Here is a 49,087-nt window from a genome sequence, read left to right as displayed (position 1 = left end):
GCGCAGATGCCGTTCCCGGCAAGCCGCGCGGCGGGAGTGTTGACGAGCTGGCCGGCGTCGACTGCATCGCAGATGCGTTCAGTGACAAGGTTGGTCCACGATTCGTAGCCGGTGTAGCTGGCGTCGATCTGTGTTTCGGTGCTCAGTTTCAGTCCGGCGCGTAGTTCCGGGTTTTTCGCGGCGGTGTCAGCGAGCTTGCTCACGAGGGTGGTGAGCGCGTCGAGTGGGTCGCCGTCGATGTCGTTGCTGATGTCTGTGGCTGCGTCGACCCACATTCCGATCAGTGCACCGGCGATCTCTTCCTTGGAGGTGAAGTGGTAGTAGATCGCGCCTTTGGTGAGGAGCCCGGACTCGCAGACATCGTTGATGGTGGTCGCGGCGTAGCCGTGGGTGTCGAAGAGGTGTGCTGCTTTGACGAGGATCTTGGTGCGGGTTCGTGTGGCGCGCTGTTGCTTACGCTTCTCAGTTAGTGCGGCGGCGGTCATGGCAGTTCCGAGGTGTGAATCAGGTGCCCGAAGCTACCGAGGTGCCCGTAGACGACTTCGTTGTCGACGGGCAGGTTGGAGAATCCAACGCGAATCGCATACTTGAGCGCTGCAGGGTTACCGTCGGCGACCATCCAGGTCATTCCTGCAGCGCGGTCCCACCAGTCTTCGATCCAGTACTCCCCTGCCCCGATCCCGGGGATGTCGATGGTGACGGCGGTCCCGGCTTGGGGGTGTCGGTCCGGGTGGATCGTTGATGCTGCAGTCATGATTCCGTCTTTCCCAGGTAGTAGGGGTCACCGGTGAGCGGGGTCAACCCGGCCGGGAATTGAGTCAAGTCGGCACCGCCCTCGTGATGGGAGGCAAGGGCTTTCGCGCAGTCCCATTGGTTGCCGGATGCACCGCTCTCCGATGCGAGGGCGCTGGCAGCGTCTTCGTCGCCGTCGGCGAGAACTGCTGCGAGGCGGCAGATCATCAGTTCGTAGCCCCACCCGTCGAGGTCAAACCGTTCGCCGCCATTCGTGCGGAACCGTGACAGTCGTTCACGTAGCCAGTCCGGCAACGCTGCTTCCTGTTCGGTCCACGTCTCCCGACAGGACTCGAGAGTCCGTCGCCGTTCGTCCTGGAAACCGACAACCATCGTGTTGTGCTCATCGGCGAGCTGTTGATCGGTCTTACGCATGAGCCAGAAGTCCCCGGATCGGAGTCCGGTGACGGTGGAGCCGAGTACTGTCTCCAGCTCGTATGTGTGACCGACGATCGGAATTCCTTCGCAGTCTGCGACTTTGAGTCCGAAGACCATGCTGTCTCCGCCGCAGCGAATCCAGCCAGACTCCGGATCAATGTCTACTGCGTCGAGGGTTACCGGTTGGAGGTCTCGGAGTTTCGCCGCCCAGTCCGCGGCCGTCGACATCGCCATCAGAACGGCCACGAGGTGTTGGCGCCACGCTCGAGGAGCGGGATCATCGCGAACATCTGGTCGGTCAGACCACCGAAGGTGTACCGATTACCAGTCCCTGATGAGGCATGACCGTACCGGTATCCCGCGAGGTTCGCGGTGAACAGCGGCACAGACTTCGGGAGCAATGCGCCAACGTCGCCATAGCTTGCCTGCTCATCCGTGAGGATGACGACGCGGTCGTGCCCGTCGAAGTGCCGTTTGATCGCGCCCGCCGTGTCGGTGCCACCGTTGAGGAAGTAGCCGTCCTTGCGCCAACGCTCGATGCTGCGGAGTACCGATTCTCCTGCGCGCTGGGGGAACACCTTCGTCGGCACTCCGTAGTAATTGGACGAGAATGAGACGACGTCGGCGTCTGCCGCGCGGGCAGCGAGAGAAAGCCCGAAGACCACGGCCGCGTCCCACCGCATGAGGGAACCGTCCTTCGAAAAACCAGAGTTCATCGAACCCGAGGTGTCGACCAGAACCAACGTTCGGCCGGGAAGCTCAGGGATCGACGAGAGCGACGCGTCGAGGGCCTTCTCGAGCGACCATCCCCATCGCAGAGACGGTGCTGCGTTGTAGGCAGAGAGGAAGCGCATCGGGAGTTGGCGGGATTTCGCGACCTGCTCGGGGTCGGCGAGGCGCGCGCAGATGCCGGCGGCGACTTCATCGGAGACCCCGGCCTGGTCGAAGTTGCGGAGGTTCCGCAGCAGCGCCATGTACCCCATCGACGGGATGATCGCTTCCCACATCGCGGCCGTCCACGGTCCGTTGATCAGGGACGGGATCTGCTCCCAGGTCATTCCTGCAGCGGCGAGCGCGGTGGATGCGTTGTCGGTGATGTCGTTCGGGGTGAAGAGGAGGTCGACGGCCTGCTTCGGGGTCAGCGCCTTCATGGCTGCGTTTTCTCGCAGCATGAGTAGCGATTCGGGGATCGTGAGGTCTTCGACGCCGAGTCGGGCGCCGACGAGGTGGGTGAAGAGGTCGCTCTGCCATTCGGCTTTGGGGGCGGCGTGAGTCAGACGGATGACATCGGCGAAGCGGACACTGTGAGATGCGGTGTCGTACTTGATGGCAGACCGCTCGGTGTAGAGGCGCGTGGCGGCGTCGCCGACACCGCGCTTGACCGGCTGCGGGAGGTTGCGGCCATAGTTCGTGTGCCAGTATGCGAGGAATTCGCCTGGTTCGTCCGCGCGCTGCAGCACGGAATTGATGATCTGCCTGTTGCCACCGGCCAGGCCGGCTGCGAGGCGGGCGTGGACTACTTCTGCCGCGAGGACGAGGGAGGCTGAACGCATGTTCGCGGAGTTGCGGAGCCATCCGGCGAAGCGTGTGAGCCAGAGGTCGGGGTCCGGTTGCGCGGCGAGTGTGCGGATCAGTTCGCCGAAGCGGTTATCGCGTGAGGCGGCGGATTCGTAGAACGTCTTCTCACCGACCATGTTGGTCACTGCGAGGAGGAACAGTTCGGACTGGGTGTCACGCGCGTATCCGGCTGCGCCTTCGTGGGTCCGACCGGATGGGTGGCGTTCGGTGGTGATCGGATGTCGTCCGGTTGCTCGTGTTCCGGGGGTGTTGAACTTGGTCATGGTGTTCTCCGTGTTCAATTCGGAGGGAGCCACCACGAGAGTTGATGCCGAGTAATGAGGTTGGGGTGCCGCTGAGGGGTCCGTTACTCTGCCAGTTGAGCTACAGCAGCCGGGGGCTGCTGACGGGATTTGAACCCGCAACACACGAAGTAGCGGTACTCCTTCGCACCGGCATCAACTCTGTGAAGTTGTGGCTCCCGAGGATGGGGTGGGACGCAGGACGTGATGCACTAGGCCGCTTGTGCGTACCAGTCGAATCATGTTCGGCTGGGAGGGATTTGAACCCCCGTCTTCTGATAGAAGAAGTATCCGCATCCCTTCGCACCGGGAGGTGTGAAGTGTGTGGCTCCCGAGGAAATGGGCTCGGTGTCGGCAGATTTCACCCAAAGAAGTAGCCGGACCGATTCGCACCGGGAGCGCGAAAGTTGTTGTGAGTTCCGAGTAATGGTTGCGGTGAGGGTGACGTAGGCGCTCTAGCCAACTGAGCTACACCGGATGCAGATCCGGTGACGGGATTCGAACCCGCGACATCCCCATTAACAGTGGAAGTAACCCTCGGTGCTTCGCACCGGAACTCTATTCAGTTGTAAGAAAAGTTGTGACACCGAGTAAAAATGCCGGGCGACAGTGTATTTCGAAGAGGAAGTAACTGCCTGTGGGCTTCGCACCGGTGTGGTGACGTGATCGAGACTAACCGATGAATGTCTCGATGTCTAGCATCGCACTAGACACCCAACACTTAGCGGATGATTGTGGCTACACCTGGGTCGATTCCGTCCAGCGGGTCGCAACCCAACGTGCGGGCAAGCCACATCAGGCGGTCCAAACCCCACTCGTGCCCGCAAGCGACACATGAAGCACCTGAACGCGATACCTGCAGGACCGGTACCCGAACGTGCTCACCGTCCGAATCGGTCCTCGTGACATGCGTTTCACCGCAGGCCGGGCACGCCGCGGCCAACGTGAAGCGGTTGCGCCCCGCGATCAGTTCTTCCGCACTCTCGACCCATGTGCGGATCTCCATCGCCGCAGCCTGCAACCACACCGCATCCTGCGGGCGCCATGACCAGTCCGCGAGATAGGCGAGCCGTGTGGCGGTGCCGCCGTCCGAGCCCGGCGCCCACGCTGTGACAGTGTTGTCCACCAGGACGATCCAGTCCAAGCCGTCGACCCAGACTGGTGGGAGTGAGCGGGCTACTCCGCCGTGAGCTGTGCCCTGCTGTCCTGCAAGGTTTTCGGTCATTTCTGCGTACAGGGAACCTGATGTGCAGACGATCCGGTTTCCGTTGTCGTCGTTTTTGATGTCAATGCGGGGTCCGGTGAGTAGTTGCACTGCGTCGTCGAATGCGCGCCTGGCGGCGTGCAGGCTTTCGTCGTCAGTGCGGTGGTTCGGTGTGGTCGCCATGGTCAAGAGAGCTCCCTTGGTCGTGCGGTTGCTGCGCGGCAGTGATGTGTTTCAGGAGGGCAAGGGTCGCTCCGATGTTCAGGTCGGGGCATTGTCGGTTCTGGTGTGCGGGTCGGACGCAGACGAGAACTTCACCGCGGGGACTTCGGACGCATTCGTCGGGGTGCAGGATGAGGGGTCGAGTCGCGGTGGCGGTGGTGATCAGGCCACCGACGCCGTAGGGCTGTTCGGTCATGGTGGGTGTGCGAGGTGTCAGACGCGTGGTGGCCAGTTCCAGTGTCCTGGTTTGGGTTCGGGTGAGAACGGGACCGAGGGGTTGAAGAACTGTCCGGTGGGGTTGAAGATGACGAGGGAGAGGGTGCCGTTGTAGTCGTCGGGTACTGCGGTGACGATCGCGGCGCGGGGTTCGGGGAGGTACTCGCCTTTTGGGGTGCCGTACGACTGGTAGTGGACGTTTCGTCCGACTGTGGGTAGCTGCTCGGTCATTTCAGTTCTCCTCGATGTAGGGTGCGAGCGCGTTGACGATGGCGCCGAACAGGTGATCCTTTGCCTTCTGGCCTTCGGGCAGTTCCGAGTACTGGACGAGGCATGGATGTGTCTTCGCCTCCGCGTCCTTGACTGGCCCGAAGTTCCACCCGTCCTTGACTTTCGATTCGCACCAGGACTGGTGCAGGCCCTCCGCTGTGGCCCCTGCGAGTGCTTTCTGCACACCTTCGACGGCACTCTCACGCTGCCAGGTGGGGGCGGTATCCCAATGCGGCGACGGATTCGGGTCACCTGCTACGAGTTGGACAGCCCGGTTCGCTTCGTGTGCGATGCGGGCGACATCTTCGATGTGGAAGGTCATGTGTTCACCGTTTCTGTGAGGAGTTGCGCGAGTCGTTCGGTGTAAGTCGGTCCCCCGACGTACATCTGGGTCTTGTCGTAGGCGGTGTGCTGTCCGCCGGCAGGGTTGAGGATCGAGACGGGCAGGTATCCGGCGAGTTCGAGACCAGCACGGCGGACGCGGTCACGCTGATACGGTGCATCCCACCAACGCTTGGCGAGCCAGAGGTTCTGCCACGATCGCTCTTTCAACAGCCGTTGAATGTCGAACGCCCACGCCGAGAAGTCCGGCCCCATCATGCGGGTCAGGTCGGCGACGTCGCGTATGAGGGAGTCCGGGTCCGCGTTGGTGATCATGTCGTCGGGGTTCGCGAAGTCGTACACCTTGTGTGCCACTGCGCCGTAAGAACCGTGTTGTCCCGCGACGCCCCAACCTGTGAACTCTCCAGTCTCGTGGCGCATGGGGTTCGCGACGAGGCCAGCTGCGAGCAGTCTGTCGCGGCCGTCCAGGAGGCCGCTGCCGAGGTCCTGAGCCACGCGGCCGGCGATGTCCGCGCCTTGGCTGTATCCGATGATCGCGAATGGCTCTGTGGTGCTGAGGATTCGTTCCCGGAGTCGCGATTCGGCGTGATGGACGGAATTTGCGTAGGAGAATCCGATGCCGTAGGCCGCGGGGTAGTCGACCCAGTGGATCGTGAATCGGGTTCCGACGCGGCGTGTGGTGTCGGTCAAGAGTCCGTGTGGCAGCCGTGCGGTGGGTTTTTCGCCGGTGCCGCCGACGACGTAGAGGGTCGCAGTCATCGACCGGACTTTTTGAAGAACTGGTCGCCGATCATGCTGCCGACACGTTCGAGGGTGTCACTGACCAGGTCGTTGACGCCGGTGGTGACGTTGATGGTGTTGTCGACCTTTGGTGGCGATTGGAGTGCGTCTGCGATCCGTTCGAGCTGGTCGGCGATCTTCTGCATTACTTCGAGGTTCGCGGTGACCATCTGTTCGTAGTTCATCGGTCGTCTCCGATCAGATATTGGATTTGGAGGGCTGGGGTCGAGTCCGGGTCAATCGACAGTGCAGCGATGTCCGTTTCTCCTCCGAGGGCTTTCACGATGGCGTCGAGAATGCTGATGGTGTGCTCGGCGGTGATGATCGGACGCCTTCCGGCAGGAACCGTGACGGCGTCTTGGATGATGCGGCCACGCCAGTAGTTGGTGGTGATCGCTGCGATCTTGTTTCGGCGTTCGGGTGAGTCGTTCATGCGCTTCGGCTCTCGTGGGTGTTGTCTTGCCGGTAGGTCACGTGCACGCCGGTAGGTTCGCCTGAACTGGCAAGGCGTTTGGTGACTTTGAGGTCGGTGACTTGGTTGTCGTCGATGTAGATCACGCCGGAGAGGGAGTCGAGGACGCCGCGAGTCAGCTTGTCGATGTCGGGGCGTTTGACGGCGGGGAGAAGTTTCCCGATGGCGTACTTCGGGCGGGGCATCACGAATTCGAGGTGGATGGCCGCGGCTTGTGTGGGGAATAGGGCTGCGTCGCGAGTGACGTTGACGGCTGCGGTTTCGCGGACAGTGCGGCGCCACTTCGGGAGCGCTTTGGAAGATTCGGCAAGTACCGGTTTGCCGCCACGGAAACCTTTGAAGGACTTCGACCCTTGGGGTGCGGGGATTCCGGGGACGAAGAACGTGGTCATGCCTCGCGACCTCTCGTGCGTGAGCGGTGGGCTACCTCCCACCTCAGCTGTCTACTGTCGCACTCGATAGTAGATAACCTGGAGTCGAGGATAGCCCACCGTGTCACGAGTGGACGGCTACTTCCGTCTCCGCGCCTTGGCGCGTGCTTCTCTTTCGCGTCCCATGCGCCTGAAGCGTTCAGCGTTGGCCGCGTACTCTTCTACCAGCCGTGCGACGCGAGCTTCGGCTTCAGGCGAGGACCGGACCCCACTCGCGGTGGACTTGACGGCACTCATGTACGCCTTCGCGAGTGCACTCGAGGCGTTGTCGCGGTCGCGCGGTCGCTCCTCCCAGATCGTCCAGCCGATCCCGTCGACAATTCCGCCCGCGACTGCGACGACCTTGTATCCCTCGGCCGGCGTAGGTCGCCGCCCATCGGGGAGGTACCAGCGGCGGGGTCCTCCCGGGTATGCGGTGTACGCGCGCGGTGAAATTCGTGCGGCGTTCGAGATTGCATCGTCGCCCGTCGGCATCAATTCGGTTGCCGAAGGCAGCGGGTCTGTGCGGACCGGTTCAACCCTCCCCCACGCCGTGACGGTGATGTGCTCACTGTCGGCGTCACTTCGCCGGTCTGGCGCGGATTGCAGAGCCGGTGCCTTGTCTTCGGGCTTCTCCGGCTCGAGTAGTTCCCGCCGCAGCGAGGCAAGGTTGCAGAGGAACTGCTCAGGTGCGGACAGTTCGCGGTTGACGCGCGCGATCAGCTCCGGCGTGGGGTCCTCGGCGTCAAAGAGGGCTTGGACGAGCGCGGTGCGGGCTTCGGTTTTCGCGTCCGACATCGAGTCGCCGACCAGGTATTGGGAGTGCTCGCGGTCGGCTCGGGCAGACAGTTCTGCTCTCCGATCGGATTCCAGTTGACGTGCCTCGTGGGCGCGCCGGTGGGTGAGCATGCGCGAGTGAGTGATGTTCCCGGCGGCGACTGCGAGCAGAATTGCTGGCAGTAGCGCGTTTCCCGCGACGATGAGTATGACTGCCAGGATCGACAGTGCGATGCTCAAGCCGAGGGCGTATCGGTTCACGGTGAGTGTTCCTTTCCGCATTCGGTGCAGGTCAACGGCAGGAGGTAGCCGGTGACCTCCCTGCCGGTGAGGACGACGGAAGCGTTGAACCATTCACTGCCACAGCCGCATTGGTAGTTCGCGGGCGTGAGGCGGTGGCCGGTGAACTGGATGACGTTGCTGTAGTCGTTTGGGATGTCATCGGCCATGGCGCGCCTGCCGGTTGTGTCGGCGTGTGATCGGCGCTGCCCACATCGGCGGTGTGGGCGATGGCCGTGGGAGCGCACGCTCCTGCGGTGTTCGGGGATCCGGTTCCGGCTCCGGCGCGAATGTCGTAGTAACCTGCTGAAACAGACCTGCCGTTGGCACTTGCTGAAGCAGGCCGATGCCTAGATCGACCTCCAGCCCTAGGAGCGCGTCGCGAAGTATCTGCTCCAGGAGTTCCGTCACAGACACCGGAGGGACGAGCAGATCGATCAAGTCGATTGCATGAATGCTCGGGTTGGCAGGCTGGGTTGGTCCGATGAAATTCGATCCGGGGCAAAGTATCTCGGAGTTATCGTCTGCGTATCGGTATCCCGCGTCAACCTCACCGAAAGATCGCATCGTCTGCATGCGCTCGGTGATCTTGAGTCCGTGCCATTCTCGGCCGCAGTGCCAGCACCGTTCTTGGTTGACGTTGTGGTCGTATCCGGATCTGCTGTCGTAGGCGCTGAGTTGTTCGTCGACGAGTGCATCGATTTCGTCGATGATGTCTCTCATTTCGTGTCCCACCATTCTCGGTAGGTCGATACGAGCCACGAGTCGATCTGTGCGCGGTCTGGCTGCTTCGGGTAGTCGGCGGTTCGCGATAGTTGCATCAACTGCGATTCGAGTTCCGCTGCCCGGTCGAGCGCTTCGAACTGTGTGTGTTCACCGTTGCGGAGTTCGGTCAACCATGCGCGGTCGCCAGCGGGCATCGGTAGCGTGATTTTGCCTTCGGTCAACAGTTGCACGCCCTGAATACCAAGCCTCACCATGTGATACGCGAATTTGGTGTCGAATCCGTAGACGTCGATGAGTTCGGGTCGGTTTGTGTGCTTCTTGCCTCGGAGGCCGAGCATCTGTTCACGCTGCGACTTCAGATATCCGGCGAATCGGAAGGCTGATTGCCGTGAGACGAACCGTTCGGGGTGCGCCTGCAGGTCCTCGCCGACGTACGTGTTCAGGACCAGTTCGTGCGGTGGGATGAACATGAGCAGTAGCACGGTCGGATTTCCCGCCTCGGCTAGTCGCGCCCACTTGCGAAGTGAGTACACGACCAAGTCGAGATCACCGGCACCTGATCGGACGCCCTCGGGCTGGGTTCGGTACTGGTATTGCTCGAATTTGCTGACGCCGATGACGAACTCGGGTGGTTCGATGCAAACACCCATCTCGTCTCTGTCGTCGTTGCCGGTCGTGACGCCGTGGAGTCCTGACCCGACTTGGCCTCGCAGGACTGTGTTGGAATCGGCGATCGCCTTGAATTTCGGTTCACTGTGAGCGATTTCGGTCATCTCTGACTCCAGTGCTTGATGGCGTTGAAAACCTGGCCATGCTTGTGGACTTGTTTGTAGGCCCCATTGCCGAGCATCCACACCTGCGGATTGCCGCTGTGTGCGACGAGTGGGAGAGCTGCGCGGTAGGCGTTGTCTGGCAACAACTCTGCGTCGTCGAGGATGAGGAGATCGACCTTGGAGATTCGGATCGTGTCGCCCGCGCGTGCGGCGTAGTGGATCACGCTGCCGTTGTTCATCTCGATACGCGACTGACCTGCAACGAAGGAGACCCGTTTAACTGCCTGGCGAAGTGTATTTGCCTCTCCGAGGATCTGAGTGAGATTCCGCTGAGCGTTCCGGACAGCTCTGGATCGAGCTGCGGTGTGGACGATGCGGTGGTTCGAGGACAGCAGCAGCTCGTACAGTTCACGAGCAAGAGTGATGCGCTCGCGATCGTTCGGGTCCGGTGTCAGGATCCCGACGCGGGGCGCTTCCCAGGTCTCGAGGATTGTGCTCATCGTGTCTGTGAGGGTGTCACGCTGCCACTGGTCAAGGTCCAGGCCGGCGGCAGCTGCTAGAGCCATGGCGTTCTCGCTTTCGCTGTGAGAGCGCGCCGGCACGTCCTTGATTTGCGGATCGCATTTGTCGCCTCGGGGTTCGGTCATACTGTGCTCCGGTGCTCGGTAGCGTCGAAGCAGTTCTTGAGGTATCTGGCGTCGTCGAGCGCATTGTGCTCACCGGAGACTTGCTCGGGCAGCTCTGGTCGCCCCAGATCGTCGAGCCGCTGCTGAAACTCGCGGGTATACATCGGTAGGCCTTTGGGCAGCATGATCATTGGTCCCCACAATTGCGCGAGCGCGACGTGATCGTAGGCACCGAAGTCGGCCCACAGTTCCGGTTCCGGGGCCGCGAGCAGGAACTCACGCACCTCGTTGGCGATGACCCACTTCGGCTTCACTAGCACCGACCGCTTGTTCAGAGACCACGACCACTGGTTCGAGCCGAACCCTCTCGTCGGCTTACCGCCGTTGAGAGGGAGGTGCGGGACGACGTTCTGGCACAACCAGTCGTTCTTCGCGATGCGGTCGCGGTCCATGTCCGAGTTGACCGCGTAGTACTCGCGTCCGTCCTCGGCAACGATTCCGATCGAAATCAGATCGATCGTCGAACCGTCCTCGTGGAATTCGGTGTCGTAGAAGTACTTCACGTGTGAACCTCCTTGGTGGCCAGAAGGATGAGGCGGGATTTCGGTATCCGGTTTGCGCAGCGGATTTCGTTGGGCGCGGTTCCGTAGAACGGGAGTACGAAGATTTCGTCGCCGCGGTCGAGGCGAACTTGCCAAAGATCCCACGACGGAATGTGTTTCATCCATCGCATGCCAGCGGAGTACCGCCAGGCGGTCGCGGGGTCTGCGCTCATGCACACCATCGGTCTGGCGTCACCGGCCCCGGCTTCGTCGAGGCCACCGACTGTGATCCCGGATCCGACTGTCGGTTTGGAGCCGGGACGTAGGCCGTGGCGTGTGATGGATTTGCGTCGGTCGGTCGGCGCCCAGTGGTAGAGGTCCGGCAGATGCAGTGTCATTCGTCTTCGTCCGAACCGGCCAGCTCGCCCCAGTATTCATCGGATTCGATGAGCAATCCGCGGTTGACGTGCGGCAGAACGCTCGTCGAGAAATGCCCGTAGTGGCCGAGATGTTCGGCTTGATCAGTCATCGGCATGCTGTGAACGCACAGCACGAAGTCCCCTGCCCGGTAGTCTTCGCCAAGTACCGACATCGCGAGGTTCGACACGGCTTGCTCGACGGCGCGCCATTCGTCACTGTCCCGGTAGGTTGCCATCGGTTTCCTTCTCTCTCATCGCTGCCCGGTATCCGGTGTCGTAGCCGTCGTTGAAGATGTGTGCGCGTAGTTCGTCGATGTCGCGTTGCATTGCCGGATCGAGCGGCGGGATTTTGGCGGCCATCACTCGCTCTTGCTCGGAGTGAGGGTGGAGCCGGCCGGAGCGGTCACCTCGAGGAGCGTCGAGTAGTGCTCTCCCCTATCGTGCCGCTGGCTGACCGAGGTCGGCCACTTCGGGAGCGGTGTTGCTTCGTCGACCTGTCCGATGGCGAAGTTCCAGCAGCCGTTGTCGGCGTACCAGCCGGAGACCAACATCTTCTGTTTGCCGTCGGGTGCGGTGATGGTCGCAGTCCACATCGAGTTGAACTGGCTGAACTCCTCGCGCACGGCGCCGTCGACTTCGATGCAATCGTCGGATTCGCCCCAGAACAGGAATGTCGCGGTGGGCTTTTCGGACGCCGGTCGCACTTCGATGATGTTCGGTCGATAGGTTCGGGCGGTCAGTCCGACTGCCTCGTCGAACTTGACCCGGAATTCGTCTTCGGGTTCATCGCCGCGGAACGGGATCGAGTTGTGATGCGAATGCACCGACGCGTACGCGGCCATCGTCTGCAGGTAGGTGAGCAGGTACTCGGCGTCGTCGGTTCGGCCGTCGAGTCGGAGTTCCCGGACTCGTTGGAAGGCGAAGTCGATGCCGTTGGTGTGGGTGACGATCTTCATTGGTTGTCTCCGGGGAGGATTCCCAGCATGGCGAGCATGGTGGTGGCGTCGTCTGCATGATCGGCTGCGGCGCAGACCGCGAGGCGCGCTTTGTGGATGGTCTCGTCTGACAGCGGTTGGGCGAGGAGGAATCCGTCGCCCAACCGTGTCTCTTCGGGATGGCTCATGGCCTACTTCGGTAGGTCCTCGATGCGGGTGTTGCCGAGGGGTTGGACGTCTTGTCGTGCGAGCGGCGCGTCGTAGAGCAGGACGTTGATACCGAGGCCTGCGGTGTATTCGATGTATGCGCCGCTGGTGGCGTCCTTGCCGTAGTAGGCGTTGCAGCCGCCGCTGCCCGATGACCAGGTGCCGTCCATGCTGGGTCGGGGTACGACGACCTTGCCGTTTTCGCTGCTGTTGATTTCGTACGTCGGAACGAGGCTCGTGCAGTAGTTGACGGGCAGTCCTTCGAGTACGTAGTAGCCGAGCAGCTTCCCGTCGGCGGACTGCAGGTAGACGTAGGACAGTTTGCCGGGGTTCTTTCCCCAGGTGTCGATCCAGAAGTTCTTCGTCGCGCGGGTCGGCGAGAAATCCATGCTGTGTGCGGGCTGGTTCGCGACGAGCTTGTCGTAGGTGTTGTCGACAGTGGCGCGTTCGGAGTTGCGGGAGTCCGATTCGTTCGGTCCACATCCGGCGAGGAGTGCGATGGAGGTGATGCCGGCGGCGCACGTGGCGGCGAGTCGAGTCATTTCGCGCATGTTGTGTGGTCCTGTGTCGGGTCGATGGAGTACGGGAGGCTGCTGGCGAGGAAGTTCGCGAGTGTGTCGGCCTTGGCGGCGTCGGCGTTGTAGCGGGCGATGTCGGCGGCGCGTCCGGCCCGTACAGCGGTGAGGGTGGAGTTGATCTGTGCGACGCGTTCAGGGGTCGCGTCTTTCGCTTCGGTGGTCAGGAACGCGATAGTCGCTTCCTTGCTTTGGATTTCGGCGCACCGGTTGAAGAACTGGTCGTACGCGGCGATGCGGTATGCACCGTTGGCGTGGACTTGTTCGGTGGCGGCGACTCCGCCTCGGAAGTCGGCGGTTTCTTTCTTGAAGAGTCCGATGCCGAGTGTTGCCATGCCTCCGACGACGAGGACGACGACGAAAAGAAGTACTCCGGCGAAGATGAAGGCGCGGTAGTCGCGCCAGTCGTTGTGGTTCATCGGCGGTTCTTCCTCCGGGAATTGCGGGCGGCACGGTTCTTGGCGCGGCGTTCGGCTTTCGTTGCGGCGTCGAGGCTTCCGCTGTAGACGTGCTTGCGGGGGTCCTGCAGGCCGCGGAGGATCTGGTTGCTCATGCTCAGCCGATGCCGCTCGGGTGGGGGTGTTTCGTCCATGGGTTCTCGGTTTCTGTGTGGCCCAGGCCGGGGCGAGGTGTCTTCCTCACCCGCCCCGGCCGGGCGTCATGGGGTGGAGCGGATCAGATCGCGGTGATCGACTGCGGCGCTTTGCCTTGCAGCAGCAGGTGTCCTTCGCCGAGGTCGGTGCCGATCTGGGTCAGGACGGTGGCGAATGCGGCGCGGACGACTTCGTCGGGGTTGTCGAGTCGGTACCCGAGGCCGAGTCCGTCCTTGTCTGCGTTGTAGCGGAGGTCGGCGCCCAACTTGAATGCGGTGCCGCCGAGGAACACCGGGAGGTTCAGCTCGAAGCGTTCGGGGATCTCGATGTTCCCCTTCACTCCGGCGCCGGCCTTGGTCTCTTCGTGGTAGGTGAATTGGACGTCTCCGGACTGCAGGCGGACCCCCGATTCGTAGGAGACGTTCCGCTTGGCTTTGAAGGTCTGTGCGATCTCCATGAGCGTTGCGGCGTCCGGTGACAGGATCGAGCGGCGTCCGTCGGAGAGGTGCTGCGCGAAGGTCGACTGTGTGACCAGTTTGTTGTCGAGGGATTTCCACAGCAGCCATTCGGGGCTTCGCTGCATGGCGAGGCTGACGCGGTGGTCCTTCCAGTCGTCGAAGTTGAGGATCGCGGTGACGTTGAACTGGTCGACGTCGGCGAAGATGACGGCCTGTTCTGGTGTGGACCACCGTCGGGTCTGTGCTGCGACGAGTTGGATGAACGATTCGGTGTCGGTGACCGTGGTTGTTCCTCGTTGACGGCGCGGTGCCGGGAGGTACTGCTCGAACGAGTTGGTGACCACCCTTTCACCGCCGTAGCCTTCGGCGATCGTGAAGGTGTGAATGTCGATCGGGTCCGGGGTGACGGCGTGGCCTCGGTCGACGGACTGCTTTGCCAGGTTGGCGACTACTTCGTTCTCTCTAGTATCGCGCTCTGCATTAGACATCTTGGTCAGGCTTCTTTCTTCTCGGTAGGGTCGGGTACTGCGGCCATTCGGTTCTCGTTCGCTTCCCACATCGCCAGCTGGTGCGGATCCTGGCGCGTCGGGTTGCCTTCCTTGTCGACGAAGAACAGCGTTTCGGCGCGCTCGGCCTGCGGGAGCTTCGCGGTGACATTGGTCGAGAACCGGAGCATGTCGGTCTTGTTGTCGGGTGTGATCTTGATCGAGAGATTCAGCGCGCCTCCCTTGCCGGTACTGCGCGCCGCTGCGATCAGTTCATGGAGGCGGTCGGTGAGCTCGTTGTGAACTCTGCCTTTGTCGAGTTCTTGCAGTGTCGCTGCAAATGCGCGCGCAACCTGCTCGTCGGTGGTGTCACTCATCGGTGGTGCTCTTTCCTGTCGGCGATGTATGCCCGCGCGGCTGCGAGGGCGTCGGCCTTGCTGTCTGCGATGAAGATGTCGTTGGCGGTGGCCCGGTCCAATTTGAGGAGTTGGCGGGCCAGGTCGTAGATCCCGATGTCTTCGTCGTGGTACGTGGCCCATGTTTTGAAACCGGTCCCGTTGATGGCGGCGCCGGCGAAAATGCAGAGCCATCCGGCGATGCCGCCGACTGTTCCGTCGTGCCAGTGGTATTCGGTGTGCTTGTCGGGGTTCTCTTGCAGGTAGAGAACCGTCGCTTCGAGTAGCTGCAGGGGATTGCGCAACGGTTGGGCCTTTCGGGGATGTGCCGGTAGGCGGTCAGAACGGTGGTTCGTCGCTGCTCGCGCCGCTGTATCCGTTGCTGGTGCCGCTGCCGTAGGTTCCCTGCCCTCCCCCGTCGCTTTTGGCGGTACGGGTCGCTTTGGCGGTGGCGTTCTTGAGGTTCGGTCCGATCGCGTAGATGGCGAGTGTGACCGAGAAGCCTTGGCCGGTGCCGTCGCGTTTGTCGTAGGTGTCGGTGTCGAGTTCGCCGGAGACGATCACTTCGTCGCCTTTGCTCAGCGATTCGGCAATGTTCTCGGCGAACTGTTCCCAAGCGGTGCCTTTGACGAACAGTGTCGGTCCGTCTTTCCATTCCTGGGTGGCTCGGTCCTTGATTCTCTTGTTGAACGCGAGGTCGAGGTTGACGACGGCTTTGCCGCCGCCGGTGAATCGGATCTCGGGATCACGTGTGAGGCGGGCGGTTTCGCCTCGGATGACGGGTAGTGCCATGGTCAGTCTGCTTTCTTCTTGTTGTGCCATTCGGTGACGTGCCGGGCGACGAGTTTCAGTGTCGGGTCGCGCACCCAGCGTTTGGCTTCGTCGAGGGTGCACGGGACGATGAGGCCGTCGGGCCAGCGGAGTCCGTATTCGATGGTCGGTTCTGGCGCTGATTGGCCGAGTGGTGCTGTCGCGATGGTCTTTTCGAGTTGGTCGGCGAAGTTCGCGTACTGCGTCGCTTCGCGGGTTCGGCCGCGGTGGTAGAGCTTGCGGGCGGTGACCTTCCAGTGCTCTGCGAGTGCCTGGAACTCGGCGAGAGCGTCGCGGGCGGGCATGCTCAGCTCATTCCTCTCGTTGGTTTGCCGTCGATGTCGGTCAGTGGGCTGGTTCGAGCTGTTTGGTTTCCAGGGCTGCGACGACGGCGGGGATCAGGTTGGTTGCGGCCGATTTCAGGTCGGCGGGCAGGTCTGGCCAGTCCGGGTCGCCGGGCTCGCGGTCGAGGTCGTAGGCCTGCCGGATCAGGTGTTCGGCATGTTCCTCGAGGGTCATCGGACCCACCCTCGCTGGTTGGCGAGGACGTCGGCGATGGCGCGGGCTTCGTCGGGGGTGAGTCGTGTGCCGGTGGCGAAGCGGGCGCAGACGCGCAGGTCGTAGGCCAGGTCCGTGATCATTTCCTCGTGCTGGGCGACGGTGGGGCCGCAGACGTGGACGGCGTTCGGGGTGCGGCCGGGCGTTTCGGTCATCGGGGCACGCTCGCGGTGAGTGCGATGAGGAGGCCGAAGATGCCGGCGATGCCGACAGCGAGGGCGGCGGTGAGCGGGAGTGCGCTGCCGAGATCCATGAGTGATGCGGCGGTGAGTGCGGCGCCGATGGTCGCGGTGGCGGTCGCGGCGGTGAGTTTGGCGTTCATGCGCTGGCCTGTTCTGTGGTGGCTTCCCAGAGGATGTAGCCGAGGGTGGATTTTCCTGCCCTGCGGATGCGCCCCTGTTTGTGTGCGAGTCGGACTAGTGAGTTGGTGGCGTATTTGCTGTCGCCTTCGGGGAGCGATTCACAGGTGAACGGCTGCCGTGCGGCGATGAGTCGGTCGATGGTGCGTTGTACGTGGAGGTTCCGGCCAAGAAGCGGTGGTTGGTAGTTCGCTGTCCGGAGGTGTTTGCGAAGGGTCTCCCGGTCGAGTCCGAGCCGTTCGGCGATGACGTCTTCGGGGTGGCCTGTGGTGTGGAGCCAGTGGTAGTTGTCGGCCACGATGTGGGGGTCGTGGCCGACGTTCCCTGGTGGGGCTTTGGGTGCGGGGACGAGGTCGTCGAAGCTGATGTCGGCTTCTACCTCGAAGGTGGTGCTCATAGCTGGACGAGGGCTGCGTCGCGTTCGTCTTCGGCGCGGTCGATGTATTCGCGGAAGAGGAGCAGCGCTGCTTCGTTGTCGGGGCAGTGAAACAGTCGGTCGGCTTCCCAAGCGGTGAGTCCGAGTAGCTTTCGGGCTGTGTAGGCGAGCGCACCGGTCAGGATGGATGCGGTGGTGATTCCGTGTCCGGCGAGGTGGCAAGCGGTTCCGGCGATGCATCGGACGGTCCCGCATGGCGTGGTCTTCGTCCACTGCCCTTGGTTGTGTTCGTCGGGGTGATCGATGAGGTACTGGTAGACCTCTTCGGCGAATTCGATGTTGAGGGTGCAGGTTTCGGGACTCATGACAGGTGCCCGTTGATCCAGAGGTGCCAGCGGCAGATTTCGATGGACAGTCCGGCTTCCCGGTTGAACTCGGGGTCGTCGGTGATTGCCTGAATGCGCTCGGGCAGTTCGTCGAGAGTGCCGCTGTCGTCGCGATCGGTGTGGTCGGTGCCGGTGTGCCAATCGGCGATCCATGCGTGTGGCTCGGTGAGGTTGAGCCAGGACGTGTCGGCGGTGATGGTGATGGCGACGCCGCGCTGGTTGGTGTCGATGCCGAGTTCGGTGAGCGCGGCTCGTTCGTTGTCGGTGAGGTGGACGTTGCGGACGAGTGCGGTGGTCACAGTTTCAGCTCCTTGCCTGCGGCGATCATGCTGCGCCGTGCTTCGGCGTGGATCATGGCGCGCTGGTCGGCTTTGAACGACTGCAACGGCGTTTCGCGGTGGATGCGGTTCGCGAGGGTTTCGACAGCGATGGGTTCGCGGTTGTCGGTGGGCCGGAATGTGTGCCGGGCTCTGCGGTTTTTGGGGGTGTTCATTGTGGGTGTCCTCTCGGATTGTTCGCCCTGCCAGGGGCATTGCCATTCTATCCGGTTTCTGTGTGTTGTGTTGGATAGTAGACGACCGGATGTCGCGATGGATAGTAGACACCTGATTCAGGCGCCTACCGGGTCGTTCTCGTACCATTCGGGCCGACGCGGGGCGTTGCCGAACGGGTTGTCGGCGGCGTTCCAGAACGGGTTGTGAGTGTCCGGGTAGTCGCCGTAGTGGACGCGTTCGATTTCGGCGCGGGCAACGGCGTCGAGTTGGGCCTCGTATCTCGGGCCTTCGTCGGCGCGGAGTTTGTCGAGTTGAGCTCGCGCGTCGGCGAGGTCTCGGATCGCTTGGTAGGCCTGGATCGCGTGGGCGTGTCGGCTTTCCGGGTGTTGTTTGATTGGCATTGGTTCACCTCCTTTGTGTTGTGGGGCAGCTGGTTTCATGCACTGAGGTAACACTATGGGGGCATAGTGTGTCAAGTCCTCAGGGCTAATTCTGGCTATTTGGTCATAGTGCCCCCTATTTACCCTTAGGGGGCCAGAAAGTGCCATCCTGCCCCCTGGGGAACCCCAAGGGGCAAATGAGCCCTCAGGGGCCACCAGGGGGCCACCAGTGCAGTGTCCAGGCTGACCACCACTCAGGGGGTAGCCACTCCCCTAGATCCCACCTGGAGACATGACAAACCACCCTTGACCTGGGATCTAACCCAAGTGTTGACAGACTATGTACCCATAGTGCAAACTATGGTCATGCCAGTGAGTGACATTCACTGACAAGGCCACTGGAAGCCGGCAACGAAAGCCAGCCGGCAAGGCCGTAAGTCCCCCCAGTCTCAGCTGGGGTGCGGACACCGAATCTGGTCGGGTGAAATTCGCTCCCCCATGATCCTTGAGAACTCCACAGTGTGAGCACATTCGTGCACCCCATAGGACCACCCTCCACTCACGGAAGGTCACCCCTATGCGAACAACCGCAACCCTGGCAGAAAAAGCCCGTGAGCGCAACGCTCATCTCACCCCAGAACAGTTGCTTCACAACAAGATCCAGCGCGGCAAAATCCGGGTACACAGCACCCTCCGGGAACGACATTTCCGGGACGGACTGGCCCTGCCGTCGGCATATCAGCAGCTCCTCGCACAACACGAACCGGCACTTCTCGGACAGTACGTCGCGAGAATGCGGGAGTGGGGCGTCAAGCCCTAGCCCCGCCCATCACCGGCGGGTGGCCCCATAGGGTGCACGAAAAGCAGACATGAGCAGCCTTTAAGGGTTGTCGGCACGTCACCCCCACACAGGAGGAAACATGCCCACATCTCAGATCGCGAATCTCTTTGGCGCAGTAGCGGTACTCATGCTCATCACCGAACCGGACACCGCATTCGACATCGTGCCCGCTCGATGCGACGAGCATGAGCAGTTCTACCTCGTTCAGATCCTCCAGGGCCACACGCCGCGATGGAAGGACCTTCCGTCCGGCATGTTCCCCGGGCAGCACCACCAGCACGTGAAGGCACGCAACCGCGCATGCGAACGTGCCAGCGTCGAGTACGTCCACGACGGCGACTGGCAAGTCGTCGAGGCGTTCGCAGCGTTCCACTACTGATCCACCCGCTCGACACCCCCTCTCCGGCCGGCAGCCCTTGATGGTTGCTCATGTCCCGTGTTGTGAACGGCTTTTTGGGCTCGTCGTCATCCCCTTAGGAGAACGATATGTCCGACTTCCGTGAAGATTTCGCTGCACTGTCCCACGTCCGGGCTCTCGAGGATCAGCTTCGCAAGCTGGTTACCGATCCTGTTTTGTGTGTACATTCTGCGTTGCTGCTCGATGCGTGTGAATCGCTCGACAGTCTCGCTCAGAACTTGATCGACAGTTCCGACTCTCTCCAGCGCGCCCGTCTGCTCGTGGGCGCCTGACTCCCCCTGTTTCGTCGTCCGGCGAGCCCTGATGGCTGTTCACAAGCCCCTACCGCCCGAGCTTCGGGTCGTAGGTCATCCCCCGAGTGGAGAGGAAACCCGATCATGGGTGTTCAGGCAGTACGGATTGACACTGACGGCGCAGCGACGCTGGTAGACCTCGGCGACGACACGTTGAAGGGGTTCTATCGTGAGATCGATTGTAGGTCAGTGGATGTGGTGCGGCTCGTTCCCGACGAGGTCGACATGTGGATCGACGACGAAGGTCTGTGCGTCGCCGAGCCGGCAGTCAACCTGTTGGCAACGGCTCTTGCGCGGACCTTCGGGTACACGTGGCAGGCGTACTACGGGATCGTGGTGTTCACGGCCACCGACGGTGAAGGCGAGACTGTCTCGTTGCCGGTTGTGTGGCAGGAACGGTTGCTGAGGATCGCGGCGCAGTTCGACGCGTCACCTGTGTGAGTTCGGCGGGAGGAGCCCTGACGCAAGCGACGCGCCAGGGTTCGTCCCGTCGGTCACCTTTTCACACCGGCGCGACAGTTCGCCGGTGAACCCCGAGGAAGGAATCGAGCATGAATGAAGGCGTCGTTGAGCCGAGTGTCCGCTCGCATGTGCGGCTGTCGCAGCCCTACTGCGATTACTTCGGGTGCGTGGCTACGCCGACCGTCACCAACGGTGAGGCGGTGATGTGTCGGGGCCACGAGCCCGACGCGTACCGCACGCCGCCGTGGAGTCCGTGGCGTCCGATCGTCGAGGTTGCAGCCGGCCCGGCGCCGGGCGTGTGGCCGCATTGGGTTGCGTATTTCTGAGGTTGAAACCCCCTGCTGGGGGCGCTGGTTGCTCGTATCGGATGGGGATGCGAGACGAGCAGCCTGCACTTCCAGCACGGAAGTTGTTACGAAGGAACGGAGAGTGATGATGAACGTCGAGGTGATTTCGTCGAACGAGAATGAGGCAGTTGTGTCGCTCATTCCGGCTGGCGACCCCAATCTGAGTAAGCGGGTCAATGTGCATTTGTACGTGCACGATTCCGGTGTCGTGACGATCGACATCGACGCGGAGTCGCGCGCAGACATCGACGTCGATGTGTACGACTACACGGCGTTGATCGTGCGGAACGGAGAGGTGGCAGGCGAATGAGCGCGAAGATCGAAACGATTGTCGTCCGAGATCCGGACGGCCCGACGGATGTGTACGTGTTCGTGGACGGCGTACCGGTGAAGAGTACCGAGTACGTCATCGACGCGGGCGCTGGCTGGGATTGGGAGGACTGGCGCGCGAGACGGGATGCGAATCTGGCTGCGGCGTCGTCCGAGACAGTACGGGCGGCGCTCACCACGGCGTATGACGATCCGCCCGGCGGGCAGTACGTCGAGGACCGTGAGGATGCGGGGTGGTTGTCGTGAGGTACTACGCGGAGTTGGCGCGGTGGCATTACTTGCGCGTGAAGCAGCGGGCGCGGGGCCGGGTGATGCTGTGGGCGCTGGCGTACGACGCTCGCTGCATTCGTCGGGATCGTGAGCGCACGGTTGAGCCCTGAGTGAATCGACAAGCGGCGCTGCACACCTCCAGTGTCTAGTGTCGAGGTAGATAACCATCAACTACGACGGACAGAGTACGAAATGACTGAGAGTCGAATCGAGAAGTTCACAAGGATCAGCCAGGAGATGGCAGCCGCAGTCTCCGAGATGCGTGCCGATGCAGCTGATGTCACCACGCATGCCCCTGAAACTGCAGCCCTCGTCGAAGAGCTCTCCGCGACATGCGATCGGTGGTCGCAATGGGAGGAAGTGGCCGCGGTTGTTCTTGCGCATCTCACCGCGGCTGGCCGTCTCGTCCCTGCCGGCGGTATGACACTCACCGCCGAACAGGTGAAAGACATGCGGACGGTGCTCGGCCTGAATGGTTCGCAGGACATCAAGGTTGTGCTCGATGTGATCAAGGTTGTGCTCGATGCGCAAGCCCGTCTCCGCGCCCTGTTCCCGGCAACCGAACCTGCTGAGGAGGAGCGTTGCGACTTCTATGCGGAAACCGAGAGCGGCGACGCTCGTCAATGCACGCGTCGAGATGGGCACACTGCACATCACCACATTGAGCCCGTCTGCGCTGAGCCTACTGAGGCGGAGGCCCGTGCGGGTCGTGTGTTCCCGGCAGATGCCTTTGGTGAGGTGGTCCGAATCGGTTGGGCCACGTACTACTTCGGCGCGGACAATGAATGGCATAACGCTCGGACTGGCGCGATCGAGACTCGCGAAGCCCTGATCAAGGAGGCATGCAGTGCGAATGGGGATTGGTATCGGCTTGTCCCCGATACTGATTCGCCGACCAACTCCGCTCCTGCTGAACCGCCGCCACGTTACTGCCCAGCCTGCAAGCTGAACGTGCCACCCGCCCCGTACTGCACGAATTGCGGAGGTGACACTATCCCGCGTTCCTCCAACGAAACCGAATGGCAGCGCTTAAACGACGTGCCGCCGACCGTGCGGAAGGTCAAAGACGTCCAGGGGTTCCAGTGGGTGCGTCGCGCGGATAACTCGGAGTGGCTGGGCTGTGACGGGTCATACGCCGTCTGTCGCATAGGGCATCCCAACCTCGCCCCGTTCGTTGCGGCCGAGGAGGGGTGAGCATGAGCACCTTCCGAGTCAACCTCACCCAAACGGCGAACCACACACTCGACGTGGAGGCTCCTGATCCACGGACGGCAAAGTTGTTGGCGGAGAACATGGCCTACGCCGGTCTGTGCCACGAATGCTCCCACGAGGTCGACCTCGACCCCTGTGCCTGGGAAGCGGGTTCAGTCGAGGAAGTGGCGTCGTGAGCGCATCCGATCCGGGGACCAACACCTATTTGGTCGCCTCGTCCGCGCTGATCGAGTGCCACGACTGCTCCTGTCACATCAGCCCACCCTGCAGCCAATGCGTCGACTGCAAAGTCTGCAACCCCTGCTGGACCTGCGACGAGATCCACGACGCACCGCGCGACGAAGACTGCCCCACACGTGCAACCACATCGGAGACAAGGCCATGAGTGTCGAAAAGAATCTCGCGAGAACCCCATCTGCCACTAAGCCCGTCTACTGCGGTGTCGGGTCGTGCGACAACCTGCCCGGTCATGACGGAATCCACAGGTGCCGTTGCGGAAAGCCCGTCGACGAACCCGCGAACGGCTGCGGATGGCACCAAGCGCCCGAGGTGTGGTCGTGACCGCGCCTGATCCGGGGTTGACCGACCTCATCGCAGCGCACCGACTGAAGCAGTCGTACTGGAACTGGTGGGGCTGCACGGGATGCGACTGGCGAACCAAAGGCACCTACGGCAGTGAACCCACGATCGAGACCGCCACCGAACACGCCAAACATGTGGTGGAACAGCACACCAGCGGGCGGCACGAATGGCCGAAGACGACACCGACCGGCTTCACCTACGAACGGCCCACAACGTACGCCGAGTTGGAGCACATGAGTGGCCACATGGTGCAGTCCGAGATCGAAGGCTGGGACGTAGCGGAACGGCCACCTGAACCTGTGTGGGAACTGGTCGGCATCGCCCAGCAAGAGGTTGAACGTCAACGCCAACGCGCCGAGAAGGCGGAGGCCACGGCGGCCGAACTCGAAGCAGAGCTGGAGAAGTACCGCGCCGAGGAACGCCGCCAACTCGAATGGGCACGCCACCTCGCCCGAGACGACGTGCGTTGCCCGAGCTGCAATCTCCGCTACGGCGAACGCGAGCAGTACGGCTGCGTCGAACCAGCACGAGCCCACGAATACGACGCAGACGAACTCCGCGCAGCTTTGGAAGGGGAATCGTGAGCGACTACACCGACAGCCAGGCTGAGCTACTGGTGAAGATTCTGCAGAGGATCGCCGACAGCCACGAGCAGTGGAAAGCGAAGTGGGGGCCGAACCTTCGGATCACGGTCGGCAAAGGTAACCCGCTCCGAGACTTCGGCATCGAGAAGATTCACGACATCGAAGTCGAAGCCACCTATGACAGCAGCATCCTTCACGAGGACGGCACTGAAACCAAGATTGAAGGCGGACGCTTCACCATCGCGCCAATTCCGCCTGAGGAACTCGAAGACGGTGATTGGTGATGAGCAAACGCAGCCCAGACATCAGGCACCTCCTGGTCCGAGACCTCATCACCTACGGACTGACACCACTGCAGGCCGACGAACTGATCACCAAAGCGGAGGAACTCAGTGCCGCCGCCAAGCCTTCTGAGGAGTCGTTGTGAGTGAGAACATCACCGATCCCGAGGACGAGTTCTACAACGGATGCGACGAAGACTGCCGCGACGACTGCATGGCCGACCACCAGGGGGAATCGTGAGTGAGATCCGATCACAGGCCACACATGAACTCGTTGTGCCGATCCACAAGCATGTGTGCGCGGCGAACCTCGAAGACTGCACAGGCGAGTGCTATCTCGCTGCCGCCGCGCTACAGAACGCTGGTTGGTCGAAGCCTCGCACGGTGAACAGCGTCGAAGAGCTGGAGGCGTTGCCGCCCAGGTCGGTGATCGAGCTCCCCGACGGCGAAATAGGAATGATCATGGTGGCCCGCGACAAGCGTCACGTAGTCGGCTATCCGCAGTGCATACCCACCAGTGAACTGTCTGACGTCATCCGCAGCACCCACGGAGATCCAATCCGCGTCCTCTTCACTCCGGGGGATGAGCGCGCAGCTGGCGTTGTCGCGCGTTCCTGACCAGCTTATTTGCCAATTTACGCACCATAGTTGTACTGGATTAGGTACATGTTTGGTACATCTCTGGTACAGTTGAGGGCACCAGCAGTCTTCACCCCATCGGACACTACAAATTGAGACCGAGTACCCGGCAAGAAATCCCGAACCTGCCGACATTCCCTATCGAAGACGCGAACTGCTGCGAGGAGGCTATATGTCCACTGCCATCACCGCCACGGACGCCAGGAAGTCGCTGTTCCCGCTCATCGAGCAGGTCAACGACGACCACACGACGATCGAAATCGTCTCCAAGAAGGGGAACGCCGTTCTCCTCTCGAAGGACGACTACGACTCTATCGTCGAGACCGCGCACCTGCTGTCATCGCCTGCAAATGCGATGCGCCTGATCCGCAGTCTGGAGGCAACCCGACGTGGCGAATACACTGAAAGAGAGCTTCTCGAGTGAATATCGCCTTTACGGACGACGCATGGGATGACTACACCCACTGGTCTGTCGCAGACCGCAAGATGCTCAAGAAGATCAACGATCTGATCAAGGACATCAAGCGAAATCCCTTCACCGGGATCGGTAAACCCGAACCTCTGCGATACAGCGACTTGAACGTCTGGTCTCGTCGCATCGACCGCGAGCATCGTCTCGTCTACGTCGTCAAAGATGACATCATCGTCATCCAGCAGGCACGGCGACACTACTGAAAGCAACAGCCCCGGTGCGCAATTCGCGCACCGGGGCTGTTTTCTCTCTTATGGTCGCCTGAAGGCGACGACGTTGCTCGTCGCCGCCGTCGACTCTTGTTCCTCTGCGGACGTTTGGTCTCCGGTCCAACGCAAGATCAGCCCAGGGTCGATCCCATGTTCGTCTGATGCACGCGTCACGAAGTGCCGGCCGTACACCTTCGACAATGCCTGTCCGAACAGTCGCGGCGTTTCCTGCGCTACGTCGACCGGCTCGTTGGTGCGCCACCCTTGTGAGGACAGCTGAATGCTCAGACTTCGGTAGCGCTCCGGCGAGATCACGCCGATGTCCTTTGCGCGCCTGGCGATAGCCCCCACCGAGATCCCATAGTCAGCCTTGATCCGGAGATAGCCGTGCAGCGACAGGCTCTCCGTGACTCGAGCGCGGACTACCCGCTCAGGCAGCAGCAGCGCGCCGCCGAAACGAAACGCGCGCGCTTCCTCCGGACAACGTGTGCTCCCCAACGGGGATGCGAGCCGACGATCGAAAATCCAGTGAGCGGCCTCGTGCCCCAAACTGAGACGCTGGACCGCTCCAGGCAGTTGACTCGTGAGCGCTACCAGCGGGCGTTCGGTTCCAAGGTTCGGGCGGGACACCCCAACGTGATCCGATGCGCCTTCAAAGCTGTCATCCAAGTCGTTGACGACACCGACGCCGTGACGTTCCAGCAGTCGAGTGACGTTCTTGACCGGATCTTCTGGTCCCAGACCTGCGGATCGTCGGAGGGCTTCGGCACATTCCTCGGGATCGTTGTTGAACTCGGCAGGGTCCGGCAGTTCGCTCGTCCGGAACTCCGACGCCGCGGAGATGGCATTGAACAAACGAGCAGCTTCGGAGTAGAGACGCTTCACACGACGTTCGTCACGAGCGCTCGCGCGGGCACGCTTACGGAAGGTGAACTGGCCGGCGTCCGTCTCCCCGTCTGGCATCTGGAAGAAGCTGAGCGGGAGCGAATAGGTTTCGGAAAGTTTGACCGCGAGGGACTCGGGCAACGGTCGTGAACCCTTCTGCACCAACGACAAAAAGCTCTGCGATACCTCCGCAGAGGTCGCGAGCTCTTGCTGTGTCAGGCCTTTGAGGTCACGAAGGGCCAGCAGTCGGGGTCCGAGCAGCTCTCGGTCAGTGTTGTTGTCAATCATTCTTCGTTTTCTGCGCGATCGATATTTGCCTCGCCGAAGAAGTCCTCATCGTCTGAGTCTCCGGAGAAGGTCATGTCGGTAAAGATGGTGCCGTCGGGCCGGACGGCGATGTCGAGATCGTAGGGCACTGCCTGGCCGTAGACGCCTGCGGCGAGCGGCCGAACGATCCGAAGAGTGAATCCTTCTGCGACGCTTTCCTTTTTGGCGTAGTCCCACAGCAGAAGCAGTTCGCTCATCGTTTGAGTCTGCTGCACGGGAACAGCGGGCCGGGGGAACAATCCGCCTTGCTGCCAGGCTTCCCGGCGCGCCCGGTTCTTTCCCGCGACGGGCACGCCGCTCGGATAGGTCTTGCGTCGCTCCTTCAGGAACCGCAGTTTCAGACCGAGGGTGGGCGCGGTCAGATAAAGCTGTCCCATCAACTTCGGATTGCCGCCCAGCCGCCATTCGGCCGGCAGCGTTTCGCTTTCGAGGTACTCCCGGAATGCGATGCGGGCCATCATGGGCCGAATGTGCGGGTACTTCTCGCTTTTGTACCCACGTGTTCGAGTGTTGGCGTCAGCCAGGGCCGAGGCGACACCTTCGTACATACGTGGCGCGAGGATGCCGGATTGCGTCATCACGAGGCGCTGCATTTCATTGGGCGTCATATTATGACCTCTCGGTTGGCTGAAGTCATAATATGACAAGGAATGAAAGATTGCCAGTCGGTGTTCCCCCGCCCCCCGACCACGACCAACCAATCCCCCACGACCCACCACGCGCGCACTCACGCGCACGCGACACTCCGACCGGGTGCACGACTGCTGCTCGATGTCTCTATCCGATGCGTTGTTGGTAGGCGCGCCACGGGAGTTGGAGTTGGCCGGTTTTGCCTGCTCGGTTTTTGGCGATGATGAGGGTGATGTAGCCGGTTGGTTGTCCGGTGGGGTCGGTTTCGTGGTGGAGGAGGATGACGGTGTCGGCGTCTTGTTCGATTGCGCCGCTTTCTCGTAGGTCGGTGAGTGCGGGTGGGCGGTTGAGTGTTGCTGGGCCGCGGTTGAGTTGGCAGGCGGTGACGGTGGGGATTTTGAGTTCTTTGGCGAGGATTTTGATGTTGCGGCTGATGTAGGCGACTTGTTCTTGTCGGGGGGTGTCGGTTTGGGCGGCGGTGACGAGTTGGAGGTAGTCGATGACGGCGAGGTCGAGGTTGCCGGTGTTTTTGCGGGTGTGGGCTTCGGTGGTGATTTGGTCGATGGTGATGTTGGCGCGGTCGTTGATGATGAGGGGTAGGGCTGGGTAGGCGTCGGTGTAGGCGGCGAGGAGGTTTTGGTTGTGTTGGTCGAGTTGGTGTTTGGTGATTTGGCTGTATTCGGCGCGGGCTCCGTTGGCGAGGATGCGTGACATGACTTCGAGGGTGGGCATTTCGAGGGACCAGAGGCTGGTGTGTTTGTTGTTTTCTGTTGCGTGTCCGGCGATGTTGAGTGCGGCGACTGATTTTCCGACGCCTGGTCGGCCGGCGAGGATGTAGCTGCGTCCGGGGTGGAGTCCGCCGTTGAGCATGTCGTTGAGTTCGGGCCAGGGGGTGGGGATGACGTTGGTGAGGTCGAGGGGTTGGAGTGTGTCGGTCCACCAGTCTTCGAGGGTGTTTTCGTAGGTGGTGGTGTGGTGGGTTTCGGGGTTGGTGTTGTTGAGTGCGGTGGTGGCGGTGCGTGCTGCGGTGGCGAGGTCTTCGGGGTTGTTGTTGTGGATGGCTTCGGTGGTGCGGTGGAGGAGGGTTTGTGCGGTGGTGATGAGGGTGCGGGCGGTGTGGAGTTGGTGGAGTCTGCGTGCGTGGTAGGGGATGGATTCGCCGTAGCCGGTGCCGACGAGTTGGGTGACGAGTTGGTGGAGGTTGCGGGTGTTGGGGGTGGTGTGGTTTCGGGTGGTGGCGAGGATGGTGGTGGGGTCGAGGGGGTCGCCGTTGAGGACCATGGTGGTGATGGCGGTGTGGAGGTCTTGGTGGGCGGGTGCGTAGAAGTGTTCGCGGGGGATGTCGAGTAGTTGTTTGGCGTAGTGGGGTTCGGTGATGACGGCGCCGAGGATGGCGCGTTCGGCGTCGAGGTCGCAGGTGGGTTCGTCGGTCATTGTGGGGTGCTCATTTCGGCGCTACGGGCGTTTGTGGGTGTCTAGGCAGGGTTTAGACACCCGTGGGGCCGTTTGAGCGCTCTATGGCGCTCTGGGGGCTTGTTTTGCCGCGAATGGCGTCGGCGATGCGGTGCCGGTTTTCGCGGATCCAGTCGCGGTGCCGGTTTTTGGCCCAGGTGTCGGCGGCTGTGGGGTCCAGTTCAGTGGGTGGTTCCCAGTGGGGTGTCGGGATGCCGCTGATGGCTTCGATGGTTCGGGCGTGGGGTTTGTCGATCCAGCGGAGGAGCCAGCGGTTGATGCGTTCGTCGGAGCTGGCGGGTCCGAGGGGTTGTTCTCGGATGGTGGCGAGGACGTCGCCGGGCATGATCGCGAACGGGTTCGGTTTGCGGTAGTGCGTCAGGACGGCGTCGAGGGCTTCGCCGTGTCCGATGTCCTGGCCGGTGAAGCATTCGGCCCAGGCGAGGATCTGGGGGTCGTCGGCGGTGATGCGGTGGTCGAGGAGTGCAGCTTTGGCGAGGGTGAGTCCGGCGATCTCGATGTCAGTCGAGCTGGGCATGGGGTGCCTCCGTGGTCGCGGTGAGTCGGTTGGTGCGGTCGAGGATCGATTGGGCGCGGTCGGCGCCGCCGGGTTTGGTGTTACCGGTTGCGCCGTTCCGGCGTTTGAGGACTTCGGAGACGATCACGGGGAGCGCTCGGGGTCCGAGGGTCGGCTTCTTGAGCCAGAGGGTCAGCGAGTCTTTGATGACGTCGGGTGCGGTCCCGGACTTCTGGAGCGTCGAGACCTGGAGCGCGAGTTCGGTCCGGACGGTCTGGGGTTGTTCGGCGGGGATGACTTCGCGGATCACTGCCCACGCGTTCGGTGGCACTGGCGGTCCGGCGGGTTGGTCGTCGCGGTTTTCGCGCTCGCGGTCTGTAGCTGAGTTACCAACGGAAGCAGCACCGGTGCCCGGTGATAGGTGATTGGTGTTAGGTGATTGGTGCCGCACGCGTGCGCGCGCGCGAGGATGCCCTGCGCCACGGGGTGGCTCACGCCGTGAGACCTGCGAAAACACCTGTTCCGGGTCCACGTCGCCCGGTTCGGTCGCCGTATCCCCCGCGTCGGGTCCACCAGGGTTGTCGCCCCATTCCGAGGACGGGGTCGTGACGGCATCGTCACGGGATGCGTCACGGGGTGGCTCACGCCGTGCAGCCTGCGGATATGTCGAAAACGCCTGGTCGCTGAAAGCATCCGGATCGCCCTCGGGGCCGACAGCGCCGCCGAATGCCTCGTCATACCGTGCTGCACGGGGTAGCTCACGCCGTGCAGCCTGCGACGATGCACCGGACGGCAGCTGCTGGCCGGGGTCGGCGTCGAGCAACAACAACGTGTGCGCCAACGCCTCACGAACAGACTCCGGCTTGTCCCGCTTACCTTCGGTGATCTGGTCCACCGGCAGTCGCCGCAACTCCTCGGCGAGCACGAAACGCAGCCGCGGAGACTGAACCTCGGCCGCAGAATTCAGCGCGATCATCAACATCCGAGCCTGCTTCCACAGTCCGTCGTTACGGATCAGCGACCGCACCAGAACCTCTTCGGTATCCCAGTCGACGACAACGAAGTACGCCATGTGGAGCTCCTCCAGGGCGCGCGTCACGTCGGCGGGTGTCGTGTCGCAGGCAAGGTTCGACCACCGTCTGATAGTCAAGTCCAGGACTCCGGCGTAGTTCATGGACGACTGCGAGATCAACAACTCGTAGAGCCACTGGGCGTCCCTCGAGAGGGCTCGCCAATCTGTGTCGTTCCAGATGGACTTGAGCAGTTGCGCGTATTTGCGCCCGCCCTGAGTGACCATGTGGGTGTCCTTCCGGGGGTGAAACGTGCGCCGGATCGGGCGCGAATCGATGGGTGTCGCTAGGTGAAGCTGAACCCCTGCCAGAGGGTTATCTAGTCTTCAATTAGACACTAGACACCTATGGCAGGGGCATCGGCAACCGTCGTCTACAGGTGGTGCCAGGGCACCGGATCTACCCCAATATCCAGTGCGCGATCATGACGCCTCGAGGAGCGCATCGAGGGTCGCCCTCCCCCACATCTGCTCGGCTTTCTCCCACGCCGGCAGCGGAGCGTTCTGCAGCAGCTCGGCGAGGAAGTCCCTCGGAACTTTGATGCCGGCTTGGGTGCCGGTGCGGATCCGCTGCGCGCGTTTCGTGCGCGCGAAGTGGTCGCGGCATTCCTGGCACGGGGGTTCCATGTGCGACCGGTGCCGGGAATGGCCACGGTCCGTGCCGTGCTTGATGTTGCGGGGCCAGACGAACAGGTCGTCGGAGACGACGGTCGCCTCGTGGCATACCGCGGACGGCGAGTGCCCGTCCATGTCGAGGCACACTCGCAGTCCCCCACCGTCGGCGCCGAACAGGATCTTCACCACCCAACCCGGCTGGTAGATGCCCCACTGGGTCTCGATTGGGCGAATCAACGGCAGTTCGCGTCCCCGGACGATCATGCCGCCACCCCCAACGATTCTGCGACGGCCGCGATCAGGTCACGTGCGGCCGGTGGCGTCACAGCGTTTCCGGCCTGCCGCACCTGTTCGCGTTTGTTGCCGAGGATCGTGTAGTCCGACGGGAAGGCCATTCCTGCTGCGATCTCGTGCGGTTCGAGCATCCGGAACAAGCAGTCGTCGACGGACAGCGACTCGGCACTGGCCAGTCCGTGATGCAGTCCGTTCGCTGCGAACGTATCGAGCGGATCGGTGATCGCTTTCACGGTGTTGTTGTTGCGCATCGGCACGACGAATGCGTGGTGGATTCCGCCTGCCGACACCGTCGAAATCGGTTCGTCAACATGATGATTCTTCGACTGCCCGCGCATCACCGACAGGAAAGCGACGGCAGTTTCGTTTCGTGCTGTCATCGTACGAAGCGGGTCGACTGCGGACCGTGCTTGCTTCCCGTCACGGCCCTCCACTGGCACGAGCAGCGCTGGCACGGTTGATGCAGTCAACGTCGGCAAGTGGGCGTCAGTGCTCGTCGACATCTGCGCAAGGTTGCTTCGCGGCGTGTACGCACGTTGCACGAATGGTGCCGCGTACTTCGCCAAGCCGGCCTCGATCCGGGCCAACGTCTTCGGCGCCAACGGCTTGGCTCTATCCCCGATTCGCTCCCCGATGATCGACCAATCGATCGCCGACGCAGCGGGGAGCCAACGGGGTTCGACGATCGAGTTGCGGCACGTCACGTTCGGGCACCGCCAGTGATACTGCGAGCGGTAGCGCCCCCACTGCGTTGACTTCTTCCAGCCCTGGATTGCCGTCACGGTGACGTCGCAGGTCGAGCAGTGCGCCTCCGGTCGGGTCCACTTGTCGAGGTCCGGGGCGCGGTTGCCCTTGAGCCAGAACACGACGTACATCCTGTCTCTGGATTGCGGAGCTGGAAGTCCGCCGATCTGGGCGTGCATCGAGTTCATGTAGACGATCCGATGGTTGTATCCGAGGAGGTCCATCGCTTGGAGCCACGCGGGGAACATGATCCACTTCGCGGCGTCGACGACGTTCTCGGTGATGATCGCTTCGTATCGGTGATGTTCGGCGAACCGTGGAATGTCCCACATCGTTGCGCGGGATCGTTCGGCAGCCGCGTCGGGCAACGTCTCCCCGAACAAGTCCGGCGTCGAGTCGAGGTTTCGTTTGACGCCCTTCGCCTGAGAATGGTTCGTGCATTCGGGCGAACCCCACAGGATCGTCGTCCGAGGGAACCGGCGAGGATCGACCTGCGAAAGGTCGGCACACTGGTGATCTGTGTTCGGATGGTTCGTGTTGTGGGTTTCGATCGCGAGTTCCCAGTGGTTCGCCGCCATACGTACCGTGACGCCGGGCACTTGCGTCGCGCCGGTGCTCGATCCACCTGCGCCGCAAAACAGGTCGGTGACGGTGATCGTCATTGCGAGACCTCTTCCCATTCCGTGACGGTCCGCGTCACGACCGCGAGACTTCGCTCGCTGGATCAGGCTGCGGCTTGGGCTTCCTCGAGGGTGCTGAACAGCATCGGGAAGATCGAGCCGACCTCGGTTCGGAGTGCGAACTCTGTCCGAGTTGAGTCCATAGTTGTCTACTTTCGTCCTAGATACTCGACATCTGAGTGAATGAAAAGTGTTTGCTGTCAGGTAATTCCGAGCGCTTTGCCGATGGCGACGACCGTCGGGCAGTCCCGTTTGCGTCGCCGCCACATGCACGCACGGCATCCGTTTCGTTTCGCGAAGGCCCGTTCACTAGGCTCAGGCCACGGTTCATGCAGTGCCATAACGTCTTTCAGCGCAGTTACGGTTTGTTCGGCTTGTGTGTCCCAGGGGTCCATGCGTTCGAGGTGCGCGAGGATGCGGAGGCGAAGGTCGGACCATTCGTGCCGACCGTCATCCATGGTGTCTCTTCACCAGTTCGAGCACGGTCGGGGCCGGAACTGTTGCGGTGATATCGGCGACGTCGGCTGGTGGATCCGCTCGGTAGTCATCCCAATCCTGCCCTCTCCAGGTCTCGATACGGATCGGGTTGTGACTGGTACTGATTACATACGTCGTGAAGTCACCGGGAATCAGTGGCAGCAGGTGTGTTGTCACCAATTCCACCAGCGCGGCATGGTGGTCTACAGCGCGGATATCGTCGTCGGAGAAGTCGATCGATTCGTCATCCTCGGCGTCGAACATCCACTCGAGGAGTAGCCCGCCGTCGTCAAATCCCCACTTCGAGAACAAGGAAAACGCAAACAGGTCCAGGTCACGCAACGGAGTCCCCCGTCGTTGGTGTACTTCGGTCGCGCCACCATGTGCGGGCGCCGTACGTATAAGTCGCGCCATAGCCAATTGCCATGACGACGAATCCGTATTGCTGAGTGGTGATTCCGAATGCGAACCAGAACAATTGCGCGAACAGGTTCAGCATCCAGCCCCACCAGACGCCACGGATCGCGAGAACAAGTCCCGTGATTCCAAAGGCCGCGAGAACGAAACTCCACGCCATGTTGCTCACGCCGCATCACCCGGGTATCCGTCCCAAGTACGGCCATCGAGGACGCGTCCGGTCGATTTCTTCCCTGCACGGAAGATGATCGCCAATCCCTCACGGGCATTACCCTGGCGTTCACCTGGCATGCAAAGGGTTCCATCGAGACTAATCCCGCGGCCGTGTCGAAAGTCGTACACCCCCGACGCCTGGTCGTATGGCGCGCACGGACCCCATTCACCCCATTGCTTAAACAGGAACGGGACCTCGGCGGTTGCGCACTGGTCGCGCAACGACGTCGCCCACGCGGGATGCATTGGTCGAGCGTTGTGGCCGGACTCTCCGCCGACGATCACCCAGTCGAGCGAGGGCGGTGATCCAAGGTCGGTGAAGTGCGGCAAGTGATCCCGCAAGTCGATCGGCCCGAGAAGTGGCTCCGCGCTGATGAACCGAACTGCTGCCGGAGTATCGAGCAGTGCCGGGATCCGTATGTCTACCCACTTCTGACCTTCGGTCGAAACGCCCAGCCAGACGTTTGGGAGCGGCCAAGATAGATCATCGGCGATCAGCAGATCGGCACGACGAAGATTGTTACGCGTGTTGTGCGCGACGTTCCGGACCATCGACTCAAACGAACGACCGTAGATCACATCATCGGAGCCGAGCAGTGAGCGCATCCGACCATGTCGTTTGGTCAATATCTGAAAGGTGTGGTGCTGTGCAAGCGCCATCACACCGAAGACCTGGGCGATGTATGTGTCGGGCACATCGTTGTGGAACAGGTCCGACATCGAGTTGACGAAGATTCGTCGCGGCCTCTTCCATCGCAACGGCTGATCGAGTTTGTCCGGCCGGAGCTGGATATCGAAACCGCCTTCGAAGTAATGGCCGGGCGTGCCGCGAAAGCGTTCCGAGAACGTCTCGGCATAGCAGTTATCGCAGCCCGCAGACACTTTCGTGCAGCCGGTCATCGGATTCCACGTGGCGTCGGTCCATTCGATTGCAGTCTTGTCGCTCATGACGTCCCGGCATTTCGTAGATTCGCTTCTTCTGCCTGTTCTTTCTCCAAATGCCACTGCGAGAGCGGAACTTTCGTCCACCTGCTGTCGATCTGATCGGCCGGAACTTGCACACCCCACTGGACTTCGAGGTACGCGTCGCGACGAGAAGCTCCGCAACTGTGAACCCTGTGCGAGCCTCGCTGAGGATCGTGTTCCCCGTCGACTGTGCTCGGCATTCCTTGCAGAGCGGTATCGAACGACGGAGCCCACGACAGTTCAGCCATAGTTTTGGCGATCTCCTTGCCTTCGGGAGTTCGCCGGTTGGGCCGCATCATTCCTGGCCGCTTACGGTCGCGGCGCCAGCCAACAGGCACGACATCGTCTGCTGGTACGAGGGGGCCGTCGAAGTGTTCTCTGCCGAGGAAGTTGCTGTGCCACCACCTGCGATCACCGGAGTGTTCTTCACATAACTCAGCGACAGCGTCGTACCACCGTCTCTTTTCTTCCGCCGCTTTGTCCCACGCCGCAAGTAGTTCCGGGTCGATCGTGCGGTAAACCTCAGTCGGTGCGCTCATTTCAGTCCTTGTGTTGATCGAGACGATTGGGCCTTCGCGTTGTCGGCGATCCCCCACTCGCGGTAGAGCCGTCTGCGTTCGCTATTCGTTAGGAGAATTGCGCGGTCGACGACGGCTACGACTCGCAGTGCCGGCGTGTGGACCGACGGGATGGAATCTTCGTCGGAGGGCTGGACATCGCCGACTGGTTCAACTCGGTACAGATCGCCCCTCCCCCACAGTGAGGCGTGGTATTTGGCGTACAGGCGGTGCCCGGTGGCGTAGACCCGCCCTGACTGTTGGGACGGTCCGTCCATCCCAAGGTGCGCTTCACCTCGGGCGCGGGCTTCGCACCACGGGCAGCCGTCATGTTCCCGACGACTGTGGCCCGGCTCGATCAGGTCACCGACCCGAAGGTCCGGAACCCCGCCATGGAATAGTCGTGAGCTCATTATCTCTGCTCCTCGGGTGCGAAGAATGTTTCCCACCGTTCGGCAATGGCGTTGTCGTCGAGTGGTTCTCCGGGTATCCATCCACACCGTTTGAATGCGCTTCCCATCAGGTCGATGAATGCTTCTGCCTGTTCTCGGGTCTTGCCTTTGCTGGTGAGCGCTTCGATGGCGTCTTCACGGTTCATCGGTCCTGCTCCTCGACGGCAACGAACGGTGCGAACTCGTCGTAGTCGGCGGTCGGTGAGATGATCGTCTGCCACTCACTCGAGCGGAAATCCCAGCCACCGTTCTCGACTCGCCGGTATTCGTCCCCTACCTTGTCCCGAACGGTGCGCACGTGTGCGGGCACGGCATCCAATGACGGCCACTCAGTGTCGGTGGTGGCAAGCGCCTCGGCGCGACGGGCGCAGTCCTCGAGGTCCCTTACCGAGAGCCAAGCGTGTTCCCAGGGCCCAGCCTCGTGAGGGTCGACCACAGCGAGCGCGGCACGGAGAGCGCCTGCGGCACCCCCGATAACGGACGCTTCGGTGGGGGCGGGGACTATCGGGGAGGAGGCGGCTTCGAATGTGTCCGCGAATGACGCAGGCTTGCATGGGTAGAACTCGCCTTGTGTGCCCTTGATGATCCAATCACCCGGATGGGCGGCCATCTCCCCTTCGAGGGTGTGAATGCGCAGAAGTCCGGAAGCCGTACGCCCCATCGGCGCACCATCCACCGCCATCCACTGCGCTATGGATCGCCAATCCTTGCCGTCGTACTGCATCGCTTCGACCTCGACGGGCTTCTTGCGGAACTTCCCCGGCCCATCCTCTTTCGTCTCCTCCTCGGCGGGTTCGGCAGGGGCTGGAACTGCGTCGATCCACGGGCCTGTCGTCACTTCACGGCAAACCAGCTTGCCGTCGCGAACCCACTGCAACATCTCTTCGGGATCAGCCGGATCGAATGAGATGTTGCAGATCCCGCCGGGAAACTCGATAGCCCACTCGGTTTCGGTCTCCGCCTCATTCTTGCTGGGTTCGGCAGGGGCGGGCGGGTATTCGCGCAACTCCCACTCGCCGCCGCAGTAGCCCCACACACCACCATCCGATGCGGTGTGGGTCCGTTCAAACAGGCCAGTCACTTCCGGGAAGCCGAAGTGCGCGGTGGCGAACTTCCGGGTCATCGCCCGGTACCAACCGATCGGCTTCACTTCCTCGGCGGGTTCGGTTGCCGGATCCGGCTCTGACTCACCCAGCGAGTACGGATTGCTGGTGTACGCATTGCCGCGTGTTCCGTCCACGCCAGCATCGCTGTCGGTCACTGCGGCCTGATAGCCCTGTTCCCACACGAAGTACGGATGCTCGGGGTTGGGGACGACAGGCTCGGCGGGTTCGGTTTCCGGGAACAGCACGGGCCGGAGCCTTTCCTTCGCTCGATGAAACTCCGGATCGACAGTCGACCCCTTCAGGAACAGGGTCCGCACATCCGTCATCTCCTCGGTGGTGAGGATGTGGCCCTTTTGGCAGTCGATCAGTCCGTCGAGGATGTGGCCGGCCTCGGGATTTACTCGGTCGGACACTTCGAGGTGCGGTTCGTCGGACCTGATGCGCAGCGCCCAGCGCCCGCCGTCGCGTTCGATCCACTCTCCAACTTTGATGCTTGCGCCCGAAGGATTCTCAACCTCCACGAATCGACCTGATTGGGCAGCGGGCGGTCCGTCAAACACGATGTCGATGAAGTCCGCTGCCTTGTCGGCGGGTTCGGCTGCTGGGAACAGGGCAGGTGGCAGTAGCGGATTCTCGGGCCACTTCATCACGCCGAGCGCATCCCGCGACAATTCGGCGAAACGCGGGTCCGCTGCCATTCGCCGGTAGTGCGCCCACTGTTCGGGCATGAGTGCTATACCGCCGACGGGGACGAGACGGCCGACGGAGGTAAGGAACTCGACGACCGCCTGCATTCCGTGGCGTATCTCAGATCGCTGGGCGCTGGGAAGGTTGGCCCAGTTGTTGTGGGTCAACCCCGATCGGTGCAGGCTGTCGATGTATGCCTTCGCTACCGGCGTCACGACGTCCGCTGAGGAAACCTGGACCGCGCTGCAATCGGACTGGTTCGTTGTCATCTCATTTTTCCGTTCCGTGGAGGAGCCATTGTTCGAAGACCGGGTTGCACAGGCAGGCTGGGGATCTTTTGTCTCGAATCAGTGCGATCGCATCAGCGGGTGTCATTCCGTCGAGGATGAGGGCGCGGCCCGCGATGAGGGAGGAGCGGTTCAGGCCGGCTTGGCAATGAACCAGGATCGGTCCGGATCGACGGCAGACGTTCACCCATGCGGCGAGGGCGTCGACCTGATCGAATCCTTGGCTCTCGTGGTCGTACATGCGTACTTTGACGAAACTGTCGAGGGTGTGAGTGACGGTGTATGCCTCCCACGGATATAGGGAGACAACATGTTTGAAGAATGTAGGCAGGATCAGCCCGTTTTCGCAGCCGCCCTGCCACAGGTTGCCCTCGAGTTGGGACACGTACGGAACATCGAAGTCCATCATCCCGTGTGCCGCGATTCCACTGAGGCGTTGTGTGGTCGGGTCGACGTCGATGTCGATCCGTGTGGGGTCCTGGGTTGCGTCGGTCATCGCCGCACCGCTGTCGCCGCGATGGACTGCAGCGTGGAGACGCCGGTTTCCGACCCTTGCACGATCCGGATCGCGGAAACGTATCCGGGATAGACGATTGCGAGCCGGTCAGCGTTGTGTGGGTCGGCACGCTGGATTGCCCTGATCAGAGCTTCGATGAAGCTGCCGCCATGGGTTCCGCCCGAGCATCCGAACGCCCACAGTACGTGTTGTGCTGTCGTCGAGTCGATGAGGTTTCGTTCTTGAGTGGGTGTCGTCATCAGGTGTTCCTTGTTTCAGCTTTGAATGGGCCAGTCGAAGTTGATGTCGTCGACCGGTTTTCCGGTCTTCCGCAGGTACTCCGCGAACGATTCCTGCCGCTCGCGGTGCCATTCGGCCTGGCGGGACATCAACTGCTCGGCGGTGAGAGAACGTAGTTTCGGCCAGTCGATCAAGTCCCCTCGTCGATCCGGTACTGCTGGCATTCGGAGCAGCTTGTATGCGAGTCGCGCGGCGGCGAGTGCGTCACCTTCCGCTTGATGCGCGTCCTCTTGAGCCACCTTGTAGTGGGCACACATGTCGGCGAGTTTCCTTTTCCCACTGCGGTACTGGTCGAACTTGCGGTCGATCACGTACGGGTCGACAACGAGACCAGCGATGTCGAACGGGTCGCGCGAGAGTTTCTTGATCAGAGTGAGGTCATAGCTGGCGTTGAAGGCGACGACGATGTATCCGTTAGCCCATGCTCGGGTCAGCGCGTCGGCTACTTCACCGACCACTTCGTCGTGCGGGCGACCGTGCTCGGCGGCGTACTCCGTGGTGATTCCGTGGACCGCCGTCGCACCCTCGGGAATCTCCCCACCCGGATCTGCAAGCCAGTTCGTGGTCCTGACGGTCGCATTCGTACCGTCGATGTCAATCAGCGAGACACACGCTGTGACCAGTCGCGCCCACTGCGGATTAGGTCCGGTGGTTTCGGTATCGAAGGCGCAGATCGGGCGTTCCCACCACTTGTCGGCCGCGTCATTCCATCTACTATCTACCGCTGCATTAGACATCTGTGTCATGCCGAAACCGCACTCGTGTATTGAGTTTCGATGAAATCGCGGACATCCTCCGCGCGCCAGCGCAGTCCCGCACGTGCACCCAACGGGCAGAAACCCTTACTGAACAATGGGTGTCCACCACGATTGCGGGCCTTGTGCACCGCGGCCGGCGTGATCTGGAAGACCTCACACACCTGCAGGAGGGTCATCAGCGGTTCCTGAGCCGCGTCCGCGTTTGCCATCACGACATCCCCGGAGAACCGATGGCAATCACGGTGCGACCTGGCAGTTCGTCGCATCGCAGTACGTCTCCCGGCAAGTACGGCACCGACACAGCAGTCCACACCGCGAGACCGTCCCGGAACCCCGAGAACACCAATTCAGCGGGGATCTCCTTCCCGTCACGCACCAATCGCACATTCACCGGGGCTGGCGGTGCTGACGGCCCACGCTTGCGTCGTCCGAACATCACTGACCTTCTTCCGCGAATAGTGCCTGCACTTCGTCTGACCGGTCGATCGCGGTCTCATCCACCCGTTCTCCGTCACCGAGGGCGGTCACGTCCACCGTCTCCGCGTCGACAGGTTCCTCGTGGCGGATTGCCAGATCCGCCGCTGCCGCCTGCTCCGCGCGTTCCAAAGCGGGATCCGGTTCCTGCTCCTCTATTTCGGGCTGGTCATAGATGCGCTCTGACACCGTGCTCACCGGCTGCCCACCTGTCGCTGCGGTCCGTCGCTCCTCAGTCGACGTATCGACGAACGGCTCGAGCTTGTTGACCGCACACTTGAGGAACATCGCCTCACGCCACTTCCGCCACGGGCTCGTCGGCTTGTGACTGTTCGGCTGCATCGCCTCGACCTTCTCGATGTAGTCCGGGGTCGCGACACCTACCTGGGAGAACCCTCCACCCGGCAAAACTGCATAGCAGTACGAGAGCTGCGGATCACCCCGGCCTTCCCTCCAGTTGATGCGATGATCCGGGACGTCCATCGTGTTCGGATCGAACTCGAAGTAGTCCTTCTCGCACACCACCTGACCCTTCACTGTGACCACCTGACCGGATCGCATCATGCGGTTCACGACACCTTTGTACGATTCCCACCCCTCGACCGACGGCTCCCTGCCTCCATTGGGGACCAACCAGAATCGGTCCGTTCCGGGGTAGTGCCCGAGACGGGCGCAATCCAGCAGAGCCCGCATCAAGGACGCAGGATTCTTCTTCGCGACGTTGGCGAGAGGAGGACTCTTCTTCAACGCACCCTGTGCAAGCCGCGCGAACGTCTCCGATTTCAGGTGCGGAGGCAGCACCTTCTCGAACTCCGGAATGTACTCGACAATGAGGGTGTGCGGCCCCTTCTCCTGCGATTCGGGCGCCTGTGAGTTGTTCTGCTGCAGTTCATTCGATACGGTCACGCCGCCATCTCCTTCTTGTGTGTTTTCGGTACTGGTGTTGCTCGCAGCGTCGGCGGGGCTCCTGCACCCCGGCCGGGCACTCGAGTCGCGATGACCTGGCCCCTGTGCTTGACCTGCCGGTAGCCCCGCGCCCGTTCGGTCACCAATGCAGACAGTCGACGCTTCTCCGCTTCGGATTCCTTGTGCGCGGCGTTGGCCGCTTTGTATTCGTCGGCGAGCGGATCGTCATCGGGGAACTCGTACACTTCGGTGCCGATGTCGGGATGCATCCGGCGCACCGCCTTGTATGTTTCGTCGTGTCCGTCGATCTCGGGACGCTTCTCGTTCGGACCGCCTGGCAGCGTGTCGAGAAACTCTCGAAACCTCTGCCGATGCGATGCAGCTTCGGCCTCGTCGTAGTCGATGACGTACTGACGAAACTGCAAGTACGGCAACAACACCGCAAGGTAGATCCGACGAATACCGATCGTATCCATCTGCCACATCGCCTGAGCTCGATACCCGGGTGGATACTCGTCCGAGAAGTCCGGCCCCCAGGTATCGAGGTCGGCGGCTGTTTTGCACTCGAGGGCAGCGGTCGGTACATACAGCTTCGGTCCGGCCGGGCACAGCATCCGGTCCGGGTCCGCCGTCTGCCACGTTCGTTCCGTGTGCTGCCACGGACGTGTCTTGAACACCTGAAACTCGGGATGCTGGTCGGTGAACCAGTGTGAGATCGCAGGCTCGAGGTAGTGCCCCCGCGCCTGCTCGTCCGTCTGCGGTTCCGGCTCGAGAATGCCAGCCATCTTGAACCAGAGCGAGTACTCCGACTCCCAATTCGACAACCCAAGGATCGCAGCGACTTTCGATGCCGACCCGTAGCGAAGCCACTCTTCACTACCGGGCTGAATGTCGTGATCGAACAACCTCGCTGTCAGCGTGCTCATGCTGCCTCGATCAGTTTGCAAATCGAGCACAGGTCCCTCGCTGGCTTGTAATGCGAGTCGTGCATGGTTCCCCTACGCGGGGTGCTAAGCCAGCCAGCCTCTTGCGCCTGGTGGCGGGCCTTCGCTGGTCCTGGCTCGGTTGACCGGAGAGTCTCACCGCAGTTGTCGCAGATGACATCTCGTACCAAGATCGCTTTGACGGTCATGCGGGTTCCCCCTCTGAGTCATTCGATAGGGCGAGCACAGCAGCGTCCCCCGGGATCATCTGCCCACCGACCACCACCATGGAACCCAAAGACGATCCGGCATCGACGAAGGCCTCGGCTTCGGTTCTACTGAGAGGCTGCGAAATTCCCCACCGGTTGGCATCAGACATCAGGTATCCGATCATGTCCTCGCGTTGGTCGAAGACAGGAGAAATCGGTGATCCTTCCGATACCGTTTCCCACAGTTGCCAGCCATCGCCAGTAGGTGGTTCAGTTGCCTCCCAGGCCTCGGCGTCGAGGCGCTGACCGACGTACGCTTCGAGGCTGCCGTGCCCCTTGCAGGTCGCGCAGGTGTCGTCTTTTCCGTCTCGTTTGCAGCGGGCCTCGATAGCCACCATCGCGTTGATCGAGTCATGACCGATGCCGACCAAGGACCATTCGTTGACCGCGGCTGCGGTTGGACGAGTAGGCGGATCGTTCGGCTGCATTCCTGTCTCTTTTGACCAGGTGTGCGTGAAGCTGCGGAGCCGACCAGCATCGACGAGTGCGTCGACATCGCTCTGTGTCAGATGATGGGACCAGCTCGCGTTGAACAGTCCCGCGAGGCGCTCCGCTTCTCGGACAATGGCCGGTTCCCCGGCGCCGTAGAAATACGACGCTTCGGCAATGTGGCGTTCCGCAGATTTCCGAACCGCGGGGGTGTCTCGCGTGAACGGCACTGATCCTGTGATCGCCGGATCGAACGGTAGACGTCCATACCAAAGATCGTGCAGGCGTTGACCATGCGGCGAGTAACCGTTCTTGCAGTCGGGACACGCGGTCTCGTCGAAACTGTCCGGCCTCAAGTAACCTTCCCAGACCTTGCCGATCGGCCAGTCGAAGTCGACGGGCAAGCGCCGAATCTCCCTACTCATCTCGGCTACCGCCTCGCTGTACGGACTGCGGGTTAGACTTGTTGTGCATCTGAAAGCTCCTCTTCGTGGGTGTCGAGCGGGTTTCGATGTCGCCCACCCTCATGCCAGTGGGGGTGGGCATTTTTCTTTGTTCACGCGACCAGCTGTCTGGTATCGCGCTCTACACGCGACACCTTGGGCACAAAAAGTACACCCGGGTCCTGACGCAAAACGACTTCGATTGCCTGCGCAACCTCCATGCGGATCGTGCGCCGCTCTCCCGACCTGAGGTAACCGATTGCGGTCTTGGAGGTAGTGATCGGCTCCCCCGCCCCGCGCAGCGCGCGATGAGTCCGGGCCAGTTCGGTATTGACAGCCTCAGCGAAACTGCGGGTGGTGAATTTGTAGTGATTCATCAGCCGGATAAGCGTCTCTCGACTTTCGAGTTTCACATCCAACCTTCCGTCTAGTGCGTGCACTGTTTCCCCTCTCGGTTCCAATGTAGTTTTCTTGTGGACAGCCATCTACTATCTAACATCAGTCTAGACATCTAGTCCACACTTGTCCACAAGACAGCTTTTCAAAATGCCGCTTACCTGCTGTTCAGGGAATTACAAGCATGTAATTTGTGGTCACGGTGTCCACACCCCTACTAGCGCACCCAATACCCAGTAGTGAATCATTGTGGACATGGCAGCTATGGACGTACCGGAACCGTGGGCAAGTGCAATGGAGAATGTCGGCGCAGTATCCCCTCAGACGGGACGCGCATCGCTGAACAGGTTGGCCGAAAAGGCCGGCGTGCACGCGACGACGATCTCGAATCTGATCAAAGGCCGAACCCGATTACCTGACATGGAAACGATCACCCAAATCGCCACCGCACTCAAGAAGCGACCACAGGTGGTCGCCTCCTGGCTCAACCTCAGTTGGGACGAACCGACACCCTACGAGCCGCCGGCAGAGGCAATGCTGATGGACCCGACCGAACGAGAGACCGTCGACCGCGTGATCCGCGCCATCGTCCGCCACAAGCTCGAACGACAGAGCGGTGGTTAGGCCACAGCTGGCCGTCGGAACCTGGGGGAAGATCCGCGTCGAAGAACTCAGCTACACCGCGGCGGATGGAAAGACGAAGACAAAGTGGCGGGCACGCGGCCGATTTCGCGACGCGGACGGACGCACCCGTGATGTCGAGCGCATCAGCCTCAAGAGCGAAGCAGCCGCACGACGAGCTCTGACCGAGGCATTCGGCAACAGGGCCAAAGCAACCGGCAGCGACATCACCACGGACACGCCGTTCACCGTGTGCGCCGGAATGTGGATCGACGAAATCACCGTGACCGACAAAGTCGTTCAACAGACCCGCGAGAAGTACGAGGACTCCCTCAAGCGGGTAGTGATCCCGGCGCTGGGTGGGCTGCGTCTCGGAGAAATCAGCACAGGCACCGCCGACCGCTTCCTGAAGAAGGTTGCCTCGACGGCGCCCGGCAACGCCCGAATGGCTCGAGTAGTCCTCTCCGGAATCATGGACCTCGTCGTTCGGCATGACGCCATCAAGATCAACCCGGTCGACAAGGCCGCTCCGATCGTCTCAGCCGCAACAGAGAAGCGCGCGCTGACATTCGTCGAACTCGCGCGTCTACGGGCACGCATCGCGGACTGGCAGTCCGGGAGCGACACCGACAAGGCGAAGGGGGGCAGACGTCGAACGCAAGACTTGTTGAAGATCGTCGACGTCTGGGTCGGTACTGCGATCCGTCTGGGTGAGCTGTGCGCCCTTCGTTGGCAAGACATCGATCTCGACTCTGTACCGGCAACCCTGACGGTTAACGGTACGAATGTTCACCACGCCGGCAAGCTGGTCCGTCAGGAGCACGGTAAGTCGTCTTCGGCGCGGCGTACCGTATCGCTCCCACAGTTCACTGTGACGACGCTCCTCGAGCTTCGAGAGACCGCGACGACGCCGTACGTGTTTCCGTCCTCGACCGGAACTCTGCGGGATCCGCACAATCTCGGCCGGCAGTGGAGGGCGGCGCGCGGCGAAGAATTCGACTGGGTGACTCCGAAGGCGTTCCGTAAGACGGTCGCGACGTTGATCAAGGAGGAAGCCGACATCGAGGCGGCTGCTAGCCAGCTCGGTCACGCCGATACCCGGGTGACGAAGAAGCACTACACAGTGCAAACCCATCGGGCTCCGGACCTCTCCGATTTGTTGGAGAAGCTGGCCCCGGCGTCGTAGCCCCGAAATAGGGGTTGAAACCAATTCGGGGGGTTATCGGGGGGTTGGCTATAAAGGGGTTGAAATACGAAAAAGCCCCTCACCTGATTTCGCAGGTGAGGGGCTTTCTTGTGCTCCCCCGGCTGGACTCGAACCAGCAACCGTCCGATTAACAGTCGGAAGCTCTGCCAATTGAGCTACAGGGGATTGTCTTGCTCGCTTCGCCCGTTCCGGCGTTGCCTGAGAAACTGTAGCGAATCCTCCACCGAAGTACCAAATCGCCTGCCCAGCGAGTCATCAGGCAGGATGGAGTCAGGACGATCGGTGCTGGAGGGAAGCAGGAATGATGCGTTTGTTGATCGGTGTTGCAGCTGGGTACGTCCTGGGAACCAAAGCGGGCCGCGCACGATACGAGCAGATCAGCCGGGCCGCGAAGGCGGTGGCCACTAGTCCGGCCACCAAGAAGGTGTTGGACGCGTCACGGCAGAAGCTGGCCGACTCACTGAGTACTCAGCCCAAGCTCGAGCCGATGAAGCCGATCAACGAGGAGACCACGATTCTGGTCCCTCACGACCAGTTGAAGAAAAACCGCTAGGTCAGACGCTTTGGTCGCCGACAGCCTGCTCACGCAGCTGTCGGCGATACTGCTCCAGGGCCACGAGGTCGCCGAACAGTGAGTTGTACTCCTCGGGGGCCGCGGCAGGTGAGACGCGCTGAAGCTTGGATTTGAGGTCGGCAACCTGCTCGCCCACCCACGCTTCCTGCAGTCGTGCGAGCACTCCGTTGATGTAGCGCGGAACCGTGTCTTCGTCGCACGGCATCGGTTCGACGGCCAACTCCGACACAACCGAGGCCACCGTCATGTCTTCGACGCCCTTGGTGACGACTTCGATCCACTCGGCGCCGCCGAGCCCCTTGCTCGTTCCACCGGCGTCAGCCATTGCCTGCCTGATGACAACGTAAGCGGGGTGGGTGAATGTCTCGGGCGGCAACGAGTCGAAGACACTGCCGGCGATGCCAGGGTGCTGCAATGCGGCCTTGAGGACAGCTCGCTGCGTCGAGAGCGCCGGATCTTTGGGCCGGGGCCTGGAGATTCCGATCGGCAGCGCAAGCGCATCGGCAGCAGGTGGGTCGACAACCTGACGACGCTTGGGCGCCGGTGAAGATCCACGCGTCGACGCCCGTTTGCGAGCTTCGTCACGCACGCGTCGTCGAACCGACGGAAGATCGTCCCAACCGACCCATCCGCACAACAGATTTGCGTAGCTGTCGCGCAGAGTTGATTCCTTGATCTGCGCGACGACGGGGACGGTACGACGCAGTGCCTCGACGCGACCTTCAGCGGTCTCCAGATCATGCTCGGTGAGGATGGACTTCACCACGAACTCGAACATCGGAGTGCGCCGTGCCACGAGGTCGCGAACGGCGGCGTCACCGGACTTCAGACGCAGATCGCACGGGTCCATTCCGTCGGGAGCGACGGCGACGAACGTCTGCCCGGCCATCTTCTGATCACCCTCGAACGCCTTCATCGCAGCGGCCTGCCCCGCGGCATCACCGTCGAAGGTGTAGATGATTTCACCACGAAAGTAGCTGTCGTCCATCAGGAGTCGGCGGAGCATCGCGAGGTGCTCCTCACCGAAGGCGGTTCCGCACGAAGCGACGGCGGTCTTGACGCCGGCCAAGTGCATCGCCATGACGTCGGTGTAACCCTCGACGACTACCGCCTGGTGCCCCTTGGCGATGTCGCGCTTGGCGAGGTCCAAGCCGAACAAGACCTGAGACTTCTTGTAGAGAATCGTTTCCGGCGTGTTGACGTACTTACCCGGCATGGTGTCGTCGTCGAAAAGCTTGCGGGCACCGAAGCCGATGACGTCACCGGCGACGCTGCGGATCGGCCACAGAAGTCGGCGATGGAACCGGTCGATCGGACCTCGTCGGCCTTCTTTGGACAGCCCGGCTGCTTCGAGTTCCTTGAACTCGAAGCCCTTGGACATCAAGTGTTTTGTGAGAGTGTCCCAACCTTCGGGCGCGTATCCACACCCGAACTGCAGTGCAGCGGCGCCGTCGAAGTTTCTCTCGGTGAGGTAGTCGCGCGCCGCCTGGGCATCTGGTTCGCGTAGACGAGCGGCGTAGAACTCCTGAGCCGCCGCGTTTGCTGCGATCAAGCGTGCACGGGTGCCTCGATCTCGTTGAACGGACGGCCCACCGCCCTCGTACGAAATCGTGTAGCTGAGTCGATCGGCCAACTGCTCGACAGCCTCGACGAAGCTGATGTGGTCCATCTTCTGCAGGAACGAGTACACGTCCCCACCCTCACCGCAGCCGAAGCAGTGGTAGAGGCCGTGGTTGGGTCGCACGTGGAACGACGGCGACTTCTCGTCGTGAAAGGGACACAGACCTTTGATCGAATCGCCACCGGCACGCTTGAGTGAAACGTATTCACCGACGATGTCCTCGATGCGAGTGCGTTCGCGAATGGCCGCGATGTCTCTGTCAGAAATTCGGCCCGCCACGTACATCAGTCTAGGCGGTCCCCCGACACGTCCTGACAACGATATGTTGATGGCCGACTCTGCACCGCAGCGATGGGACCGACGATGACTGAAAACGCCTCGAGCTCGCACGAAGGGCGATCGGGAACCCGATTCGGCGTCTACGAGTTGCGTCGCCTCCTCGGCCGAGGCGGAATGGGTGAAGTGTACGAGGCGTACGACACCTCGAAGGATCGCCTGGTCGCACTCAAGTTGCTCCATCGCGAGCTTGCGGCCGACCCGTCATTCCAAGCTCGTTTCCGCCGAGAATCTCGCACCACTGCCGCCTTGAACGAACCTCACGTGATCCCTGTGCACGACTGGGGCGAGATCGACGGAGTCCTCTTCATCGACATGCGCTTGGTCGAAGGCCACACATTGCGAGCCGAGTTCGGCCGACTCACGCCTGCACGAGCCGTCGACATCGTCTCGCAAATCGCGTCGGCGTTGGACGCCGCACATGCCCGCGGGCTCATCCATCGTGACGTCAAACCAGACAACATCATTCTCACGAACAACGGCTTCGCCTACCTCGTCGACTTCGGAATCGCATACTCACAGACGGACACGAAGATCACCACCGAGGGAAGCGCAGTCGGTTCGTATGCATACATGGCGCCGGAGCGGTTCGGAATCGAAACACCAACGGCCGCAGCAGATGTCTATTCTCTGGCTTGCGTCCTCTACCAATCACTTACCGGAACAACACCTTTCAACACCACAAGCATCGAGCACCTGGTCAATTCGCACCTGAACGCTCCGCCGCCACGCCCCACGCTGACGGTTCCCTCGCTGCCGCAAGGTTTCGACGCCATCGTGGCTCGCGGAATGGCAAAGGATCCCGCACACCGCTATCCGACTACGGGAGCGCTCGCACTCCAAGCGCGGCAGGCCCTCTCGACGACCGATACCCCCGGTGCCGCCGGCGGATTGCACCCCACGATCGTCGGGCCGCCCATCTACACCACGGTAAATCCCGCTCACGGGAACTACACGCACATCGCGACAAAGACCAAGCGAAACCGAGCCCCGATCGCGATCGGTGCGGCTGGAGTTGCACTCGTTCTGGCCGCAGGAGGCACGGCGGTCTGGGTGACGCTGGGGAACTCGGGCCCCGAATCACCAACCGCTGTAGCAGCTTCCACCGCCACGTCGGCACCGGCACCCATTCAGGATCCGGTCAGAACGCCGAAGCTCGAGCCGCTACCCACCGCCGGACAGCAGGCAACCACGACCACGCGGGCGCCGAACCCCGCAACGAAGAACGGCGATCTCGGGGTGAGCAAGCCGATCACCGTCCCCTCATGCAAAGGAACCGGAATCGTGGTGTTGGCCAATGCCACCGATCCGGCAACGTACGCCAGCGAGATCCAGAACTACCTCGACGCGTTCCCCGGCTCGAAATACCTACGCACAGACCAGTCCTGCCCGTCACTGCGTCAAGTCTCCGATTCGGGGACGGCGATCTACACGGTGTATCGCGAATCCGGGAACACCGAGTCGAAGATCTGCAAGGACGTTCGCGCAGCAGGTGGCGACGCTTACGGCAAGTGGCTCGATACCACTACCGACCCGTCGACGCGGATGACTTGCTGAGGGCGTAAGCGGCTCAGCCCCAGCTGGCCTGCGCGCCCAGGCTCGCTTTGTCCACCCGTTCCAGCCGACTCTCCGTGTACGACGCGATCTGATCCACCACTACCCGGACCCGAGCACCGTCGTCCGCGGCGCGTTCCCACGCGGGCATCAGGATCGGATCGAGCCCGGCCGGCGCAGTTGCCAGCAGCCATTCCGCGACGCGATGAACACGATCACGCTGCCGATCCTGACGCGCTTTGTGTCCGGCGTCGGACATCACGTAGTACAGCGCCACGGTCTTGAGCAACGCCACCTCGGATGCGACGGCCTCGGGTATGTCGAGGTCGGCTTGATAGCGCGAGAGGGGTCGGTCACCGTGTGTCAG

The 49,087-nt window shown here is 61.9% G+C and carries 84 protein-coding genes and 2 tRNA genes (2 of these 86 only partly in view); 20 read left to right on the top strand and 66 right to left on the bottom strand.

The features are described from left to right. From ABWI03_RS24750 to ABWI03_RS24560, 39 genes are all read right to left on the bottom strand, one after another. Window positions 1-485: the 5' portion of a TetR family transcriptional regulator gene (locus tag ABWI03_RS24750; protein ID WP_353798923.1), read on the bottom strand. Its footprint begins 115 nt before the window's first position; 485 of the gene's 600 nt are visible here — the first part of the coding sequence; the start codon lies at window positions 483-485; the stop codon falls past the left edge of the window. Further along, entirely contained in the window at window positions 482-754 is a 273-nt protein-coding gene (locus ABWI03_RS24745) for a hypothetical protein (RefSeq protein WP_353798922.1), read from the bottom strand. The genes ABWI03_RS24750 and ABWI03_RS24745 overlap by 4 nt, the downstream gene beginning before the upstream one ends. After that, window positions 751-1,416: a hypothetical protein gene (locus ABWI03_RS24740; RefSeq protein ID WP_351644286.1), complete on the bottom strand. Its 666-nt coding sequence runs from the start codon at window positions 1,414-1,416 to the stop codon at window positions 751-753. The genes ABWI03_RS24745 and ABWI03_RS24740 overlap by 4 nt, the downstream gene beginning before the upstream one ends. Continuing rightward, the gene (locus ABWI03_RS24735) at window positions 1,404-3,011 is read right to left on the bottom strand and encodes a TROVE domain-containing protein (protein WP_351644283.1); all 1,608 of its coding nucleotides are present in this window, start codon (window positions 3,009-3,011) and stop codon (window positions 1,404-1,406) included. The genes ABWI03_RS24740 and ABWI03_RS24735 overlap by 13 nt, the downstream gene beginning before the upstream one ends. Window positions 3,012-3,512: 501 nt before the next feature. Next, window positions 3,513-3,584: transfer RNA gene (locus tag ABWI03_RS24730), tRNA-OTHER, on the bottom strand. A gap of 166 nt (window positions 3,585-3,750) precedes the next feature. Continuing rightward, complete coding sequence (locus ABWI03_RS24725) at window positions 3,751-4,416, bottom strand: DUF7341 domain-containing protein (RefSeq protein WP_021343798.1); 666 nt, start codon at window positions 4,414-4,416, stop codon at window positions 3,751-3,753. Between the two features lie 252 nt (window positions 4,417-4,668). Next, the gene (locus ABWI03_RS24720; protein ID WP_351644279.1) at window positions 4,669-4,902 is read right to left on the bottom strand and encodes a hypothetical protein; all 234 of its coding nucleotides are present in this window, start codon (window positions 4,900-4,902) and stop codon (window positions 4,669-4,671) included. 1 nt (window position 4,903) lies between these two features. Then, window positions 4,904-5,263, bottom strand: coding sequence for a RyR domain-containing protein (locus tag ABWI03_RS24715; RefSeq protein WP_351644277.1), 360 nt, complete (start codon window positions 5,261-5,263; stop codon window positions 4,904-4,906). Further along, the gene (locus ABWI03_RS24710) at window positions 5,260-6,042 is read right to left on the bottom strand and encodes a PE-PPE domain-containing protein (protein ID WP_021343802.1); all 783 of its coding nucleotides are present in this window, start codon (window positions 6,040-6,042) and stop codon (window positions 5,260-5,262) included. Before ABWI03_RS24710 ends, ABWI03_RS24715 begins: the two co-directional genes overlap by 4 nt. After that, window positions 6,039-6,248 carry a hypothetical protein gene (locus tag ABWI03_RS24705; protein WP_021343803.1) on the bottom strand — a complete coding sequence of 70 codons (210 nt, stop codon included), beginning with the start codon at window positions 6,246-6,248 and terminating at the stop codon, window positions 6,039-6,041. The genes ABWI03_RS24710 and ABWI03_RS24705 overlap by 4 nt, the downstream gene beginning before the upstream one ends. Then, a complete protein-coding gene (locus ABWI03_RS24700) occupies window positions 6,245-6,496 on the bottom strand; it encodes a hypothetical protein (RefSeq protein ID WP_234551504.1) in 252 nt (83 codons plus the stop codon). Before ABWI03_RS24700 ends, ABWI03_RS24705 begins: the two co-directional genes overlap by 4 nt. Further along, entirely contained in the window at window positions 6,493-6,927 is a 435-nt protein-coding gene (locus tag ABWI03_RS24695) for a RusA family crossover junction endodeoxyribonuclease (RefSeq protein WP_351644467.1), read from the bottom strand. Before ABWI03_RS24695 ends, ABWI03_RS24700 begins: the two co-directional genes overlap by 4 nt. Window positions 6,928-7,044: 117 nt before the next feature. Then, the gene (locus ABWI03_RS24690; protein ID WP_353798921.1) at window positions 7,045-7,983 is read right to left on the bottom strand and encodes a hypothetical protein; all 939 of its coding nucleotides are present in this window, start codon (window positions 7,981-7,983) and stop codon (window positions 7,045-7,047) included. Continuing rightward, on the bottom strand, window positions 7,980-8,171 hold the full coding sequence (locus ABWI03_RS24685; RefSeq protein ID WP_351644462.1) for a hypothetical protein: 192 nt from the start codon (window positions 8,169-8,171) through the stop codon (window positions 7,980-7,982). Before ABWI03_RS24685 ends, ABWI03_RS24690 begins: the two co-directional genes overlap by 4 nt. Continuing rightward, a complete protein-coding gene (locus ABWI03_RS24680) occupies window positions 8,161-8,724 on the bottom strand; it encodes a hypothetical protein (protein ID WP_351644459.1) in 564 nt (187 codons plus the stop codon). Before ABWI03_RS24680 ends, ABWI03_RS24685 begins: the two co-directional genes overlap by 11 nt. Next, window positions 8,721-9,500, bottom strand: coding sequence for a DNA polymerase beta superfamily protein (locus ABWI03_RS24675; protein WP_351644456.1), 780 nt, complete (start codon window positions 9,498-9,500; stop codon window positions 8,721-8,723). The genes ABWI03_RS24680 and ABWI03_RS24675 overlap by 4 nt, the downstream gene beginning before the upstream one ends. Continuing rightward, window positions 9,497-10,147, bottom strand: a complete 651-nt coding sequence (locus ABWI03_RS24670) for a hypothetical protein (protein ID WP_351644454.1) — start codon at window positions 10,145-10,147, stop codon at window positions 9,497-9,499. The genes ABWI03_RS24675 and ABWI03_RS24670 overlap by 4 nt, the downstream gene beginning before the upstream one ends. Further along, window positions 10,144-10,689, bottom strand: a complete 546-nt coding sequence (locus ABWI03_RS24665; protein ID WP_351644451.1) for a 3'-5' exoribonuclease domain-containing protein — start codon at window positions 10,687-10,689, stop codon at window positions 10,144-10,146. Before ABWI03_RS24665 ends, ABWI03_RS24670 begins: the two co-directional genes overlap by 4 nt. Beyond that, window positions 10,686-11,066 carry a hypothetical protein gene (locus ABWI03_RS24660; RefSeq protein WP_287485998.1) on the bottom strand — a complete coding sequence of 127 codons (381 nt, stop codon included), beginning with the start codon at window positions 11,064-11,066 and terminating at the stop codon, window positions 10,686-10,688. The genes ABWI03_RS24665 and ABWI03_RS24660 overlap by 4 nt, the downstream gene beginning before the upstream one ends. Next, complete coding sequence (locus tag ABWI03_RS24655; RefSeq protein ID WP_021343812.1) at window positions 11,063-11,323, bottom strand: hypothetical protein; 261 nt, start codon at window positions 11,321-11,323, stop codon at window positions 11,063-11,065. The genes ABWI03_RS24660 and ABWI03_RS24655 overlap by 4 nt, the downstream gene beginning before the upstream one ends. Next, window positions 11,301-11,447, bottom strand: coding sequence for a hypothetical protein (locus ABWI03_RS24650; RefSeq protein ID WP_021343813.1), 147 nt, complete (start codon window positions 11,445-11,447; stop codon window positions 11,301-11,303). The genes ABWI03_RS24655 and ABWI03_RS24650 overlap by 23 nt, the downstream gene beginning before the upstream one ends. Next, window positions 11,447-12,043, bottom strand: a complete 597-nt coding sequence (locus tag ABWI03_RS24645) for a hypothetical protein (protein ID WP_351644967.1) — start codon at window positions 12,041-12,043, stop codon at window positions 11,447-11,449. The genes ABWI03_RS24650 and ABWI03_RS24645 overlap by 1 nt, the downstream gene beginning before the upstream one ends. Continuing rightward, window positions 12,040-12,210: a hypothetical protein gene (locus tag ABWI03_RS24640; protein WP_021343815.1), complete on the bottom strand. Its 171-nt coding sequence runs from the start codon at window positions 12,208-12,210 to the stop codon at window positions 12,040-12,042. The genes ABWI03_RS24645 and ABWI03_RS24640 overlap by 4 nt, the downstream gene beginning before the upstream one ends. Window positions 12,211-12,213: 3 nt before the next feature. Further along, a complete protein-coding gene (locus tag ABWI03_RS24635; RefSeq protein WP_021343816.1) occupies window positions 12,214-12,771 on the bottom strand; it encodes a hypothetical protein in 558 nt (185 codons plus the stop codon). Next, a complete protein-coding gene (locus ABWI03_RS24630; RefSeq protein ID WP_351644963.1) occupies window positions 12,768-13,223 on the bottom strand; it encodes a hypothetical protein in 456 nt (151 codons plus the stop codon). The genes ABWI03_RS24635 and ABWI03_RS24630 overlap by 4 nt, the downstream gene beginning before the upstream one ends. Further along, the gene (locus ABWI03_RS24625) at window positions 13,220-13,396 is read right to left on the bottom strand and encodes a hypothetical protein (protein WP_353798920.1); all 177 of its coding nucleotides are present in this window, start codon (window positions 13,394-13,396) and stop codon (window positions 13,220-13,222) included. The genes ABWI03_RS24630 and ABWI03_RS24625 overlap by 4 nt, the downstream gene beginning before the upstream one ends. A gap of 83 nt (window positions 13,397-13,479) precedes the next feature. Beyond that, complete coding sequence (locus ABWI03_RS24620) at window positions 13,480-14,343, bottom strand: DUF2303 family protein (protein ID WP_353798919.1); 864 nt, start codon at window positions 14,341-14,343, stop codon at window positions 13,480-13,482. Between the two features lie 5 nt (window positions 14,344-14,348). After that, window positions 14,349-14,717 carry a YfdP family phage-associated protein gene (locus ABWI03_RS24615; RefSeq protein WP_021343820.1) on the bottom strand — a complete coding sequence of 123 codons (369 nt, stop codon included), beginning with the start codon at window positions 14,715-14,717 and terminating at the stop codon, window positions 14,349-14,351. Further along, window positions 14,714-15,040 carry a hypothetical protein gene (locus ABWI03_RS24610; RefSeq protein ID WP_234551492.1) on the bottom strand — a complete coding sequence of 109 codons (327 nt, stop codon included), beginning with the start codon at window positions 15,038-15,040 and terminating at the stop codon, window positions 14,714-14,716. The genes ABWI03_RS24615 and ABWI03_RS24610 overlap by 4 nt, the downstream gene beginning before the upstream one ends. Window positions 15,041-15,074: 34 nt before the next feature. Beyond that, window positions 15,075-15,527, bottom strand: a complete 453-nt coding sequence (gene ssb / locus ABWI03_RS24605) for a single-stranded DNA-binding protein (RefSeq protein WP_351645515.1) — start codon at window positions 15,525-15,527, stop codon at window positions 15,075-15,077. 2 nt (window positions 15,528-15,529) lie between these two features. After that, window positions 15,530-15,850: a hypothetical protein gene (locus ABWI03_RS24600; protein ID WP_116102957.1), complete on the bottom strand. Its 321-nt coding sequence runs from the start codon at window positions 15,848-15,850 to the stop codon at window positions 15,530-15,532. A 40-nt stretch (window positions 15,851-15,890) separates the two neighbouring features. Continuing rightward, window positions 15,891-16,064, bottom strand: coding sequence for a hypothetical protein (locus ABWI03_RS24595; protein ID WP_351645519.1), 174 nt, complete (start codon window positions 16,062-16,064; stop codon window positions 15,891-15,893). Beyond that, window positions 16,061-16,258: a hypothetical protein gene (locus ABWI03_RS24590; protein ID WP_351645522.1), complete on the bottom strand. Its 198-nt coding sequence runs from the start codon at window positions 16,256-16,258 to the stop codon at window positions 16,061-16,063. Before ABWI03_RS24590 ends, ABWI03_RS24595 begins: the two co-directional genes overlap by 4 nt. Then, a complete protein-coding gene (locus tag ABWI03_RS24585; RefSeq protein ID WP_351645525.1) occupies window positions 16,255-16,425 on the bottom strand; it encodes a hypothetical protein in 171 nt (56 codons plus the stop codon). Before ABWI03_RS24585 ends, ABWI03_RS24590 begins: the two co-directional genes overlap by 4 nt. After that, complete coding sequence (locus ABWI03_RS24580) at window positions 16,422-16,859, bottom strand: hypothetical protein (RefSeq protein ID WP_351645528.1); 438 nt, start codon at window positions 16,857-16,859, stop codon at window positions 16,422-16,424. The genes ABWI03_RS24585 and ABWI03_RS24580 overlap by 4 nt, the downstream gene beginning before the upstream one ends. Continuing rightward, window positions 16,856-17,203, bottom strand: a complete 348-nt coding sequence (locus ABWI03_RS24575) for a hypothetical protein (RefSeq protein WP_353798917.1) — start codon at window positions 17,201-17,203, stop codon at window positions 16,856-16,858. Before ABWI03_RS24575 ends, ABWI03_RS24580 begins: the two co-directional genes overlap by 4 nt. Continuing rightward, entirely contained in the window at window positions 17,200-17,523 is a 324-nt protein-coding gene (locus tag ABWI03_RS24570; protein WP_351646441.1) for a hypothetical protein, read from the bottom strand. Before ABWI03_RS24570 ends, ABWI03_RS24575 begins: the two co-directional genes overlap by 4 nt. Continuing rightward, entirely contained in the window at window positions 17,520-17,717 is a 198-nt protein-coding gene (locus tag ABWI03_RS24565; RefSeq protein ID WP_021343829.1) for a hypothetical protein, read from the bottom strand. Before ABWI03_RS24565 ends, ABWI03_RS24570 begins: the two co-directional genes overlap by 4 nt. A 117-nt stretch (window positions 17,718-17,834) precedes the next feature. Continuing rightward, window positions 17,835-18,119 carry a hypothetical protein gene (locus ABWI03_RS24560; RefSeq protein WP_351646444.1) on the bottom strand — a complete coding sequence of 95 codons (285 nt, stop codon included), beginning with the start codon at window positions 18,117-18,119 and terminating at the stop codon, window positions 17,835-17,837. A gap of 556 nt (window positions 18,120-18,675) precedes the next feature. Here ABWI03_RS24560 and ABWI03_RS24555 point away from each other — a divergent pair. From ABWI03_RS24555 to ABWI03_RS24510, 10 genes are all read left to right on the top strand, one after another. Beyond that, window positions 18,676-18,918 (top strand): hypothetical protein, encoded by a 243-nt coding sequence (locus ABWI03_RS24555; RefSeq protein ID WP_353798916.1) that lies wholly within the window; start codon window positions 18,676-18,678, stop codon window positions 18,916-18,918. Window positions 18,919-19,018: 100 nt separating this feature from the next. Beyond that, entirely contained in the window at window positions 19,019-19,318 is a 300-nt protein-coding gene (locus ABWI03_RS24550; RefSeq protein ID WP_116102948.1) for a hypothetical protein, read from the top strand. A 107-nt stretch (window positions 19,319-19,425) separates the two neighbouring features. Beyond that, entirely contained in the window at window positions 19,426-19,629 is a 204-nt protein-coding gene (locus ABWI03_RS24545; RefSeq protein ID WP_021343833.1) for a hypothetical protein, read from the top strand. Window positions 19,630-19,734: 105 nt separating this feature from the next. Then, window positions 19,735-20,091 carry a DUF3846 domain-containing protein gene (locus ABWI03_RS24540; RefSeq protein ID WP_353798915.1) on the top strand — a complete coding sequence of 119 codons (357 nt, stop codon included), beginning with the start codon at window positions 19,735-19,737 and terminating at the stop codon, window positions 20,089-20,091. Window positions 20,092-20,201: 110 nt separating this feature from the next. Continuing rightward, on the top strand, window positions 20,202-20,438 hold the full coding sequence (locus ABWI03_RS24535; protein WP_353798914.1) for a hypothetical protein: 237 nt from the start codon (window positions 20,202-20,204) through the stop codon (window positions 20,436-20,438). A gap of 106 nt (window positions 20,439-20,544) precedes the next feature. Then, window positions 20,545-20,769, top strand: coding sequence for a hypothetical protein (locus tag ABWI03_RS24530; protein WP_353798913.1), 225 nt, complete (start codon window positions 20,545-20,547; stop codon window positions 20,767-20,769). Next, window positions 20,766-21,035 (top strand): hypothetical protein, encoded by a 270-nt coding sequence (locus ABWI03_RS24525; RefSeq protein ID WP_351646553.1) that lies wholly within the window; start codon window positions 20,766-20,768, stop codon window positions 21,033-21,035. The genes ABWI03_RS24530 and ABWI03_RS24525 overlap by 4 nt, the downstream gene beginning before the upstream one ends. After that, entirely contained in the window at window positions 21,023-21,169 is a 147-nt protein-coding gene (locus tag ABWI03_RS24520) for a hypothetical protein (protein WP_353798912.1), read from the top strand. Before ABWI03_RS24525 ends, ABWI03_RS24520 begins: the two co-directional genes overlap by 13 nt. A gap of 82 nt (window positions 21,170-21,251) precedes the next feature. Next, window positions 21,252-22,253: a hypothetical protein gene (locus ABWI03_RS24515; protein ID WP_353798911.1), complete on the top strand. Its 1,002-nt coding sequence runs from the start codon at window positions 21,252-21,254 to the stop codon at window positions 22,251-22,253. Between the two features lie 2 nt (window positions 22,254-22,255). Then, entirely contained in the window at window positions 22,256-22,447 is a 192-nt protein-coding gene (locus ABWI03_RS24510) for a hypothetical protein (protein WP_353798910.1), read from the top strand. A gap of 73 nt (window positions 22,448-22,520) precedes the next feature. Here ABWI03_RS24510 and ABWI03_RS24505 read toward each other — a convergent pair whose 3' ends face one another. Beyond that, window positions 22,521-22,742, bottom strand: coding sequence for a hypothetical protein (locus ABWI03_RS24505; protein ID WP_353798909.1), 222 nt, complete (start codon window positions 22,740-22,742; stop codon window positions 22,521-22,523). Window positions 22,743-22,828: 86 nt separating this feature from the next. On the opposite strand from ABWI03_RS24505, the gene ABWI03_RS24500 reads away from it, so the two are divergent. The 6 genes from ABWI03_RS24500 (at window position 22,829) to ABWI03_RS24475 (ending at window position 25,032) form a co-directional block, all read left to right on the top strand. Further along, a complete protein-coding gene (locus ABWI03_RS24500) occupies window positions 22,829-23,437 on the top strand; it encodes a hypothetical protein (protein WP_353798908.1) in 609 nt (202 codons plus the stop codon). After that, the gene (locus ABWI03_RS24495; RefSeq protein WP_351646614.1) at window positions 23,434-23,721 is read left to right on the top strand and encodes a hypothetical protein; all 288 of its coding nucleotides are present in this window, start codon (window positions 23,434-23,436) and stop codon (window positions 23,719-23,721) included. The genes ABWI03_RS24500 and ABWI03_RS24495 overlap by 4 nt, the downstream gene beginning before the upstream one ends. Next, on the top strand, window positions 23,721-23,864 hold the full coding sequence (locus tag ABWI03_RS24490) for a hypothetical protein (protein ID WP_351646612.1): 144 nt from the start codon (window positions 23,721-23,723) through the stop codon (window positions 23,862-23,864). Before ABWI03_RS24495 ends, ABWI03_RS24490 begins: the two co-directional genes overlap by 1 nt. Before the next feature lie 91 nt (window positions 23,865-23,955). After that, on the top strand, window positions 23,956-24,336 hold the full coding sequence (locus tag ABWI03_RS24485) for a hypothetical protein (RefSeq protein ID WP_351646610.1): 381 nt from the start codon (window positions 23,956-23,958) through the stop codon (window positions 24,334-24,336). A 193-nt stretch (window positions 24,337-24,529) separates the two neighbouring features. Next, entirely contained in the window at window positions 24,530-24,781 is a 252-nt protein-coding gene (locus ABWI03_RS24480) for a type II toxin-antitoxin system Phd/YefM family antitoxin (RefSeq protein ID WP_021343848.1), read from the top strand. Continuing rightward, window positions 24,778-25,032, top strand: a complete 255-nt coding sequence (locus ABWI03_RS24475; protein WP_353798907.1) for a Txe/YoeB family addiction module toxin — start codon at window positions 24,778-24,780, stop codon at window positions 25,030-25,032. Before ABWI03_RS24480 ends, ABWI03_RS24475 begins: the two co-directional genes overlap by 4 nt. 48 nt (window positions 25,033-25,080) lie before the next feature. On the opposite strand, the gene ABWI03_RS24470 is transcribed toward ABWI03_RS24475, so the two are convergent. The 23 genes from ABWI03_RS24470 to ABWI03_RS24360 form a co-directional block, all read right to left on the bottom strand. Further along, complete coding sequence (locus ABWI03_RS24470) at window positions 25,081-26,211, bottom strand: ImmA/IrrE family metallo-endopeptidase (protein ID WP_353798906.1); 1,131 nt, start codon at window positions 26,209-26,211, stop codon at window positions 25,081-25,083. Then, window positions 26,208-26,858 carry a hypothetical protein gene (locus tag ABWI03_RS24465; protein WP_353798905.1) on the bottom strand — a complete coding sequence of 217 codons (651 nt, stop codon included), beginning with the start codon at window positions 26,856-26,858 and terminating at the stop codon, window positions 26,208-26,210. The genes ABWI03_RS24470 and ABWI03_RS24465 overlap by 4 nt, the downstream gene beginning before the upstream one ends. Before the next feature lie 169 nt (window positions 26,859-27,027). After that, the gene (locus ABWI03_RS24460; RefSeq protein ID WP_353798904.1) at window positions 27,028-28,314 is read right to left on the bottom strand and encodes a replicative DNA helicase; all 1,287 of its coding nucleotides are present in this window, start codon (window positions 28,312-28,314) and stop codon (window positions 27,028-27,030) included. 52 nt (window positions 28,315-28,366) lie between these two features. After that, complete coding sequence (locus ABWI03_RS24455; protein ID WP_353798903.1) at window positions 28,367-28,870, bottom strand: hypothetical protein; 504 nt, start codon at window positions 28,868-28,870, stop codon at window positions 28,367-28,369. Next, window positions 28,854-30,146, bottom strand: a complete 1,293-nt coding sequence (locus ABWI03_RS24450; protein WP_353798902.1) for a hypothetical protein — start codon at window positions 30,144-30,146, stop codon at window positions 28,854-28,856. Before ABWI03_RS24450 ends, ABWI03_RS24455 begins: the two co-directional genes overlap by 17 nt. A 195-nt stretch (window positions 30,147-30,341) precedes the next feature. Beyond that, window positions 30,342-30,797 carry a hypothetical protein gene (locus tag ABWI03_RS24445; RefSeq protein ID WP_351647593.1) on the bottom strand — a complete coding sequence of 152 codons (456 nt, stop codon included), beginning with the start codon at window positions 30,795-30,797 and terminating at the stop codon, window positions 30,342-30,344. Further along, the gene (locus ABWI03_RS24440; RefSeq protein ID WP_353798901.1) at window positions 30,794-32,233 is read right to left on the bottom strand and encodes a DNA cytosine methyltransferase; all 1,440 of its coding nucleotides are present in this window, start codon (window positions 32,231-32,233) and stop codon (window positions 30,794-30,796) included. The genes ABWI03_RS24445 and ABWI03_RS24440 overlap by 4 nt, the downstream gene beginning before the upstream one ends. A 468-nt stretch (window positions 32,234-32,701) precedes the next feature. After that, window positions 32,702-33,070 (bottom strand): hypothetical protein, encoded by a 369-nt coding sequence (locus ABWI03_RS24435; RefSeq protein WP_353798900.1) that lies wholly within the window; start codon window positions 33,068-33,070, stop codon window positions 32,702-32,704. Further along, entirely contained in the window at window positions 33,063-33,314 is a 252-nt protein-coding gene (locus tag ABWI03_RS24430; RefSeq protein WP_353798899.1) for a hypothetical protein, read from the bottom strand. The genes ABWI03_RS24435 and ABWI03_RS24430 overlap by 8 nt, the downstream gene beginning before the upstream one ends. Further along, the gene (locus ABWI03_RS24425; protein WP_353798988.1) at window positions 33,311-34,306 is read right to left on the bottom strand and encodes a DUF5131 family protein; all 996 of its coding nucleotides are present in this window, start codon (window positions 34,304-34,306) and stop codon (window positions 33,311-33,313) included. Before ABWI03_RS24425 ends, ABWI03_RS24430 begins: the two co-directional genes overlap by 4 nt. Further along, window positions 34,303-34,863, bottom strand: a complete 561-nt coding sequence (locus ABWI03_RS24420) for a hypothetical protein (protein WP_353798898.1) — start codon at window positions 34,861-34,863, stop codon at window positions 34,303-34,305. The genes ABWI03_RS24425 and ABWI03_RS24420 overlap by 4 nt, the downstream gene beginning before the upstream one ends. Continuing rightward, window positions 34,860-35,294 (bottom strand): hypothetical protein, encoded by a 435-nt coding sequence (locus ABWI03_RS24415; protein ID WP_353798897.1) that lies wholly within the window; start codon window positions 35,292-35,294, stop codon window positions 34,860-34,862. The genes ABWI03_RS24420 and ABWI03_RS24415 overlap by 4 nt, the downstream gene beginning before the upstream one ends. Beyond that, window positions 35,294-35,479, bottom strand: a complete 186-nt coding sequence (locus ABWI03_RS24410) for a hypothetical protein (protein ID WP_351645273.1) — start codon at window positions 35,477-35,479, stop codon at window positions 35,294-35,296. The genes ABWI03_RS24415 and ABWI03_RS24410 overlap by 1 nt, the downstream gene beginning before the upstream one ends. Further along, window positions 35,476-37,395 carry a hypothetical protein gene (locus ABWI03_RS24405; protein WP_351645276.1) on the bottom strand — a complete coding sequence of 640 codons (1,920 nt, stop codon included), beginning with the start codon at window positions 37,393-37,395 and terminating at the stop codon, window positions 35,476-35,478. The genes ABWI03_RS24410 and ABWI03_RS24405 overlap by 4 nt, the downstream gene beginning before the upstream one ends. A gap of 1 nt (window position 37,396) precedes the next feature. Then, entirely contained in the window at window positions 37,397-37,909 is a 513-nt protein-coding gene (locus ABWI03_RS24400) for a protein-tyrosine phosphatase family protein (protein ID WP_353798896.1), read from the bottom strand. Next, entirely contained in the window at window positions 37,906-38,169 is a 264-nt protein-coding gene (locus ABWI03_RS24395) for a hypothetical protein (protein WP_116102904.1), read from the bottom strand. The genes ABWI03_RS24400 and ABWI03_RS24395 overlap by 4 nt, the downstream gene beginning before the upstream one ends. 15 nt (window positions 38,170-38,184) lie before the next feature. After that, window positions 38,185-38,955, bottom strand: a complete 771-nt coding sequence (locus ABWI03_RS24390) for a 3'-5' exonuclease (RefSeq protein WP_353798895.1) — start codon at window positions 38,953-38,955, stop codon at window positions 38,185-38,187. Further along, a complete protein-coding gene (locus ABWI03_RS24385) occupies window positions 38,952-39,176 on the bottom strand; it encodes a helix-turn-helix transcriptional regulator (RefSeq protein ID WP_353798894.1) in 225 nt (74 codons plus the stop codon). The genes ABWI03_RS24390 and ABWI03_RS24385 overlap by 4 nt, the downstream gene beginning before the upstream one ends. Continuing rightward, on the bottom strand, window positions 39,176-39,343 hold the full coding sequence (locus tag ABWI03_RS24380) for a hypothetical protein (protein ID WP_353798893.1): 168 nt from the start codon (window positions 39,341-39,343) through the stop codon (window positions 39,176-39,178). The genes ABWI03_RS24385 and ABWI03_RS24380 overlap by 1 nt, the downstream gene beginning before the upstream one ends. A 59-nt stretch (window positions 39,344-39,402) precedes the next feature. After that, window positions 39,403-40,347, bottom strand: coding sequence for a recombinase RecT (locus tag ABWI03_RS24375; protein WP_021343869.1), 945 nt, complete (start codon window positions 40,345-40,347; stop codon window positions 39,403-39,405). Then, entirely contained in the window at window positions 40,344-41,273 is a 930-nt protein-coding gene (locus tag ABWI03_RS24370) for a lambda-exonuclease family protein (RefSeq protein ID WP_147307771.1), read from the bottom strand. Before ABWI03_RS24370 ends, ABWI03_RS24375 begins: the two co-directional genes overlap by 4 nt. A 202-nt stretch (window positions 41,274-41,475) precedes the next feature. Continuing rightward, window positions 41,476-42,393 (bottom strand): hypothetical protein, encoded by a 918-nt coding sequence (locus ABWI03_RS24365; protein ID WP_353798892.1) that lies wholly within the window; start codon window positions 42,391-42,393, stop codon window positions 41,476-41,478. A 131-nt stretch (window positions 42,394-42,524) separates the two neighbouring features. Further along, complete coding sequence (locus tag ABWI03_RS24360; RefSeq protein WP_147307769.1) at window positions 42,525-42,824, bottom strand: hypothetical protein; 300 nt, start codon at window positions 42,822-42,824, stop codon at window positions 42,525-42,527. 238 nt (window positions 42,825-43,062) lie between these two features. On the opposite strand from ABWI03_RS24360, the gene ABWI03_RS24355 reads away from it, so the two are divergent. Both ABWI03_RS24355 and ABWI03_RS24350 read left to right on the top strand, forming a co-directional pair. Beyond that, on the top strand, window positions 43,063-43,431 hold the full coding sequence (locus tag ABWI03_RS24355; protein WP_353798891.1) for a helix-turn-helix domain-containing protein: 369 nt from the start codon (window positions 43,063-43,065) through the stop codon (window positions 43,429-43,431). Then, window positions 43,424-44,614 (top strand): tyrosine-type recombinase/integrase, encoded by a 1,191-nt coding sequence (locus ABWI03_RS24350; protein WP_353798890.1) that lies wholly within the window; start codon window positions 43,424-43,426, stop codon window positions 44,612-44,614. The genes ABWI03_RS24355 and ABWI03_RS24350 overlap by 8 nt, the downstream gene beginning before the upstream one ends. Window positions 44,615-44,727: 113 nt before the next feature. On the opposite strand, the gene ABWI03_RS24345 is transcribed toward ABWI03_RS24350, so the two are convergent. Continuing rightward, a tRNA-Asn gene (locus tag ABWI03_RS24345) sits at window positions 44,728-44,800 on the bottom strand. A 136-nt stretch (window positions 44,801-44,936) separates the two neighbouring features. On the opposite strand from ABWI03_RS24345, the gene ABWI03_RS24340 reads away from it, so the two are divergent. Next, the gene (locus tag ABWI03_RS24340; RefSeq protein ID WP_003941570.1) at window positions 44,937-45,188 is read left to right on the top strand and encodes a hypothetical protein; all 252 of its coding nucleotides are present in this window, start codon (window positions 44,937-44,939) and stop codon (window positions 45,186-45,188) included. A 1-nt stretch (window position 45,189) separates the two neighbouring features. On the opposite strand, the gene dnaG is transcribed toward ABWI03_RS24340, so the two are convergent. Then, the gene (dnaG, locus tag ABWI03_RS24335) at window positions 45,190-47,109 is read right to left on the bottom strand and encodes a DNA primase (RefSeq protein ID WP_095969986.1); all 1,920 of its coding nucleotides are present in this window, start codon (window positions 47,107-47,109) and stop codon (window positions 45,190-45,192) included. Between the two features lie 72 nt (window positions 47,110-47,181). On the opposite strand from dnaG, the gene ABWI03_RS24330 reads away from it, so the two are divergent. Then, on the top strand, window positions 47,182-48,723 hold the full coding sequence (locus tag ABWI03_RS24330; protein ID WP_298781054.1) for a serine/threonine-protein kinase: 1,542 nt from the start codon (window positions 47,182-47,184) through the stop codon (window positions 48,721-48,723). A 13-nt stretch (window positions 48,724-48,736) separates the two neighbouring features. Here the strand turns inward: ABWI03_RS24330 and ABWI03_RS24325 are convergent, their stop codons facing one another. Then, window positions 48,737-49,087 carry the final stretch of a deoxyguanosinetriphosphate triphosphohydrolase gene (locus tag ABWI03_RS24325; protein WP_298781057.1) on the bottom strand. It continues 948 nt past the right edge of the window, so 351 of the gene's 1,299 nt are visible here — the last part of the coding sequence; its start codon lies off the right edge, out of view; it ends in the stop codon at window positions 48,737-48,739.

Origin of the sequence: Rhodococcus baikonurensis, assembly GCF_040489275.1 — a bacterium.
Lineage (GTDB): Bacteria > Actinomycetota > Actinomycetes > Mycobacteriales > Mycobacteriaceae > Rhodococcus_F > Rhodococcus_F baikonurensis.
Note: the sequence above shows the minus strand (reverse complement) of the source record. Positions and strands in the feature narration are given on the sequence as shown.

Bases quoted from the DNA above. Each gene is read 5' to 3' on its own strand.
- ABWI03_RS24745 (WP_353798922.1), bottom strand. From the start codon at position 754: ATGACTGCAGCATCAACGATCCACCCGGACCGACACCCCCAAGCCGGG.
- ABWI03_RS24735 (WP_351644283.1), bottom strand. From the start codon at position 3,011: ATGACCAAGTTCAACACCCCCGGAACACGAGCAACCGGACGACATCCG.
- ABWI03_RS24725 (WP_021343798.1), bottom strand. From the start codon at position 4,416: ATGGCGACCACACCGAACCACCGCACTGACGACGAAAGCCTGCACGCC.
- ABWI03_RS24720 (WP_351644279.1), bottom strand. From the start codon at position 4,902: ATGACCGAGCAGCTACCCACAGTCGGACGAAACGTCCACTACCAGTCG.
- ABWI03_RS24715 (WP_351644277.1), bottom strand. From the start codon at position 5,263: ATGACCTTCCACATCGAAGATGTCGCCCGCATCGCACACGAAGCGAAC.
- ABWI03_RS24710 (WP_021343802.1), bottom strand. From the start codon at position 6,042: ATGACTGCGACCCTCTACGTCGTCGGCGGCACCGGCGAAAAACCCACC.
- ABWI03_RS24705 (WP_021343803.1), bottom strand. From the start codon at position 6,248: ATGAACTACGAACAGATGGTCACCGCGAACCTCGAAGTAATGCAGAAG.
- ABWI03_RS24700 (WP_234551504.1), bottom strand. From the start codon at position 6,496: ATGAACGACTCACCCGAACGCCGAAACAAGATCGCAGCGATCACCACC.
- ABWI03_RS24695 (WP_351644467.1), bottom strand. From the start codon at position 6,927: ATGACCACGTTCTTCGTCCCCGGAATCCCCGCACCCCAAGGGTCGAAG.
- ABWI03_RS24685 (WP_351644462.1), bottom strand. From the start codon at position 8,171: ATGGCCGATGACATCCCAAACGACTACAGCAACGTCATCCAGTTCACC.
- ABWI03_RS24680 (WP_351644459.1), bottom strand. From the start codon at position 8,724: ATGAGAGACATCATCGACGAAATCGATGCACTCGTCGACGAACAACTC.
- ABWI03_RS24675 (WP_351644456.1), bottom strand. From the start codon at position 9,500: ATGACCGAAATCGCTCACAGTGAACCGAAATTCAAGGCGATCGCCGAT.
- ABWI03_RS24670 (WP_351644454.1), bottom strand. From the start codon at position 10,147: ATGACCGAACCCCGAGGCGACAAATGCGATCCGCAAATCAAGGACGTG.
- ABWI03_RS24660 (WP_287485998.1), bottom strand. From the start codon at position 11,066: ATGACACTGCATCTGCCGGACCTCTACCACTGGGCGCCGACCGACCGA.
- ABWI03_RS24655 (WP_021343812.1), bottom strand. From the start codon at position 11,323: ATGGCAACCTACCGGGACAGTGACGAATGGCGCGCCGTCGAGCAAGCC.
- ABWI03_RS24650 (WP_021343813.1), bottom strand. From the start codon at position 11,447: ATGGCCGCCAAAATCCCGCCGCTCGATCCGGCAATGCAACGCGACATC.
- ABWI03_RS24645 (WP_351644967.1), bottom strand. From the start codon at position 12,043: ATGAAGATCGTCACCCACACCAACGGCATCGACTTCGCCTTCCAACGA.
- ABWI03_RS24640 (WP_021343815.1), bottom strand. From the start codon at position 12,210: ATGAGCCATCCCGAAGAGACACGGTTGGGCGACGGATTCCTCCTCGCC.
- ABWI03_RS24635 (WP_021343816.1), bottom strand. From the start codon at position 12,771: ATGACTCGACTCGCCGCCACGTGCGCCGCCGGCATCACCTCCATCGCA.
- ABWI03_RS24630 (WP_351644963.1), bottom strand. From the start codon at position 13,223: ATGAACCACAACGACTGGCGCGACTACCGCGCCTTCATCTTCGCCGGA.
- ABWI03_RS24625 (WP_353798920.1), bottom strand. From the start codon at position 13,396: ATGGACGAAACACCCCCACCCGAGCGGCATCGGCTGAGCATGAGCAAC.
- ABWI03_RS24620 (WP_353798919.1), bottom strand. From the start codon at position 14,343: ATGTCTAATGCAGAGCGCGATACTAGAGAGAACGAAGTAGTCGCCAAC.
- ABWI03_RS24615 (WP_021343820.1), bottom strand. From the start codon at position 14,717: ATGAGTGACACCACCGACGAGCAGGTTGCGCGCGCATTTGCAGCGACA.
- ssb (WP_351645515.1), bottom strand. From the start codon at position 15,527: ATGGCACTACCCGTCATCCGAGGCGAAACCGCCCGCCTCACACGTGAT.
- ABWI03_RS24600 (WP_116102957.1), bottom strand. From the start codon at position 15,850: ATGCCCGCCCGCGACGCTCTCGCCGAGTTCCAGGCACTCGCAGAGCAC.
- ABWI03_RS24595 (WP_351645519.1), bottom strand. From the start codon at position 16,064: ATGACCCTCGAGGAACATGCCGAACACCTGATCCGGCAGGCCTACGAC.
- ABWI03_RS24590 (WP_351645522.1), bottom strand. From the start codon at position 16,258: ATGACCGAAACGCCCGGCCGCACCCCGAACGCCGTCCACGTCTGCGGC.
- ABWI03_RS24585 (WP_351645525.1), bottom strand. From the start codon at position 16,425: ATGAACGCCAAACTCACCGCCGCGACCGCCACCGCGACCATCGGCGCC.
- ABWI03_RS24580 (WP_351645528.1), bottom strand. From the start codon at position 16,859: ATGAGCACCACCTTCGAGGTAGAAGCCGACATCAGCTTCGACGACCTC.
- ABWI03_RS24575 (WP_353798917.1), bottom strand. From the start codon at position 17,203: ATGAGTCCCGAAACCTGCACCCTCAACATCGAATTCGCCGAAGAGGTC.
- ABWI03_RS24565 (WP_021343829.1), bottom strand. From the start codon at position 17,717: ATGAACACCCCCAAAAACCGCAGAGCCCGGCACACATTCCGGCCCACC.
- ABWI03_RS24560 (WP_351646444.1), bottom strand. From the start codon at position 18,119: ATGCCAATCAAACAACACCCGGAAAGCCGACACGCCCACGCGATCCAG.
- ABWI03_RS24555 (WP_353798916.1), top strand. From the start codon at position 18,676: ATGCGAACAACCGCAACCCTGGCAGAAAAAGCCCGTGAGCGCAACGCT.
- ABWI03_RS24550 (WP_116102948.1), top strand. From the start codon at position 19,019: ATGCCCACATCTCAGATCGCGAATCTCTTTGGCGCAGTAGCGGTACTC.
- ABWI03_RS24545 (WP_021343833.1), top strand. From the start codon at position 19,426: ATGTCCGACTTCCGTGAAGATTTCGCTGCACTGTCCCACGTCCGGGCT.
- ABWI03_RS24540 (WP_353798915.1), top strand. From the start codon at position 19,735: ATGGGTGTTCAGGCAGTACGGATTGACACTGACGGCGCAGCGACGCTG.
- ABWI03_RS24535 (WP_353798914.1), top strand. From the start codon at position 20,202: ATGAATGAAGGCGTCGTTGAGCCGAGTGTCCGCTCGCATGTGCGGCTG.
- ABWI03_RS24530 (WP_353798913.1), top strand. From the start codon at position 20,545: ATGATGAACGTCGAGGTGATTTCGTCGAACGAGAATGAGGCAGTTGTG.
- ABWI03_RS24525 (WP_351646553.1), top strand. From the start codon at position 20,766: ATGAGCGCGAAGATCGAAACGATTGTCGTCCGAGATCCGGACGGCCCG.
- ABWI03_RS24515 (WP_353798911.1), top strand. From the start codon at position 21,252: ATGACTGAGAGTCGAATCGAGAAGTTCACAAGGATCAGCCAGGAGATG.
- ABWI03_RS24510 (WP_353798910.1), top strand. From the start codon at position 22,256: ATGAGCACCTTCCGAGTCAACCTCACCCAAACGGCGAACCACACACTC.
- ABWI03_RS24505 (WP_353798909.1), bottom strand. From the start codon at position 22,742: ATGACCGGGCAGGTTGTCGCACGACCCGACACCGCAGTAGACGGGCTT.
- ABWI03_RS24490 (WP_351646612.1), top strand. From the start codon at position 23,721: ATGAGCAAACGCAGCCCAGACATCAGGCACCTCCTGGTCCGAGACCTC.
- ABWI03_RS24480 (WP_021343848.1), top strand. From the start codon at position 24,530: ATGTCCACTGCCATCACCGCCACGGACGCCAGGAAGTCGCTGTTCCCG.
- ABWI03_RS24470 (WP_353798906.1), bottom strand. From the start codon at position 26,211: ATGATTGACAACAACACTGACCGAGAGCTGCTCGGACCCCGACTGCTG.
- ABWI03_RS24465 (WP_353798905.1), bottom strand. From the start codon at position 26,858: ATGACGCCCAATGAAATGCAGCGCCTCGTGATGACGCAATCCGGCATC.
- ABWI03_RS24460 (WP_353798904.1), bottom strand. From the start codon at position 28,314: ATGACCGACGAACCCACCTGCGACCTCGACGCCGAACGCGCCATCCTC.
- ABWI03_RS24455 (WP_353798903.1), bottom strand. From the start codon at position 28,870: ATGCCCAGCTCGACTGACATCGAGATCGCCGGACTCACCCTCGCCAAA.
- ABWI03_RS24450 (WP_353798902.1), bottom strand. From the start codon at position 30,146: ATGGTCACTCAGGGCGGGCGCAAATACGCGCAACTGCTCAAGTCCATC.
- ABWI03_RS24445 (WP_351647593.1), bottom strand. From the start codon at position 30,797: ATGATCGTCCGGGGACGCGAACTGCCGTTGATTCGCCCAATCGAGACC.
- ABWI03_RS24440 (WP_353798901.1), bottom strand. From the start codon at position 32,233: ATGACGATCACCGTCACCGACCTGTTTTGCGGCGCAGGTGGATCGAGC.
- ABWI03_RS24425 (WP_353798988.1), bottom strand. From the start codon at position 34,306: ATGAGCGACAAGACTGCAATCGAATGGACCGACGCCACGTGGAATCCG.
- ABWI03_RS24420 (WP_353798898.1), bottom strand. From the start codon at position 34,863: ATGAGCGCACCGACTGAGGTTTACCGCACGATCGACCCGGAACTACTT.
- ABWI03_RS24415 (WP_353798897.1), bottom strand. From the start codon at position 35,294: ATGAGCTCACGACTATTCCATGGCGGGGTTCCGGACCTTCGGGTCGGT.
- ABWI03_RS24410 (WP_351645273.1), bottom strand. From the start codon at position 35,479: ATGAACCGTGAAGACGCCATCGAAGCGCTCACCAGCAAAGGCAAGACC.
- ABWI03_RS24405 (WP_351645276.1), bottom strand. From the start codon at position 37,395: ATGACAACGAACCAGTCCGATTGCAGCGCGGTCCAGGTTTCCTCAGCG.
- ABWI03_RS24400 (WP_353798896.1), bottom strand. From the start codon at position 37,909: ATGACCGACGCAACCCAGGACCCCACACGGATCGACATCGACGTCGAC.
- ABWI03_RS24395 (WP_116102904.1), bottom strand. From the start codon at position 38,169: ATGACGACACCCACTCAAGAACGAAACCTCATCGACTCGACGACAGCA.
- ABWI03_RS24390 (WP_353798895.1), bottom strand. From the start codon at position 38,955: ATGACACAGATGTCTAATGCAGCGGTAGATAGTAGATGGAATGACGCG.
- ABWI03_RS24385 (WP_353798894.1), bottom strand. From the start codon at position 39,176: ATGGCAAACGCGGACGCGGCTCAGGAACCGCTGATGACCCTCCTGCAG.
- ABWI03_RS24370 (WP_147307771.1), bottom strand. From the start codon at position 41,273: ATGAGCACGCTGACAGCGAGGTTGTTCGATCACGACATTCAGCCCGGT.
- ABWI03_RS24365 (WP_353798892.1), bottom strand. From the start codon at position 42,393: ATGAGTAGGGAGATTCGGCGCTTGCCCGTCGACTTCGACTGGCCGATC.
- ABWI03_RS24355 (WP_353798891.1), top strand. From the start codon at position 43,063: ATGGCAGCTATGGACGTACCGGAACCGTGGGCAAGTGCAATGGAGAAT.
- ABWI03_RS24340 (WP_003941570.1), top strand. From the start codon at position 44,937: ATGATGCGTTTGTTGATCGGTGTTGCAGCTGGGTACGTCCTGGGAACC.
- ABWI03_RS24330 (WP_298781054.1), top strand. From the start codon at position 47,182: ATGGGACCGACGATGACTGAAAACGCCTCGAGCTCGCACGAAGGGCGA.